The sequence below is a fragment of the Pseudomonas sp. UBA6315 genome (assembly GCF_002438125.1).
Lineage (GTDB): Bacteria > Pseudomonadota > Gammaproteobacteria > Pseudomonadales > Pseudomonadaceae > Aquipseudomonas > Aquipseudomonas faucium.
The window spans coordinates 1-45,533 of the sequence record NZ_DJTF01000133.1; the positions used below are offsets into that span (position 1 = coordinate 1).

Annotated in this window: 47 protein-coding genes and 1 riboswitch; of the genes, 19 read left to right on the forward strand and 28 right to left on the reverse strand. The window is 64.9% G+C overall.

The features are described from left to right. Positions 1-166, reverse strand: a 166-nt coding sequence (locus B3E94_RS15485; RefSeq protein ID WP_286914225.1) for an FKBP-type peptidyl-prolyl cis-trans isomerase, incomplete at its 3' end; no start/stop codon positions are given. Between the two features lie 13 nt (positions 167-179). On the opposite strand from B3E94_RS15485, the gene B3E94_RS15490 reads away from it, so the two are divergent. Together B3E94_RS15490 and pta are read left to right on the forward strand one after the other, a co-directional pair. Then, a complete protein-coding gene (locus tag B3E94_RS15490) occupies positions 180-467 on the forward strand; it encodes a DUF3565 domain-containing protein (protein WP_286914191.1) in 288 nt (95 codons plus the stop codon). Between the two features lie 29 nt (positions 468-496). Beyond that, positions 497-2,584: a phosphate acetyltransferase gene (gene pta, locus B3E94_RS15495; protein WP_176516833.1), complete on the forward strand. Its 2,088-nt coding sequence runs from the start codon at positions 497-499 to the stop codon at positions 2,582-2,584. Positions 2,585-2,621: 37 nt separating this feature from the next. Here pta and B3E94_RS15500 read toward each other — a convergent pair whose 3' ends face one another. The 10 genes from B3E94_RS15500 to B3E94_RS15545 form a co-directional block, all read right to left on the reverse strand. Further along, a complete protein-coding gene (locus B3E94_RS15500) occupies positions 2,622-3,344 on the reverse strand; it encodes an OmpA family protein (protein WP_176516831.1) in 723 nt (240 codons plus the stop codon). A 109-nt stretch (positions 3,345-3,453) separates the two neighbouring features. Beyond that, positions 3,454-4,098, reverse strand: coding sequence for an MBL fold metallo-hydrolase (locus B3E94_RS15505; protein WP_286914192.1), 645 nt, complete (start codon positions 4,096-4,098; stop codon positions 3,454-3,456). A gap of 10 nt (positions 4,099-4,108) precedes the next feature. Further along, positions 4,109-4,456, reverse strand: a complete 348-nt coding sequence (locus B3E94_RS15510) for a type II toxin-antitoxin system ChpB family toxin (protein WP_313395548.1) — start codon at positions 4,454-4,456, stop codon at positions 4,109-4,111. Further along, positions 4,453-4,731: an AbrB/MazE/SpoVT family DNA-binding domain-containing protein gene (locus B3E94_RS15515; RefSeq protein ID WP_286914195.1), complete on the reverse strand. Its 279-nt coding sequence runs from the start codon at positions 4,729-4,731 to the stop codon at positions 4,453-4,455. Before B3E94_RS15515 ends, B3E94_RS15510 begins: the two co-directional genes overlap by 4 nt. 149 nt (positions 4,732-4,880) lie before the next feature. Further along, positions 4,881-5,573 (reverse strand): sensor histidine kinase, encoded by a 693-nt coding sequence (locus B3E94_RS15520; protein WP_236237861.1) that lies wholly within the window; start codon positions 5,571-5,573, stop codon positions 4,881-4,883. Next, on the reverse strand, positions 5,570-7,177 hold the full coding sequence (locus B3E94_RS15525; protein WP_286914196.1) for a tetratricopeptide repeat-containing response regulator: 1,608 nt from the start codon (positions 7,175-7,177) through the stop codon (positions 5,570-5,572). Before B3E94_RS15525 ends, B3E94_RS15520 begins: the two co-directional genes overlap by 4 nt. Positions 7,178-7,290: 113 nt before the next feature. Beyond that, the gene (locus tag B3E94_RS15530) at positions 7,291-10,008 is read right to left on the reverse strand and encodes a LuxR C-terminal-related transcriptional regulator (protein ID WP_286914197.1); all 2,718 of its coding nucleotides are present in this window, start codon (positions 10,006-10,008) and stop codon (positions 7,291-7,293) included. A gap of 249 nt (positions 10,009-10,257) precedes the next feature. Continuing rightward, positions 10,258-11,622: a DUF1329 domain-containing protein gene (locus B3E94_RS15535; RefSeq protein WP_286914198.1), complete on the reverse strand. Its 1,365-nt coding sequence runs from the start codon at positions 11,620-11,622 to the stop codon at positions 10,258-10,260. Between the two features lie 25 nt (positions 11,623-11,647). Beyond that, positions 11,648-13,534 (reverse strand): DUF1302 domain-containing protein, encoded by a 1,887-nt coding sequence (locus B3E94_RS15540; protein ID WP_286914199.1) that lies wholly within the window; start codon positions 13,532-13,534, stop codon positions 11,648-11,650. Positions 13,535-13,865: 331 nt separating this feature from the next. Continuing rightward, positions 13,866-15,548 carry a fatty acid--CoA ligase gene (locus tag B3E94_RS15545; protein WP_236237866.1) on the reverse strand — a complete coding sequence of 561 codons (1,683 nt, stop codon included), beginning with the start codon at positions 15,546-15,548 and terminating at the stop codon, positions 13,866-13,868. Between the two features lie 159 nt (positions 15,549-15,707). Here B3E94_RS15545 and B3E94_RS15550 point away from each other — a divergent pair, with 159 nt between their 5' ends. From B3E94_RS15550 to B3E94_RS15560, 3 genes are all read left to right on the forward strand, one after another. After that, positions 15,708-16,673: a 2-hydroxyacid dehydrogenase gene (locus tag B3E94_RS15550; RefSeq protein ID WP_286914201.1), complete on the forward strand. Its 966-nt coding sequence runs from the start codon at positions 15,708-15,710 to the stop codon at positions 16,671-16,673. Positions 16,674-16,726: 53 nt separating this feature from the next. Beyond that, on the forward strand, positions 16,727-17,725 hold the full coding sequence (locus B3E94_RS15555) for a class I SAM-dependent methyltransferase (RefSeq protein ID WP_176516812.1): 999 nt from the start codon (positions 16,727-16,729) through the stop codon (positions 17,723-17,725). Positions 17,726-17,764: 39 nt separating this feature from the next. After that, a riboswitch (yybP-ykoY riboswitch) is annotated at positions 17,765-17,885 on the forward strand. 90 nt (positions 17,886-17,975) lie between these two features. Further along, on the forward strand, positions 17,976-18,557 hold the full coding sequence (locus tag B3E94_RS15560) for a TMEM165/GDT1 family protein (protein ID WP_176516900.1): 582 nt from the start codon (positions 17,976-17,978) through the stop codon (positions 18,555-18,557). A 112-nt stretch (positions 18,558-18,669) separates the two neighbouring features. Here B3E94_RS15560 and B3E94_RS15565 read toward each other — a convergent pair whose 3' ends face one another. From B3E94_RS15565 to B3E94_RS15580, 4 genes are all read right to left on the reverse strand, one after another. Beyond that, positions 18,670-19,485, reverse strand: a complete 816-nt coding sequence (locus B3E94_RS15565) for a M48 family metallopeptidase (protein WP_176516811.1) — start codon at positions 19,483-19,485, stop codon at positions 18,670-18,672. Between the two features lie 181 nt (positions 19,486-19,666). Beyond that, on the reverse strand, positions 19,667-20,287 hold the full coding sequence (locus tag B3E94_RS15570; RefSeq protein ID WP_286914202.1) for an SOS response-associated peptidase: 621 nt from the start codon (positions 20,285-20,287) through the stop codon (positions 19,667-19,669). 15 nt (positions 20,288-20,302) lie between these two features. After that, positions 20,303-20,563 (reverse strand): putative signal transducing protein, encoded by a 261-nt coding sequence (locus tag B3E94_RS15575; protein ID WP_176516809.1) that lies wholly within the window; start codon positions 20,561-20,563, stop codon positions 20,303-20,305. Continuing rightward, a complete protein-coding gene (locus B3E94_RS15580; RefSeq protein ID WP_286914204.1) occupies positions 20,563-20,748 on the reverse strand; it encodes a CPXCG motif-containing cysteine-rich protein in 186 nt (61 codons plus the stop codon). The genes B3E94_RS15575 and B3E94_RS15580 overlap by 1 nt, the downstream gene beginning before the upstream one ends. Before the next feature lie 122 nt (positions 20,749-20,870). On the opposite strand from B3E94_RS15580, the gene B3E94_RS15585 reads away from it, so the two are divergent. Beyond that, the gene (locus B3E94_RS15585; protein WP_236237871.1) at positions 20,871-22,040 is read left to right on the forward strand and encodes a 1-acyl-sn-glycerol-3-phosphate acyltransferase; all 1,170 of its coding nucleotides are present in this window, start codon (positions 20,871-20,873) and stop codon (positions 22,038-22,040) included. 123 nt (positions 22,041-22,163) lie between these two features. Here B3E94_RS15585 and B3E94_RS15590 read toward each other — a convergent pair whose 3' ends face one another. Next, positions 22,164-22,424, reverse strand: coding sequence for a hypothetical protein (locus B3E94_RS15590; protein WP_286914205.1), 261 nt, complete (start codon positions 22,422-22,424; stop codon positions 22,164-22,166). A gap of 160 nt (positions 22,425-22,584) precedes the next feature. Between B3E94_RS15590 and B3E94_RS15595 the strand changes: the two genes are divergently transcribed. Continuing rightward, complete coding sequence (locus B3E94_RS15595) at positions 22,585-22,791, forward strand: hypothetical protein (protein WP_176516802.1); 207 nt, start codon at positions 22,585-22,587, stop codon at positions 22,789-22,791. Between the two features lie 72 nt (positions 22,792-22,863). Here B3E94_RS15595 and B3E94_RS15600 read toward each other — a convergent pair whose 3' ends face one another. Further along, on the reverse strand, positions 22,864-23,448 hold the full coding sequence (locus tag B3E94_RS15600; RefSeq protein WP_176516801.1) for a YajG family lipoprotein: 585 nt from the start codon (positions 23,446-23,448) through the stop codon (positions 22,864-22,866). A gap of 146 nt (positions 23,449-23,594) precedes the next feature. Here B3E94_RS15600 and B3E94_RS15605 point away from each other — a divergent pair, with 146 nt between their 5' ends. Beyond that, on the forward strand, positions 23,595-23,828 hold the full coding sequence (locus B3E94_RS15605; RefSeq protein WP_176516799.1) for a hypothetical protein: 234 nt from the start codon (positions 23,595-23,597) through the stop codon (positions 23,826-23,828). Positions 23,829-24,431: 603 nt separating this feature from the next. After that, positions 24,432-25,937 carry a malate dehydrogenase (quinone) gene (mqo, locus tag B3E94_RS15610; RefSeq protein WP_176516797.1) on the forward strand — a complete coding sequence of 502 codons (1,506 nt, stop codon included), beginning with the start codon at positions 24,432-24,434 and terminating at the stop codon, positions 25,935-25,937. A gap of 63 nt (positions 25,938-26,000) precedes the next feature. On the opposite strand, the gene B3E94_RS15615 is transcribed toward mqo, so the two are convergent. The 4 genes from B3E94_RS15615 to B3E94_RS15630 form a co-directional block, all read right to left on the reverse strand. Further along, a complete protein-coding gene (locus B3E94_RS15615; protein WP_286914207.1) occupies positions 26,001-26,291 on the reverse strand; it encodes a PA4642 family protein in 291 nt (96 codons plus the stop codon). 68 nt (positions 26,292-26,359) lie between these two features. Next, positions 26,360-26,830: a hypothetical protein gene (locus B3E94_RS15620; protein ID WP_176516794.1), complete on the reverse strand. Its 471-nt coding sequence runs from the start codon at positions 26,828-26,830 to the stop codon at positions 26,360-26,362. Positions 26,831-26,882: 52 nt separating this feature from the next. Next, complete coding sequence (locus B3E94_RS15625; RefSeq protein WP_286914208.1) at positions 26,883-27,356, reverse strand: WbuC family cupin fold metalloprotein; 474 nt, start codon at positions 27,354-27,356, stop codon at positions 26,883-26,885. A 2-nt stretch (positions 27,357-27,358) separates the two neighbouring features. After that, on the reverse strand, positions 27,359-27,916 hold the full coding sequence (locus tag B3E94_RS15630; RefSeq protein ID WP_176516792.1) for a hypoxanthine-guanine phosphoribosyltransferase: 558 nt from the start codon (positions 27,914-27,916) through the stop codon (positions 27,359-27,361). A 161-nt stretch (positions 27,917-28,077) separates the two neighbouring features. On the opposite strand from B3E94_RS15630, the gene upp reads away from it, so the two are divergent. Beyond that, positions 28,078-28,716, forward strand: coding sequence for a uracil phosphoribosyltransferase (gene upp, locus B3E94_RS15635; RefSeq protein ID WP_176516791.1), 639 nt, complete (start codon positions 28,078-28,080; stop codon positions 28,714-28,716). Between the two features lie 2 nt (positions 28,717-28,718). Then, positions 28,719-29,993 (forward strand): uracil-xanthine permease family protein, encoded by a 1,275-nt coding sequence (locus tag B3E94_RS15640; protein ID WP_236237875.1) that lies wholly within the window; start codon positions 28,719-28,721, stop codon positions 29,991-29,993. 121 nt (positions 29,994-30,114) lie between these two features. Here the strand turns inward: B3E94_RS15640 and hemH are convergent, their stop codons facing one another. Both hemH and B3E94_RS15650 read right to left on the reverse strand, forming a co-directional pair. Next, positions 30,115-31,128, reverse strand: a complete 1,014-nt coding sequence (gene hemH / locus B3E94_RS15645; RefSeq protein ID WP_286914210.1) for a ferrochelatase — start codon at positions 31,126-31,128, stop codon at positions 30,115-30,117. A gap of 13 nt (positions 31,129-31,141) precedes the next feature. After that, positions 31,142-32,047, reverse strand: a complete 906-nt coding sequence (locus B3E94_RS15650) for a TIGR01777 family oxidoreductase (RefSeq protein WP_286914212.1) — start codon at positions 32,045-32,047, stop codon at positions 31,142-31,144. A gap of 186 nt (positions 32,048-32,233) precedes the next feature. On the opposite strand from B3E94_RS15650, the gene B3E94_RS15655 reads away from it, so the two are divergent. From B3E94_RS15655 to B3E94_RS15675, 5 genes are all read left to right on the forward strand, one after another. After that, a complete protein-coding gene (locus B3E94_RS15655) occupies positions 32,234-33,220 on the forward strand; it encodes an NAD(P)/FAD-dependent oxidoreductase (RefSeq protein WP_286914213.1) in 987 nt (328 codons plus the stop codon). A 109-nt stretch (positions 33,221-33,329) separates the two neighbouring features. Next, a complete protein-coding gene (locus tag B3E94_RS15660; RefSeq protein WP_286914214.1) occupies positions 33,330-34,298 on the forward strand; it encodes a YbgA family protein in 969 nt (322 codons plus the stop codon). Beyond that, on the forward strand, positions 34,288-35,175 hold the full coding sequence (locus B3E94_RS15665; protein WP_286914215.1) for a MerR family transcriptional regulator: 888 nt from the start codon (positions 34,288-34,290) through the stop codon (positions 35,173-35,175). Before B3E94_RS15660 ends, B3E94_RS15665 begins: the two co-directional genes overlap by 11 nt. A 2-nt stretch (positions 35,176-35,177) precedes the next feature. Further along, the gene (gene phrB, locus B3E94_RS15670; RefSeq protein ID WP_286914216.1) at positions 35,178-36,620 is read left to right on the forward strand and encodes a deoxyribodipyrimidine photo-lyase; all 1,443 of its coding nucleotides are present in this window, start codon (positions 35,178-35,180) and stop codon (positions 36,618-36,620) included. Next, entirely contained in the window at positions 36,617-37,315 is a 699-nt protein-coding gene (locus B3E94_RS15675; RefSeq protein ID WP_286914218.1) for an SDR family oxidoreductase, read from the forward strand. Before phrB ends, B3E94_RS15675 begins: the two co-directional genes overlap by 4 nt. A gap of 2 nt (positions 37,316-37,317) precedes the next feature. Here B3E94_RS15675 and murI read toward each other — a convergent pair whose 3' ends face one another. Genes murI through hemA form a run of 5 tightly spaced genes read right to left on the reverse strand, consistent with a single transcriptional unit; the run spans position 37,318 to position 42,043 of the window. After that, positions 37,318-38,115: a glutamate racemase gene (gene murI / locus B3E94_RS15680; protein ID WP_176512166.1), complete on the reverse strand. Its 798-nt coding sequence runs from the start codon at positions 38,113-38,115 to the stop codon at positions 37,318-37,320. Further along, positions 38,108-38,863 carry a molybdopterin-synthase adenylyltransferase MoeB gene (locus tag B3E94_RS15685; protein ID WP_286914219.1) on the reverse strand — a complete coding sequence of 252 codons (756 nt, stop codon included), beginning with the start codon at positions 38,861-38,863 and terminating at the stop codon, positions 38,108-38,110. The genes murI and B3E94_RS15685 overlap by 8 nt, the downstream gene beginning before the upstream one ends. Further along, on the reverse strand, positions 38,857-39,687 hold the full coding sequence (gene prmC / locus B3E94_RS15690) for a peptide chain release factor N(5)-glutamine methyltransferase (protein ID WP_286914220.1): 831 nt from the start codon (positions 39,685-39,687) through the stop codon (positions 38,857-38,859). Before prmC ends, B3E94_RS15685 begins: the two co-directional genes overlap by 7 nt. Then, positions 39,687-40,769 carry a peptide chain release factor 1 gene (prfA, locus tag B3E94_RS15695; protein ID WP_286914221.1) on the reverse strand — a complete coding sequence of 361 codons (1,083 nt, stop codon included), beginning with the start codon at positions 40,767-40,769 and terminating at the stop codon, positions 39,687-39,689. Before prfA ends, prmC begins: the two co-directional genes overlap by 1 nt. Then, a complete protein-coding gene (hemA, locus tag B3E94_RS15700) occupies positions 40,766-42,043 on the reverse strand; it encodes a glutamyl-tRNA reductase (protein WP_176512170.1) in 1,278 nt (425 codons plus the stop codon). Before hemA ends, prfA begins: the two co-directional genes overlap by 4 nt. 419 nt (positions 42,044-42,462) lie before the next feature. On the opposite strand from hemA, the gene B3E94_RS15705 reads away from it, so the two are divergent. The 3 genes from B3E94_RS15705 to ispE all read left to right on the forward strand — a co-directional run. Then, a complete protein-coding gene (locus B3E94_RS15705; RefSeq protein WP_176512171.1) occupies positions 42,463-44,184 on the forward strand; it encodes a tetratricopeptide repeat protein in 1,722 nt (573 codons plus the stop codon). A 4-nt stretch (positions 44,185-44,188) separates the two neighbouring features. Beyond that, a complete protein-coding gene (gene lolB, locus B3E94_RS15710) occupies positions 44,189-44,806 on the forward strand; it encodes a lipoprotein insertase outer membrane protein LolB (protein WP_176512172.1) in 618 nt (205 codons plus the stop codon). Between the two features lie 3 nt (positions 44,807-44,809). Then, positions 44,810-45,533 (forward strand): 4-(cytidine 5'-diphospho)-2-C-methyl-D-erythritol kinase (gene ispE / locus B3E94_RS15715; protein WP_286914223.1); only part of this gene is annotated, 724 nt, incomplete at its 3' end.

Sequence of the window (45,533 nt, forward strand, 5' to 3'; positions counted from 1 at the left end):
CACCGGCTTGCTTGCCTTCCAGCGCCTTTTCCAGGCCCGGGATGATGTTGGCGGCACCGTGCAGGTATACCAGCGGCGCACCGCCGGAGGAGCTGTCAATCACCTCCCCGGCGTCGTTGGTCAGGGTATAGTCGATGGAGACAGCCTTGTTGGCGGCGATCAGCATGGGGTAAGACCTTTTGCATAAGAATGTAGAACGCACAAGTGTAACCAAGGCATCGCCTGATTGCGAACGCACCTCGGACGAGGGGCGACCCACCAGTCGGATCACCGGCTTCCACCAGGACCAAGAGGGCCACTGGGTGGTCGAGCTGTCCTGCGGCCACACCCAGCACCTGCGCCACCAGCCGCCGTGGCAGGCACGCCCATGGGTGCTCGACCCGGCGCAACGCGCGCAGCGCATCGGCCAGACTTTCGCCTGTGGCTGGTGTGCACAGGGGGCCGATAGCGCTACCCTTGGCCGTTGATTCCTTGCAACGCTTATTTCGAGAAGCACATGCAGACATTTTTCATCGCGCCGACCGACTTTGGTGTCGGCCTGACTTCCATCAGCCTGGGCCTGGTGCGCACCCTGGAGCGCGCCGGGCTGAAGGTCGGCTTCTTCAAGCCGATCGCCCAGCCGCACCCTGGCGACACCGGCCCGGAGCGCTCCACCGAGCTGGTCGCCCGCACCCACGGCATCAAGCCGCCCATGCCCCTGAGCCTGGCCCAGGTCGAGCGCATGCTCGGCGATGGCCAGCTCGACGAACTGCTCGAAGCGATCATCCGCCTCTACCAGCAAGCCTGCGTCGGCAACGACGTGGTGGTGGTCGAAGGCATGGTGCCCACGCGCCATGCCAGCTACGCGGCGCGGGTCAACCTGCACCTGGCCAAGAGCCTGGATGCCGAGGTGATCCTGGTGTCGGCGCCGGAAAACGAAGTGCTCAGCGAGCTGTCCGGGCGCGTCGAGCTGCAGGCCCAGCTGTTCGGTGGCCCGCGTGACCCGAAAGTGCTCGGCGTGATCCTCAACAAGGTGCGCACCGACGAAAGCATGGCCGACTTCGCCACGCGCCTGCGCGAGCATTCGCCGCTGCTGCGCGGCAACGACTTCCGCCTGCTCGGCTGCATCCCCTACCAGCCCGAGCTGAACGCCCCGCGCACCCGCGATGTGGCCGAACTGCTCGGTGCCCAGGTGCTCAATGCCGGCGACTACGAGCAGCGCCGCATGAACAAGATCATCATCTGCGCACGCACCGTGGCCAATACCGTGCCGCTGCTCACCCCAGGCACCCTGGTGGTCACCCCGGGCGACCGCGACGACATCATCCTCGCCGTGAGCCTGGCGGCGATCAACGGCGTGCCGCTGGCCGGCCTGCTGCTGACCAGCGACAGCAAGCCCGATGCGCGCATTCTGGGTTTGTGCCGTGGCGCCCTGCAGGCGGGGCTGCCGATCTTGTCGGTCAGCACCGGCTCTTACGACACCGCCAACCAGCTCAATTCGCTGAACCGGGAAATTCCGGTGGATGACCGCGAGCGCGCCGAATTCATCACCGATTTCGTCGCCAGCCACCTCGATGCCGCCTGGCTGCATCAGCGTTGCGGCACCCCGCGCGAGCTGCGCCTGTCGCCGGCGGTGTTCCGCTATCAGTTGATCCAGCGCGCCCAGCAGGCTAACAAGCGCATCGTCCTGCCCGAAGGGGCCGAGCCTTTGCTGGTGCAGGCTGCGGCGATCTGCCAGGCGCGCGGCATCGCCCGCTGCGTGCTGCTGGCCAAGCCCGAGGAAGTCGAGGCGGTGGCCCGGGCCCAGGGCATCACCCTGCCGGCCGACCTTGAGGTGCTCGACCCGGAGCTGATTCGCGGGCGCTACGTGGAGCCGATGGTCGAGTTGCGCAAGAGCAAGAACCTCAACGCGCCCATGGCCGAACAGCAGCTTGAGGACCCGGTGGTGATCGGCACCATGATGCTGGCACTGGATGAGGTCGACGGGCTGGTCTCGGGCCTGGTGCACTCCACCGCCAATACCATCCGCCCTGCCCTGCAGCTGATCAAGACCGCACCTGGCGCCAGCCTGGTGTCGTCGGTGTACTTCATGCTGTTCCCCGAGCAGGTGCTGGTGTACGGCGACTGCGTGATGAACCCGCATCCCAGTGCCGACGAGCTGGCGGAAATCGCCCGACAGAGCGCCGAATCGGCACTGGCCTTCGGCATTGCGCCGCGGGTGGCGATGATCAGTTACTCAAGCGACTCGGCAAGCGACGAGGAGGTGGAGAAGGTGCGCGAAGCGACGCGCCTGGCGCAAACCACGGACCAGGGCCTGCTGATCGACGGGCCGCTGCAGTACGACGCTGCCGCCAACCCGGACATTGCCCGCCAGCTGGCGCCGCAAAGCCCAGTGGCCGGGCGCGCGACGGTGTTCGTGTTCCCCGACCTGAATACCGGCAACACCACCCACAAGGCGGTGCAGCGCAGCACCGACGGGGTCAGCCTGGGGCCGATGCTGCAAGGCTTGCGCAAGCCGGTGAACGACTTGCCCAGAGGGGCGCAGGTGGACGATATCGTGCATACCATCGCCCTGACTGCGATTCAGGCCAGCACCCGGCAGTAAAAGCAATGGGGCCGCGATGCGGCCCCATTTGGTTCGGTCAGGGGTACTGCTGTACCTGCCCTTGCTGGTCGTACTGAGCGCCAGGGATCGGCTTCAAGTTGACCTCGACGCGGCGGTTCTGCGCCCGGCCGTTGGCGTCGGCGTTGCTGGCGATCGGCTGGTCCGGGCCCATGCCACGTACCGAGACGCGCGAAGCATCGACACCCTGCGAGGTCAGGTAGCTGCTGACCGCCTGGGCACGGCGCTGGGACAGGTCCATGTTGTGCTGGCGGCTGCCGGTGCTGTCGGTGAAGCCAACCACTTCGATGGTGTTCTGGTTGAACTGCTTGAACGAGTTCGCCAGGTTGTTCAGCGGCGAGTAGAAGCTTGGGGCGATGTTCGCCGAGTCGGTGGCGAAGGTGATGTTGCCCGGCATGATCAGCTTGATCTGGTCGCCCTGGCGCTGCACTTCGACGCCGGTGTTGGCCATCTGCGCGCGCAGCTCGGCTTCCTGCTTGTCGGCGTAGTAGCCGTAGCCTGCGGCCGCGGCGCCCACTGCGGCGGCGCCGATCAGTGCACCCTTGCCGCGGTTGTTGTGGTCGATGGCAGCACCGGCGATGGCGCCGGCCAGCGCGCCCAGGCCGCCGTACTTGGCGGTCTTGCTCATCCCTGTGGAGCCGCCTTGTGCCTGACCTTGGCTGTCATAAGGGTTCTGGCTCGCGCAGCCGGTCATCAAGGCTGCAGCGGTTGCGACGATAATCAGACGACGCATGGTGAACATGGACAAGCTCCTACAAAAATTCAGTTGTGCGGCAGATCGCAGATGGATCGATGCCAGCCTTGGATCACATGAAGGCGAATTAATTCCATAAAAACATGTTCATACGGATTCATGCCCGCACGAACGGGTTCTCGCGCATCTCGTCACCCAAGCGGGTATCGGGGCCGTGGCCGGTGACCACGATCGCGTCTTCATCCAGGCGATACAGCCGCTCCTTGATCGACCGAACGATAGCCCGTTGGTCGCCACCCCACAAATCCGTGCGGCCAATCCCCCGGCGGAACAAGGTGTCGCCGGCGATCAGCAGCTTGGCGTCGGCGAACCAGAAGCTCATCGACCCCGGGGTGTGCCCCGGCGTGTGCAAGGCGACGCCGCAGCCACAGGCCAGTTCCTCGTCGTCACCCAGCCAGCGGTCTGGCGGCGGCACTGGCGTGTAGGGCACGCCGAACATCTGGCATTGTATTTCCAGGTTGTCCCACAGCGCCTGGTCAGCCTTGTGCAGGTGCAAGGTGGCGCCGGTGAGTTCCTTGAGCTTGCCGGACGCAAGGAAGTGATCGAAGTGCGCGTGGGTGTGGATGATGCTCACCAGGGTCAGGCCGTGGGCCTGCAGGCGGGCGAGAATCTTCTCCGGGTCGCCGCCCGGGTCGACGACGATGGCCTTGCGCGTGAGCGGGTCGCCGATCAGCGTGCAGTTGCACTGCAGGGGGCCGACGGGGAAGGTTTCGCGGATGAGGGCTAGCGGTGTGTTTTCCATGAGCGTCAAATCAATCGAATAGCGTTTGGATGCGAGCCAGCGCGTCGAGGATCACCCCCTCAGGAACCGACTCGATGCGTTTGGCGCCTCGGGCTTCAAGGTCGACCGTGCGAAGCTGGTTGCAGAGCATCACCCCTTGGGTCTGCGTGCCCGCGCCGCTGAGGGTAACGGCAAATCCGGCATGCCTGGCGAAGTCCGCGCCTTGGGATATGGGTACGATCACGGCAAGGCCCGAGGCATTGAAGGCAGCCGGCGAAATCACCAACGCCGGGCGCCCACTGCCCTGCTGCTCGCGACCTAGCGTAGGGTCGAGATTGACACGCACGATATCGCCTCTGCCGAACCCGCCCCGCCTCACACTTCACGCCCCAATGGAGGCATGGCGTTCCAGCCGGCCATGTCCTCGGGCTCCGGCGCGTTCAGGTCACATTGCGCCATCAGCTCTTCGAGGGTGTATTTGGGTTTGGGCCTGACGGGTTTGAGCACCAGCGTTTCGCCTGCAGTGTCCAGGCTCAGGGTAGAGCCGACACCGAGGCGCATCTGTTTGAGCACTGTCGACGGCAGGCGAATGGCGGCGCTGTTGCCCCATTGCTGAATTTTGATCTGCATGAGTATCTCCCAAGGTAGATACATAGTAGAAACCCTCCAAGTGATTGCAAGTGAAATGTAGAAACGGCGTATCTACAGTTTCGCTCACCTGCCAGCAAAAAAAGCCTGGATCTCACCAGCAAGAGCTTCCACACGAAGTCTTGGGAAACGGCCTACAAATGCTCACTCGGCATTCAAGGCAAATACAACTTGAACAACCCACCCCCAAGCGTCCCGCCGTTGGAAATCTCGATCCGCCCACGCACCCCGTCACGTTCATGCAACGCCGCGATGCGCGCCGCAAAGTACAGCCCAAGCCCGGTGCTGCCGCCCTGCGCCTCGATGCCCTGCACGTAATCCTGCTGCCGCTCGAGCATGCGCGCCGGGTAACCGGGGCCGTCGTCGTTGACGCTGATGACCAGGTGATCGTTTTCTTCGCCAATGCTGATCAACAGCGCATGCCCGGCATAGCGCGTGGCATTGGTGACCACATTGGCGATCACCGAGGCCACCAGCTCGCGGTCGAAGAAGCCCAGCGGGTTGTCGCTGTCGATGCGCCAGGTAGCGAGGATGTCGTTGTGCTCCAGCACTTGCTGGTGGGCCGCCAACTGAGCTTCGATGAAGTCATCCAGCTCATGGTAGTCCGGGCAGATCGGCAGCTGGTTGACGCCCAGCTTGTACAGCCCCAGCAGCTGCACCAGCATACCGTTGAGGTGGCGGAACTCGTGCTCGATCACGCCTTGCTCGGTACCGCCGCGCAGCTCTTCGGGCAGGCGCGCCAGCCACTGGTCGTGGGACTGGATCAGCGCTGACAGCGAGTTTTTCAGGTCGTGCACGGTGGAGGCGATCACCGTGGAAAAATCCAGCCCCTGATTGTCCTGGCTCATGCGCCGAACACCTTGATGTGCAATTTGCGATAGCGGTCGTAGCGGCTGTCGCTGGCGGGTATACCGGCCACGCTGGTGAGGCAGGCGCGGCATTCCTGGAGGATGGCCGGCGGCGTGGCTTCGCCGCCGATGCGCAGCAGTGCCTGGGCGGTGTTGAGCGCGATGCTGATGTTCTTCGGCTGAAGCGACAGGGCCTTGCGGAACATCTGCAACGCTTCGTTGAGCTGCCCGGCCTGGTAGCTGCGCACCCCCTGGCGGTTGAGGTCGACCGCCTCGGTGACCGCGCCGAGCACGCTCGGGTCGTCGGTCAGCTTGGCCACGCTCTGCATCACCTTGGGGTCGTCGCCGTAGGTTTCCACGCAGCCTTTGAGGATGGTGCTGCCGGCGCTTTCCTGGCCCAGTGACTGCAACTGCCTGGCCACGGTCAAGGCCGCCTCGACCGAGAAGAACTGGTCCATCTTGTCCAGCCGGGCAATGGCCTGCTCGGTGAGCTTGGCGGCCGTTTCGGCATCGCCGGCCTGCTGCAGGCTGGCGGCTTTCATCAAGCGCGCACGCACCTGCAGGCCCTGGTCGTCGGCGTTGTCCTTGGCCACTTCGCTGAGCACGGTGTTGATCTCGACGCGGGTACGCGCGTCGAGGCCGAAACCGGCGTTCTTGTTCATCAGCGCCTGGACCAGCCCAAGGTTGCTTTCAGCGTCCTTGTAGCGCGAGCTCTGGCCCTGGTTGACCGCATGGCGAAACGCCTTGGAAGCGCTCTCGAAATCTTCGTTGTCCAGCGCCAGCTTGCCCAGCGTGGCCTGGCGGCGTACTGCCAGCGGCGACAGGCGCACCGCTTCTTCGAGCATGTTCTGCGCACGCTTGGTGTCGCCCTGGGCGACCAGCACATCGGCCATGCCGTCGTACAGGCCGGGCATGATCGGGAAGGCTTTGAGCGCCTGCTCGTACACCCCCTGGGCCTGGGCGTGCTGGCCGCGCTTGTGCATCAGGCTGCCCAGCGCGGCATACACCCAAGGCTGCGGGCGGCTGGCGAGGATGGTCTTGAGAAACTTCTCCAGCTCCTCGAAGCGGTTCAGCGCACGCAAGGCATCGGCCCGGTAACGCAAGCACAGCGGCGCGAAACGCGGGTCTTTCTTGCACAGCTCGGCACAGGCCGCCAGCACCTCGGCCGGGCGGCCGCGGTCCAGGGCCTGGAGAATCGGCTTGAGCAAGGTCTTGCGCTGGGTCAGCTTGTCCAGGCGCTGGGCCAGGCCGACGCGGTTGAACGGCTTGGTCAGGTAGGCGTCCGGCTCATGCTCGAGGGCGCTGAGCACGATCGCCTGGCTGCTTTCGGCGGTGACCATGATGAACACGCACTCATGGCTGATCAGCTTGTCGAGGATCATGTCCTCGAGCACCTGCTGGCCGTTCTTCTTGCCGTCACCCAGGTGGAAGTCCTGGAGAATGAAGTCGTAACGCTTCTGCCCGCACATGCGCAGCGCTTGCTCACCGCTGTCGGCAGTGTCCACGTCACGCACGCCCAGCTCGCGCAGCATGGAACGTGTCGAGGTGCGGAAGTCGGTGAAGTCGTCGACGATCAGAAAGCTCTTTTGCCCGTACTGCAGCATCAACTCGACCTGTGTTGGAGGATGGGAGTGCGGCGATGCCTATACCGCCGAATCCTGTATCGGCCGCTGGTCGGGAAATATGAGGGTACTGCACGCAACGCTGAACGATAGCCTCAGGCCAGCAGGCCCAGCGACTTGGCCCGGGCCACCGCCTGGGTTCGACGCTCCACGCCCAGCTTGCTGTTGATGTGGCTGGCGTGGGTCTTGACGGTGTGCAGGGAAATGAACAACCGCTCGCTGATCTGCTGGTTGGAACAGCCCTGGGCAATCAGCTCCAGCACTGCCAGCTCACGGCCGCTCAGCGCTTCGCCGGCACCTGCGGCGGGCATGGCAAGCTCGGGCAGGTGCGCCAGCAGCTTGGCCTGCACCTGGCAAGCGGGCTGTACAAGCAGCTGCTCACGCAGCCATGCCGGATGCAGTTCTATCAGCCGCTGGAATGGCAGCAACACCCCGCCACGGGCTGCTGCCAGGGCCATTGGCAGTTGCCCGGCAGCCTCGCCCTCGCGCCCGTCGGCCAGCAACAGGAGCATCCACTGGCACGCCGCGCTCAAGGCCAGCAACATGCCGCCCGTGGCCTGGCCACGCTCGACCAGGGCACACAGGCGTACTTCGGCCTCGTCGCTGCGCCCCTGTACCCGCTCGAGCAGTGCCTGCTGCAACTCGATGTGCAAGGGCAGCAAGGGGTGGAACTCCGGCGCCGCCGCCGGATGCTCGCCGCCATAGGTCTGCCCCAGGCGCAGCAACCACGACTCGGCAAGGTCGGTACGCCCCTGGGCCAGCCACAGCTCGCATTTGACCAGGGTAATCATGGCCAGGTAGAAAATCGGCGGCACGTCCCAGATGTGCATCAGCCGCTCGGCCTCGGCCAGCTCGGCGAACGCCTCGGCATAGTGGCCCTCGCGGCCATCGAGCGCGGCGATCACACAGTGGCCGATGAGCACGCTGATGTCGCGACAGGCACGCGCCTCGCCCAGCCCGGCCCGCAGGCGCGCACGCCCCTGGGCCGGCTGCAGGCGCGATACCAGCAGGTAGCCTTCGTACAGGGTCAAGCGCGCGCGCACGGCATACAGGCGCTGCGCCGGCAACCCCTGCAGACGCTGCAACCCCTGGCTCACCTCCTCCAGTGCCCGCAGCACCTCGCCCCGGGCATGCAGCACGCGGGCGCGGTCGTAGTGCGCCAGGGCCTCGAACAAGGGGTTGCCGACCCGCTGCGCCAGCTCGAGCGCTTCGCGGTTCCAGCCCCGCGCACGCCAGTAGTCGGCATCGGCGATGGCCAGGTTCGACAGCGTCGACAGGCATACCAGCCGTTGCCCATAGCGCTTGCACGGCAGGCTCTGCAGCGCTTCGCTGCAATAGGCCAGGGTGCGCTGACGATCACCACGGCCACGGGCGATGACCCCGCTCAATGCCAGCCACTGCGCCAGCATCGACTTCTGCGCCGTGGCCGAAGGCGCGGGCAGGAAGCGGCTGAGGTTGCTCGCCAGCTCTTCTGCAGCATCCAGCTGGCAAGCCAGGCCCAGGGCCCAGCTGTACAGCACGATCAGCCGCGGGGTGCTGATCAGCAGGCTGTCGGGCAGGTCCATCTTCCAGCGCAGCAGCATGCCGACGTTCTGCTCGGCCAGCAGTTGCTCCTCCGAAAGGCTCTGCACCAGGTTGGCGGCAACGTCCAGATGGCCGGCGCGCAGAGCCTGCTCCACGGCTTCGTCGAGCAGGCCCTGGGCCTGGAACCAGCGGCAGGCACGCAGGTGCAGGCGGGCCAGCGGCTCGCTGGACTGGCGGCTGCGCAGCAGGTCGGAGAACAGGTGGTGATAACGGTACCACTGGCCGTGCTCGTCGAGCGGCACCAGAAATACCTGGTGCGCCTGCAAGAAACGCAGGATCACGGCGCTGTCATGGCGCTCGCGCAGGGCATCGCAGAGTTCCGCGCAGAAACGCTCCTGGCACGCGGTGTCGAACAGAAAGGCCTGCACGTCCTGCGGCAGGATGTCGATGACTTCTTCGAGCAGGTAGTCGCGAATCAGCCCCTCGCCCCCGTGCAGCGCCTGGGGCAAGGCATGCTCGTCGCCGCTTTCGCTGGCGGCCAGTTGCCAGAAGCGCAGCCCGGCCACCCAGCCGTCGCTGCGCTGGATCAGGTTGTCCAGGGCCTGGCCGCGCAGCCCGGTCGGCTGGCAGCCGATGACGGCCAGCGCCTCATCGGCGGTCAGGCGCAGGTCCTGTTCGTTGAGTTCGGTCAGTTGCCGCGACAGGCGCAGCCGCGCCAGGTGCCAGTCCGGGCGCTGGCGGCTGGTAATGAGCAACACCAGGCCGCTTGGCAGGTGGTTGAGGAAAAACTGCAGGCAGCGGTCGAGTACCGCCCCCTGGGCCAGGTGATAGTCGTCCAGTACCAGCAGCAAGGGCGTATCGGCCTGCAGGTAGAGTCCCAGCTCGTCGAGCAGGCCGTCGATCCACTCCTCGAAGGCGAAGGGCTGATGGCGCTGGCGCATCTTCAGCAGGCCCATGGCCTGCCCGCCCAGGGCCGGGCAGTACTGTTGCAGCCCTTCGAGCAGGCGCTCGAGGAAGCGGCCAGGGTCGGCATCGCGCTGGCTCAGGCCGAGCCACAGGCTGCGCCAGTGGGCGGGCAACGCCTCGCAGAACTCGATGGCCAGGGAGCTTTTGCCGAACCCCGCCGGGGCGTTGACCAGCAGCAGGCGCCCGGCGAGGCCCGCGTGCAGGCGCTGGCACAAGCGCGCACGCGCGACGTGGCCTTCCGGTAAAGGCGGCCGGAAGAAACGCCCGTCCAGCAGGCCCATGGCCTGGCTGGCGAATCCATGCGTACGGGACAGATCTGTCATGGCCGGCTCGTTATGATTGGAAGACAACGGCGGTACGGATTGTTGCGAGACTAGCCGGTAACGCAGCGCATTTGAAGACAATGGGCGCCATTACCCAGGAAAAGACTGCGACAAAACGCAACATGGCTGATAGACAGCGGCTGCCACAAGGGTTTGGCGGGGTATTCAGCGCAGTGATTGCCCAGGCAGAACAGAAACGCCCCGGCAAGCCGGGGCGTTCTGGGAGATCACACGGAGGGGGTTACTGCTTCAACGAATACCGGTCTGGCGCAGCGCGGCAGGCTGGAAGTCGGCCTTGCTGGCACTGAAGCCGAAGTCGTAGGAGCGCTTCTCTTCGTTCTTCATGCCCAGGGCCAGGTAACGACCCGATTGCAGGTCATAGATGGCTTCCAGGGTGTACCACGGCACCTGCACGTTGTAGTAGTCCTGGGAATGCGCCTCGGAAACGCGCCACAGCTGGTTGCGCCCGTCATACTGGTCGATCACCGCGGCTTGCCAGGTGTCCTCGTCGATATAGAAGTCACGCTTGGCGTAGATATGCCGCTGGCTCGGCTTGAGCGTCGCGACCACATGCCATACCCGGCGCAGCTCGTAACGGGTCAGGTCCTGGTTGATGTGGCCGGCCTTGATGATGTCGGTGTACTTGAGCTTCGGGTCGTCGAGCTTGTAGGCGTTGGAGGCGATGTACAGCTCCTTCTTGCCTTCGAGCTTCCAGTCGTAGCGGTCGGGCGCACCGTTGAACATGTCCAGGTTGTCCGAGGTACGCAGGCCGTCGGCAGCGGTACCCGGGCCGTCGTAAGACACCTGCGGCGCCTTGCGCACCCGGCGCTGGCCGGTGTTGTAGAGCCACGCCTGGCGCGGTTCCTTGACCTGGTCGAGGGTCTCGTACACCAGCAGCACAGAACCGGCCAGGCGCGCCGGCGCGGTCACCTCCTGCTTGAAGTAGAAGAGGATGTTGCCCGGGTTGTTCGGGTCGTAATCCTTCATCTTGTCGCGGAACACGAACTGGTCGGAAAAGTACACCGGGTTGAAGTCGCCGTTCTTTTGTGGCGTTGCCTGGGTCACGAGACGGCTGACGCTGCCGCCACGGTAGCGGGTGATGTGGTTCCAGATCACCTCCAGGCCACTTTTGGGGATCGGGAACGGCACGGCGGTCTGGAAGTTGTTCAGGCCGTTGCCGCCCTCGACCAGGGTGGTGCTGGTGGCGTTCTTCTTGATGGCGGCGAACACGTCGTCAGGCACGGTGGCGCCACGGTGAGTCTTGTACACCGGGATCCTGTAGGTGTCCGGGTAGCGTTTGAACATCGCCACCTGGCCCGGCGACAGCTTGTCCTTGTACTGCTCGACGTTCTGCGCGGTGATGGTGAACAGCGGTTTTTCGCTGCCATAAGGGTCGGCAAGGAAGCCCTTGGCGTCGACGCTGCCCGCGGTCTTGGACAGTGGCTGCCATGGGCCGATGGAGCCATCGGCGTTACCGGCCTTTTCCGCGCCCATCGGGGTCAGGGTAGTGCCCAGCTTGGCCGCTTCATCAGCGGAAACCGCAGCCATGACGCCGGTCGCCAGCAGGGACAGGCCCAGCACACCGGCTTGCAGCAGACTTCTGGTCTTGTTCATGTCGTGTCGTCCTGGATCTGTGTGCTTAGAAGTTCACGCCGAAGCTGAGGGCGACGAAGTCGCGATCATCCACGGTGCTGTACTTGCCGTCGAAGAAGTTGGTGTACGACAGGCTGGCGGTGTAGGTATTCAGGTACTCCGCGTCCAGGCCAAGGCTGACCGCCTTGCGGCCTTCCTCGAAGTTGCCGCCTGGGCCTGGCGAGTAACCGGACACGTCATGCGACCAGGCCACGTTCGGCTTGAGGTTGATGCCGGCGAACACGTCGTTGTAGTCCCAGATGACCCGCGCGCGGTAACCCCAGGAGGTGCTGGTGGTGTAGCCGTCGTTTTCGCACTTGCGGTTCAGGTTGGTGGTCGAGGCTCCCGGGCCTGCACCGGCGATGGTGCTGGCATTGAGCGCCTGGCAGGTATCGGCACCGCCGGTGGCGGGCAGCGGGCCGGGGCCGAACACCGGGTCACGGCCATAGCGGGTTTCGTGGGCGTTCTCCAGGCCACCGACATGGGTGACGCCCAGTTCACCGACCACGGTCATGCGGCTGGCGCCCATCACCTGGTCGAAGAAGTGCGTCAGGGTGGTCTGGAACTGGGTGATTTCCTTGCGGTTATAGCCATGCAGGTCCTGGCCTGGCGTGCCGTTGAGCAGCGATGCGTTGGCCAGCGCCCCGCCAATCGGCCGCACGCCGGCGAACAGGATGTCGGTGGTGTTCAACTGCACCGGCGCGTTCGGCCGGTAGCTGAGTTCACCGCTCCACGCGGTGCCAGTGGGCAAGGTGGTGGAGAAGCTCAGGCCATACAGGCGGATATCCTCGGGGTACTCGACGAAGTACTTCGAGTTGCCGGCCACGATCAGCGGCGCCAATGCCCGCAGTTGCGGCGGCAGCTGGCTGAGGCCGGCGAACACCGATGGCGAGGCGCCGGTGGCGCTGAAGATCGGCGCGCGGCTGTGGTAGTTCATGAAGTAGGCACCGAACTCGGTGTCCAGCGGTTCGAACATGTAGCGCATGGCCACGCCGAACTGGCCGCTGTCGCGGGCATCGCGGTCGGCGCCACGGGCCACCATCACGCCTTCTTCGTTGATGTTCACGCCGCGCGTGGCGAGGAACTGCTGCGCCGCTGCCGGCACGGTACGGCTGCTGTTCAGCACGCGCAGGTTGTCGGTGCAGCCATCGGCGATGATGTCGGGCTGGGAGAAGAAGGTGCCGCAGTTGTCGACGACGGTCTGGTCCCATTCGATCTGGTAGAAGGCTTCGGCCGACAGGTTGTCGGTGAGGCTCTGCGAGATGTAGAACATGTTGACCGGGATCAGGCCTTCCTTGATCTCGGCGCCGGGGCGGCGGAAGGCGGCCACGTCGATCGGGTTGATCGAGTTGATGCCGCCGCCGATGAAGGTACTTTCACCCCAGTTCACCACCTGCTTGCCCAGGCGCACCGAACCCGGCTGATCGCCGATGGAATAGTTGTGGTAGACGAAGGCGTCGAGCAGCTGGGCGCCGGAGGACTTGGCGCCTTCCTTGCGGCCGGAGTCGCTGATGTCCTTGAACGGGCGGCTTTCATCCTTGAGCTCGAAGTCGTACCAGTACTTGCCACGCACGAACACGCCGGTGTCGCCGTACTTGAGCTCAAGGTCATGGATGCCCTTGAAGATCTTCGAGAAGGTTTCGCCCTTCTTGAAGTTGAGGTGGCCATCGTCAGAGGTTTGCGACAGGCCCTTGCCGCCATTGTTGACGCCGATCAGGTTCTTGTTCGGGTTGGCGGTCGACCAGCTGGCCCCGACGGAAAGCGACGAGTCGAACTGGCCCTCGATTTCACCGATGTTGAAACTGACCGCAAAAGCAGGACTTGCGAGCGTGGAAGCAAGGCTGACGGCCAAAGGCAGCTTGGCCCGGCGCCAGAACGTGTTTGCAGATGTCATCGACGCTACTCCATGTACTTTTTTGTTATGGCAGTGAGTCCTTTCAAGAACGGCCCGAGCGACCGGTATGCGGGCTTGCACCCGCAGCGACACGTGTTGCGCGTGTCGCCCTCCCCCATTCCTGAAAATCCCCTGGCCCCGACTATAGCCAGCAGGCACAGGTGCTTGATCCCTCTAAAGTGTGATTTGCGCGCTGCGGCGCCATTTCATCCTGACGTTATCCAGGCTGGGCATTGGCAACGCTCAAGCATGGCGTAATTTTCTCGTTTGGCAAGGCACCAACCGCTCTAGCGTGCGGGTCGCGTTATGACGCACGCGACCCGCCGCAGGCTCATACGGTCGACAGGAAGGCGCTGTTGCTGGCCTGCCACTGGACGATGTCCTGGCGGATGCGCTTCTTGTCGAGCTTGCCGACACTGGTCTTGGGAATTTCAGTAACAACGGCGATCTGGCTGGGAATTGCCCACTTGTTGATGTGCCCTTCTTCGACGAATGGCTTGAGGTGATCCTTGAGCGTCCTGGCATCGATGACCTGGCCGTCACGCGCCACCAGCAGGGCGAACGGCCGCTCGCCCCACTGCGGGTCGGCCACCCCGACCACGGCCACTTCGCGCACGGCGGGGTGGCGGCTGATCAGGTCTTCGAGGTCGAGGGAGGAAATCCACTCGCCACCGGTCTTGATCACATCCTTGATGCGGTCGCGGATATCGATGTAGCCCATGCCGTCCAGCGTGGCGACGTCACCGGTGTGCAGCCAGCCGCCCTGCCACAGCTCCTCGCTCTTTTCCGGCTCCTTGAAGTAGCCCATGGTCAGCCAGGGCGCGCGCAGCACCAGCTCGCCCTGGGTCTCGCCATCGGCGGGCAGGAAGTTGCCTTCGCCATCGACGATCGCCGCCTCCACCAGCGGCACCGGCACACCGGCCTTGATCCGGTAGCTGACGCGCTCGTCCTCGCTGCCTGCCTGCAGCTCATCGTTGAGGTGCGCGGCCGAGATCAACGGGCAGGTTTCGGACATGCCGTAGGCCGCCGTCAGCTGGATGCCACGGGCCAGCGCGGCCTGGTACAGCGAACGGTTGAGCGCGCTGCCGCCGATGATGATCTTCCAGCCGCCGAAGTCCTGGCCTTGCGAGCTCGGGCAGTTGAGCAGCATCTGCAGGATGGTTGGCACGCAGTGGGAGAAGGTGACCTTCTCTTCGCGCCACAGCTTGATCAGCATGTCTGGCTCGTATCGCCCGGGGTAGACCTGCTTCATGCCCAGCATGGTGGCCGCATAGGGGATGCCCCAGGCATGCACGTGGAACATCGGCGTGATCGGCATGTAGACGTCGTTGCTGCCCAGCAGGCGCACGCTGTCGATGCTGCCGGTGACCGAGGCCTCGGCGAGGGTGTGCAGCACCAGCTGGCGATGGGTGAAGTACACGCCCTTGGGGTTGCCGGTGGTGCCGGTGGTGTAGAAGGTGGTGGCCACCGAGTTCTCGTCGAAATCCGGGAAGTCGTACTGCGGGCTGGCGGCGGCGAGCAACTGCTCGTACTCGCCCACCAGGTTGGGCAGCTCGGCGGTCTTGCTCGGGCCGTCGGTCAGCAGCAGGGTCTTGTCGACCGTGGTCAGTTGCCCGGCGATGGCCTGGTACAGCCCGACGAAATCGCTGTTGACCAGCACCACGCGGTCTTCGGCGTGGTTCATGGTGTAGAGGATCTGCTCGGGAGACAGGCGCACGTTGATGGTGTGCACCACGGCGCCGATCATCGGGATGGCGAACATGCATTCCAGGTAGCGGTGGCTGTCCCAGTCCATCACCGCCACGGTGTCACCGGCCTTGACCCCGGCCTCGGTCAGCACGTTGGCAAGCCGCGCGATGCGCTCGCCCAGTTGTGGATAGGTCAGCCGCAGCTGGTCGCGGTAGACGATTTCGCGGGTCTTTTCGTAGCGGCTGCCGGACATCAGCAGGCGCTTGATCAACAGGGGGAACGAATAGGCGCCCTCGGCGGGCTTGATGATGCGGGTCTGCAGCATGGGTATCCCTTCTTGAAAAGCGAGCCGGACAAGTCAGGGAACAACTGTAGTTCGCCATTGTGACGACCAAATCAGCCGAAGGAATGATTTGGCGGCAGAAGGTATGAGTGGCATTGTGCGGGTTGCCCCCTCTTTGCCATTGCCACTGGAGCCTTACCGATGCCCAGCCCGCGTCGCGCCGTGTTTCTCGACCACCAGTCCCTGGACCTCGGGGACCTCGACCTGTCCCCGCTGCACGCTCAGTTCGACGAACTGCAGCTGTTCGCCGCAACCCGCCCCGACCAGGTCGCCGAACGCCTGCAGGGCGCGGTCGCGGTGGTGAGCAACAAAGTCATGCTCGACGCCCAGGCGCTGGCCGCCAACCCCCAGCTCAAGCTGATCCTGGTCGCCGCCACCGGCACCAACAACGTCGACATGGCCGCGGCACGCGCCCAGGGCATCACCGTGTGCAACTGCCAAGGCTACGGCACGCCCTCGGTGGCCCAGCACACCCTGGCCCTGCTGCTGGCACTGGCCACGCGCCTGTGCGACTACAACCAGGCCGTGGCAGACGGGCAATGGGCCAAGGCCAGCCAGTTCTGCCTGCTGGACTTCCCGATCATCGAGCTGGAGGGCAAGACCCTCGGCCTGCTCGGCCATGGTGAGCTGGGCGGTGCCGTGGCGCGCCTGGCAGAGGCCTTCGGCATGCGCCTGCTGAGCGGGCAGATCCCCGGCCGCCCGGCGCGTGACGACCGCCTGGCGCTGGATGAACTACTGCCGCAGGTGGATGCCCTGACCTTGCACTGCCCCCTCAACGAGCACACCCGGCACATGCTCGGCGCCCGCGAGCTGGCCTTGCTCAAGCCCGGTGCGCTGGTGGTCAACACCGCGCGCGGCGGGCTGATCGACGAACAGGCGCTGGCTGACGCCCTGCGCAATGGCCACCTGGGCGGCGCCGCCACCGACGTGCTCAGCGTCGAGCCGCCGACCCAGGGCAACCCGCTGCTGGCGGCAGGCATCCCGCGCCTGATCATCACCCCGCACAGCGCCTGGGGCGCGGTGGAGTCGCGCCAGCGTATCGTCGGCCAGCTCAGCGAGAACGCCCAGGCCTTCTTCGCCGGCCAGCCGCGCCGCGTGGTCAGCTGAGCGCAGCGACCGGCTCTGCTACACTGCGCCACTTTTTTCAGGAGGCGTCGTCCATGGACCCGCGCAGTGAAGTGTTGCTCCGCCAGGCGGACCTGTTCCAGGGCCCGCTGCTGCTCGCCGGCGCCCCCGCCGACGACCTGCTCGGCCAGTTGCCCAAGGCCCATGGCTGGACCTGGCACGCGGGCGATCAGGCCATGCTCGACAGCCGCTTCGCCGGGCGCAGCCACTATGGCGTGGAGGCCCCGCCGGTGGCTTTCGAGGCGGCCGTGCTGTTCCTGCCCAAGTCCCGCGAGCTGGCGGCCTACCTGCTCAACGCCCTGGCCTCGCGCCTGGCGGGCCGTGAACTCTACCTGGTGGGCGAAAAGCGCGGCGGCATCGAAGGTGCGGCCAAGCAGCTGCAGGCATTCGGCAAGCCGCGCAAGCTCGACAGCGCCCGCCACTGCCAGCTGTGGCAGGTGACCGTGGAACAGGCGCCTGAAGCCAAGCCGCTGGAAAGCCTGGCCGAGCACTTCACCCTCGAGCTGGAAGACGGCCCGCTGCAGATCGTCAGCCTGCCGGGTGTGTTCAGCCACGGCCGCCTCGACCGCGGCACCGCGCTGCTGCTCAAGCACCTGGACAACCTGCCGGCCGGCCATGTGCTGGACTTTGGCTGCGGCGCCGGGGTGCTTGGGGCAACGGTCAAGCGGCGTTATCCACAAAGCCAGGTCACCCTGCTGGATGTGGACGCCTTCGCGGTGGCCGCCAGCCGCCTGACCTTGGCGGCCAACCAGCTGCAAGGCGAGGTCATCAGCGGCGATGGCATCGACGCCGCACCGCGTGACCTGAGCCTGATCCTGAGCAACCCGCCGTTCCATACCGGCGTGCACACCAATTACCAGGCTTCGGAAAACCTGCTGAAAAAATCGGGCGAACATCTGCGAAAAGGCGGAGAAATGCGCCTGGTAGCGAACAGCTTCCTGCGCTACCAGCCGCTGATCGAAGGGGCCCTTGGCAACTGCCAGACCTGCGCCGAGGCCGACGGCTTTCGCATCTACCGTGCCACACGTGGATAGAAACAGGGCTTGCCGAAAGCGTTTCGGCTAGGCAGAATCCGCACCGTCCTAGGGGAGTAGTCTCCCGCGAGCGCCTTGCTCGCCCGGCACGCGTCAACACACTTGGCCCACAGGCCATGGCGCGTGCGACCCACGATCTGCGCAGACAGGTCCAGGGTTTGACAAGACCTATGACACGCACACCTTACCCGGGGCGGGGAGGCTGTACGTGTCATAGCCGTGTCGACCCGCCCCCGTAGGAATCCTGATGCTGGAATCTCTGTTGGTCCCCACCGCCATCGTTGCCCTCGCCGAAATCGGCGACAAGACGCAATTGCTCGCGCTCATCCTCGCTGCCCGTTTTCGCAAGCCCTGGCCGATCATCGCCGGCATCATCGCCGCGACCCTGGCCAACCATGCCGCCGCTGGCGCGGTAGGTGCCTGGGTCAGCGGGTTCTTCACCGAGACGACCTTGCACTGGATCCTTGCCGCGAGCTTCACCGCCACCGCGCTGTGGACGCTGGTGCCGGACAAGATGGACGACGATGAGAACCCGGCGCGCCGCTTCGGCCCGTTTTTGACCACGCTGATCGCGTTCTTCCTGGCGGAAATCGGCGACAAGACCCAGGTCGCCACGGTGATGCTGGCGGCGCAGTATCCGCACCTGATCATGGTCATCATCGGTACCACCCTGGGCATGCTGATTGCCAACGTGCCGGTGGTGCTGGCAGGTAACTTCGCGGCGGAGAAACTGCCGCTGACACTGATTCGCCGCCTGGCGGCAGCTGCCTTCATCGTGCTGGCCGTGGTGGCCGTGTACTCGGCGATGAAGACCAGTGGCTGGGTGGGGTAACTGCAATTTGGCGCCGCGCTGCGGCCCATCGCCGGCAAGCCGGCCCCCACAGGGTATTGAGTGTGGGAGCCGGCTTGCCGGCGATGGGCTGCAAGGCAGCCCCAAGGCGAACTTACTTCTTGGCCGCTTCGTACAACGGCATCACCTTGGGAATCGCTGCCTGCAGCGAGGCGATCCGGCTTGCCGATGCCGGGTGAGTGCTCATGAACTCGGGCGGTGCACCTTCGGACGCCTTGCTCATCTTGTTCCACAGGGTGATCGCGGCGTTCGGGTCGTAGCCGGCACGCGCCGACAGCTCGAGGCCGATGAGGTCGGCTTCGTTCTCGTTGGCGCGGCTGTTGGGCAGGGTCATGGCGTAGTTCACCACCTGGTCTGCCAGGGCGATGCTGTCCTGGCCGAGGCCAAACAGCGCACCGGCGCCCTGGCGCGCCATTTCCACGCCATAGGCCTTGGACATCGCTTCACGGCTGTGCTCGCGCAAGGCGTGGGCAATTTCGTGGCCGACCACGGCGGCGATCTCGGCATCGGTCAGCTTGAGCTGATCGATCAGGCCGGTGTAGACGATGATCTTGCCGCCGGGGCCGCAGTTGGCGTTGAGCTCATCGCTCTTGATCACGTTGACTTCCCATTGCCACTGCGCAGCATCCGGGCGGAACTTCGGCGCCTGGGCGATCAGCCGGTCGGCGATGGCCTGGACGCGCTTGGCATCGTTGCTGGACTTGTCCAGCACGCCTTTGCTCGACGCCTCGCCGAGGGTCTGCTGGTACGACTGGGCGTACATCTGGTTGACCTCAGCGGTCGACAGCATGCTGAACATGTACTGCTTGCGCTCGACGCCGACAGCGCCGCCGCTGGTGGTATTCACTGCCTGGCAGCCGGCCAGCAGGATGCCAGCACTCAACAGGCTGACGACAAAAGACTTACGCATGAAAACACTCCCTTTTTACATGCGCCGTATCCTAGGCCGAGTCGCCTGGGCCTGCCATAGCCGCAGGGAAGATTTATTCAGCTGCATCGGCCTCTTCGCGGGGCAAGCCCGCTCCCACAGGTTCGCCACCTTACTGGTGGGAGCGGGCTTGCCCCGCGAAGAGGCCAGTGTGGCCAGCCCATCAGGCCGGGGTCAGGCACTCCGGGGCATCCAGCTTGGGATCATTGACGAAATTGGCCAGCGCCCGCTCGCGCAGCGTGGCCGGGGGGCTGGCCAGCAACTCGTGCAAGCGGGGCAGTGGCGTTTCAGGGTCCAGCCACGCGGCCTGGCCGGCGTCATCGAGAATCAGCGGCCGGCGCTGGTTCATCGCCGCCTGGGTCACCACCGCGCAACTCAACCACACCTGATCCTGCACCGGATACGCCTCCCACACCGCAGCGAAATACAGCGATGAGCCCTCCCCCGGCGTCAACCAGTAAGGCCGCTTGCGCACCGTGCCACGCCACTCGTAGAAACCATTGGCCGGCATCAGGCAGCGCCGCTGGCGAAACGCCTCGCGGAACATCGGCTGTTCCGCCAGGGTCTCGGCACGGGCGTGGGCAGGTGTACGGGAAAGGTCGGTTAGCCAGGCCGGCGTCAGGCCCCAGCGCGCCATGGCCACTTGCATCTGGCCGTCGAGCTGGCGCTGGATCAGCACCGAGCCACCGGGCGAGATGTTCCACTGCGCCGGCTGGCCGGCAGGGAAACCTGGCAACCCGGCGAGCACCTGGGGCCAGCGAAACAGGGCGTAGCGTCCACACATGGGCGAATTCGAAACCTAGCAGATCAAGGTACCGGGATAACTCTCCGGTTCGTCGCCGGCAAGCGGCTGGGCGCCATTGTACGCATCGATCAGCTGCCGTGCGTAACCGGCCTGCTCATTGGGCACCGCCAGGCCCAGCAAACCCTGCATCGGCAGCTCGCCGACGCCGCCCATCAGGTCACGCCCGACCAGGTGCACCTCGACCCCCTCGCTGGCCAGCATGCCGACCAGCATCTCGGCCTCCAGCAGGTTTTCCGGTTCGTAGATCCGTTGCATCAAGCATCGTCCTCGCGTCTGACTTCGAGCAACCATTCGTCACCATGCACCTGCAGGCTGAACACCACAGGCTGGCAACAAACCTGACAATCTTCGGTGTAGACCCGATCGCCAGCGGAAAGGTCGACGGTGGTCTCTACCGGTTCGCCACAATAGGGGCAATCATAGAAGTCGATTTCCAGCATCGCGGCCTCCGCGGTGACTTGTGCGTATAATTGCCGGTCTGTTTACAGGGCCTGCGTGTGTCCGAGCCGTTTTTCGGGCCCCACCCCTACCTTATTACCCTAGCCGTTTCCAACAAGAGAGCATGATGGGCGAATTCGATGCCATCCGACCGTACGACGACGCTGAGGTCCCTGCCGTTCTGGCACGCCTGCTCAGCGACCCGGCATTTCTCGATATCCTCACCCACTTCCGCTTCCCGCGCGCCGCTGGCGCCCTCGGCTGGTTGCTCAAGCCGCTGATCGCCCGGCGCCTGCGCAAGGAATTCGCCGGCGTCAGCTGCGTGTCCACGCTGCAGGACAAGGTCGAGTACTACGTCGACCAGACCATCGAGCGCGCCACCGACGGCGTCACCTACTCCGGCGTCGAGCAGCTCAAGTCGGGCACCGCCTACCTGTTTCTGGCCAACCACCGCGACATCGTCATGGACCCGGCCTTCGTCAACTACGCGGTGTACCACGCAGGCCTGCCCACGCCGCGCATCGCCATCGGCGACAACCTGCTGCAAAAGCCGTTCGTCAGCGACATGATGCGCCTGAACAAGAGCTTCATCGTCCACCGTTCGATCACCGGGCGGCGGGAAAAGCTTGCGGCCTACCAGCTGCTGTCGGCCTACATCAACCATTCGATCCGTAACGACGGCACCTCGATCTGGATCGCCCAGGCCGAAGGGCGGGCCAAGGACGGCGACGACCGCACCGATTCGGCGATCCTCAAGATGTTCCACATGAGCCGCAAGGACGAGCCGTTCGGCAGCGTGATCCAGGGCCTGAACCTGATACCGGTGTCGATCAGCTACGAATACGACCCTTGCGACCAGGCCAAGGCACGCGAGCTGTACATCCGCGCCACCACCGGCACCTACAAGAAGGCCCCGGGCGAGGACGACAACAGCATCGCCAAGGGCATTACCGGCTACAAAGGCCGCGTGCACATCAACTTTGCCGCGCCAGTCACCGACTACTACGAAGACACCAAGCAGCTGGCCCAGGAAATCGATCGGCAGATCCTCGGCGGCTACCGGCTGTTCCCGGTGCACTACCTGGCTTATGCGATGTGGAGCGAGAAGGACGAGGCACTGCAGGTGCCGAGCGCCGAGCAGGTGTTCCCGGCCGAGGAGCTGGCCAAGGCCAAGGAAGAATGGCAACGCCGCCTGGATGCCTGCCCCGAGGAGCAGCGGCCGTACCTGGTGCTGCAGTATGCGACCCCGGTGCGCAATCAGTATCAGGTCAGGCAGCAGGCGCCGGTGGCCTGAGGCTTTGGGCCTTGGGGCTGCTTTGCAGCCCTTTCGCGACACAAGGCCGCTCCTACAAGGGTTACGCGTTACCTGTAGGAGCGGCCTTGTGTCGCGAAAGGGCCGCAAAGCGGCCCCAAAACATCAGATCCAGGTACTGAACCAGGACAGCATCAAGGCCAAGGCCAAGCAAGAGAACCCCAGGATGTAGAAGTAGCGCGGCACGCGCTGGTCGAACGCATCCACCACCCCCTCCTCCACCGCCAGGCTCTCGCGGGCATCGGCCTCGCGCCGCCGTGCGCTGTGCAGCAGCAAGCCGCCTGGGCAGGTCATCAGCAGCGCCAGCAGATTGATCAGTTTGGTCGGGTGGGCGGACAAAAAGCCCCAGAGCACTTGCAACGACATCACGCAACCTCGGACAGAACGACAGCGAAGGCCGGCATTCTACCGAAGTCCACCCTGCGCGCCCGGCCGTGGCGACCAACTGTCACTTAATTTCATCTGTCACATGCTCGTCATCAGAACAGGCCACCCTGTCGGCCTCTTCTGATACCGGAGCTTGTTCATGCTGCACGCCGAAAACCAGGATCGCCTCTATCTCGTGGCCCAGAGCGATGAGCAGCAGGCGCTGATCGACGGTTTTGCGATCAATGTCCAGGACCGCCAGTGGCTGGTCTACTGCGCCCTGGGCGGGCATGTGCACCATGACCTGCCGGAAGTGGACATGCTCACCGGCGTCAGCGTGCTGGATTTTCATATCGAAGCCGCTTGATGCAGGCGTAGAAAACAAAAAGCCCGCTGCCTGAACCCAGGCAGCGGGCTTTCTTGCGTTACAGCGCCAGGCTTACTCGCCCAGCACCTGCCCGATGGTCGGGTCCTTGAACAGGCGGGTCAGCGCGTCGCTGAGCACATCACCCACCAGCTTGGTGTTGGTTTCCTGGTTCGGCGCCATGCCGAAGCGCTGGTCCAGCGAAGCGCCGTAGCGGCCGCTGTAACGGCGGTTGGCATTGGCCACGTCGGCACGGAAGGTGGCACCGATGGTGGCCTCGGTCACGTACAGGTTGTCCTTGGGCGACTGGTACTTGAGCTCGGCCAGGGTCACGGTCAGCTGTGGCGCGTTGTAGGCGTTGGGCGTCGGGGTGAAGCCCAGCAGGCGCACGGCAGCTTCGGCCTGGGCCTGAAGCTTGGGCACCACATCGTTGCCGTTGACGCTGATGGTGCTGGTTTCAGGGTACATGCCACCCCGGGTGCCCAGCGACTGCGAAGCCCGGCCATCGACCACCTTGACCACCACCGGCTGGCCGTGGCCGACCGGTGCGAGCTGGGCATTGAGCTTGGGTTGCGGGCTGAGTTGTTGCGGGCTGTGGGCACAACCGACCAGGCTGAGGCTGGCCACGGCGATCAAACCGAACAACAGACGTTGCAACATGCGCGTTTCTCCAGAAAATGCGGCAAAGGCCCACAGTATACCTAGCCGAGGGCTGACCAGTCATCGGCCCGGCACCCCTGTCACAATCGTTTCATGGCGGCAACGTTATCCTTGCGCCAAGCCCTAAATGCACAGGACTCGCTGCCATGGCCTCGTTTTGGACCTTGCTCTTCCAACGCCCGCGCGACAACTGCTATGCCCGCCTCGACGACCAGGGCAAGTGCCTTGCATTCAAGCAATGCCGCCAGCCGCCAGGGGGCAGTGGCTGGGTGCAGATCGGCGAAATCCACCTGGCCTGGCTGGGCCGCGAGCTGCCCGCCGAAGCACGGGTTTGCAGCCATGCAAACCGCCGCTGGCAGCAGCGCAGCCTGCCAGCCTGACAAACGCTGCAATAAAAACCACGAATTACGACCTTTCTGCCCGCGACATCGCTATAATCTCCCCCCGATTATAAGGACGTCTCCTGATCGGGCCCCGCACCTGCCGCTTGACCCCGGCACCTTCACCGCCCCAGCCCACAGAGAGCCTTCCACTCAGGTCTTGCAACGGCTGTCGTGCCTGCTTTTCCGGCCCTTCGCACTGCATGAACCTGTGGGTTGCCATCGCGCAGTCCCCTTTTGAGGTTCACGTCTCCAAAAGAGCGTGAAAAAACGGTTTTTCACAACTTCACGAGAGTGTGGCGAGCAATGAACAGTCTGGCATGTGCAAAAGCGGCAGATGTGTCCCGAACAGCCCTGAACAGGCGGCTAAAGCGCTCATTCCCAATGGGTGATTGAGGCCGTTCCATAGCGCACGCACGACACCTTGACCATAAGTCGAATTGCCGCACCCGTGGCAAACGGCGTTCAATACCTGAACCCAAAGACTGATTGGCGGTGTCCGCGGAAGTTGCAAGAACTGCGAAGAGTCGGACATGGCGATCCTGGCGACCCTGGGGTCCTATGCTGTCAATTAGGTAGCTGTAGATTGTGGAGACGCGTTAAATGGCGCAGAACGAATCGGTTGATGTAGTACTGGTAGGCGCGGGCATCATGAGTGCCACCCTGGCCGTACTGCTCAAGGAGCTTGACCCGACCCTGAAGCTTGAGGTCGTCGAGGCGATGGACTCCGGGGCCGCGGAAAGCTCCAACCCCTGGAACAACGCAGGTACCGGCCACGCCGGCCTGTGCGAGCTGAACTACACGCCGCAGGCTGCCGATGGCAGCATCGACATCAAGAAGGCGGTGCACATCAACACCCAGTTCGAGGTCTCGCGCCAGTTCTGGGCCTACCTGAGCAAGAAAGGCAACTTCGGCTCGGCGCGTGCCTTCATCAACCCTGTCCCGCACCTGAGCTACGTCGAAGGTGACAAAGGCGTGGCCTTCCTCAAGAAGCGTTTCGAGATGCTCAAGCAGCATCACGCCTTCGCCGAGATGGAGTACACCGAAGACAAGGCCGTGATGAACGACTGGATGCCGCTGATGATGCCCGGCCGCCCGGCCGACCAGCACATCGCCGCCACCCGCGTGACCAAAGGCACCGACGTCAACTTCGGCGCCCTGACCAACAAGCTGCTCAAACTGCTGGGCGACTCTGCCGATGCGCAGGTCAAGTACAGCAAGAAGGTCGTCGGCCTGCGCCGTAACGGCAGCGGCTGGACCGTCAGCATCAAAGACGTCAACAGCGGCGGCAGCCGCGAAGTCGACGCCCGCTTCGTGTTCCTCGGCGCCGGTGGCGCGGCCCTGCCGCTGCTGCAACTGTCGGGCATCCCGGAGAGCAAAGGCTTCGGCGGCTTCCCGGTCAGCGGCCAGTGGCTGCGTTGCGACAACCCGGAAATCGTCAAGCAGCACCAGGCCAAGGTCTACAGCCAGGCCGCGGTCGGCGCACCGCCGATGTCGGTGCCGCACCTGGACACCCGCGTGGTGGACGGCAAGACTTCGCTGCTGTTCGGCCCGTACGCAGGCTTCACCACCAAGTTCCTCAAGCACGGTTCGCTGATGGACCTGCCGCTGTCGGTGCGCATGGGCAACATCGGCCCGATGCTGGCCGTGGCCCGCGACAACATGGACCTGACCAAGTACCTGGTCAGCGAAGTGATGCAGTCGATGGAGCAGCGTCTGGAATCCCTGCGTCGCTTCTACCCAGAAGCCAAGGCAGAAGACTGGCGCCTGGAAGTGGCCGGCCAGCGCGTGCAGATCATCAAGAAAGACCCGAAGAAAGGCGGCATCCTGCAGTTCGGCACCGAGCTGGTCTCGGCCCAGGACGGCAGCCTGGCGGCACTGCTCGGCGCTTCGCCGGGCGCGTCGGTGACCGTGTCGATCATGCTCGAGCTGATCGAGCGCTGCTTCCCCGAGCAGGCCAAGGGTGCCTGGGCTGCCAAGCTCAAGGAAATCTTCCCGGCCCGCGAGAAGGTCCTGGCGACCGATGCAGCCCTGTACCACAAGATCAGCGCCGAGAACGATGCGGCGCTGGAGCTGGTGGAAGACAGCCCGGCCAAGCATTACGCCTGAACCGGCTGAAACGAAAAAACGCCCCTCGGGGCGTTTTTTTGTGCCTGTTACCTCGGCGCTGGATCAGCCACGAGCCTTGGCGATGATCTCGACATATTCAGGCGCGTTGCGCTGGTCGGCGATCTGCTCGACGAAGGTCTTGCCGTGCTCGTCCTTGCCATCGAGGTCATAGCCGGCCTCGACGAAGAAGCCGACGAACCGCTCGAAGTCATCCACGCGCAAGCCACGGTAGGCCTTGACCAGCTTGTGCAGCGACGGCGAGGTCACGCCATCGGCCGGCTCGAACTGGAGGAACGTCTTGACGTAGTCATCGCTGATCTCGTCAACAATCACCTGCTTCTTGTCTTTGCGCATTGCCGGCTCCAACTGGACCATCACGGGATTTCGAAGGCCGGCAGTTTACCCCCCACAGGCCGCGCGCCTCAACGCGTACGTACGGTGCCGGTGTGCAGGTCGGCCCAGACATGGCCGTTGGCATAGGTGAGGAACTGCACGTACACGGTCTCGTTGCGCAGCAGGTCCATGATTACCCGGTAATCGCTGGCCGGGTAATTGAGGTTCAAGGTACGGGACTTTTCGTCGTACACCGGCTTCTTCAAGCTCTTGCCCGCTTCGCCATCGAAGGTCAGCAGCACCTGGCCGATGGTCGCGCCCTTGCTCAGCGGCTTGCCCTTGAGGCGCATCTGCAGCGAGGCGGTGATCGGGATGGGCTGCTGGTCGGACTGGCGCTGGGCACCGACCACCACCGAATAATCGGTCACTTGCAACAGTTGCTGGGCAGTGGGCGCTTGCTGGCGCAGGGCCTGGTCATCGGGCGGGAGGAATTGGCTGTGCAGGGGGGCGGCGGCGAGCGGCAGGCTCACCGCCAGCAGCAGGGGAAGAATCGCGCGCATGTGAGGCTCCTTGGCATGAAGGCGCACTCTAGCACGCGCCCCAAGGGCGCAATCAATCGAACTGGGCGATCATCCAGGCGTGATAGTCGGCCACACCGGGCTCACCTTCACGGGGCGCCCAGTGGGCATGCTCGCCCTCTCCCAACTGGCGATACGGGCCGGCCTTGCACTCGAACAGCACGCTGTCTGCCTCCAGCACCACCAGCCCATGGTAGATACCAGGTGGCAGGTCGACCCCCAGGCATTCTCCCCCCGCCTCGAGCAGGCGCTTGCCGGTGACGTTGCCCAGCTCGTCGAACACCAGCAGGCCCAGGCGGCCCTTGAGCGCCAGCAGGGTCTCTGCCTTGTCGTCGCTCAGGTGCCGGTGCGGCGGGATATAGGTGGACGGCTGCAAGCCAACCGCCAGGCGGTGGCAAGGGTCATCCATCTCGTGGAAATTGTGGTGATGCCGCCCACGCGGGGCATCGGCGGCTTTCAGCGCCAGCCCGGCAAACAGCGATTGGTCGATGAAGGCGGGCTGGCTCATGATTACATTCCCTTGACGGCGAAGATGCCGTTTGCGTTGCGCCAGTAAGCTTTATAGTCCATGCCATAACCAAAGATATAGCGGTCCACGCAGGACAGGCCTACATAGGTGGCTTTCAAATCAGGGCTGGCCTTGCGGTCGTGGTCCTTGTCGATCAGCACGGCAGTGTGCACCGAGCGGGCACCGGCGTGCTTGCAGAACTCGATGATGGCGCTGAGGGTGTGGCCTTCGTCGAGGATGTCGTCGACGATCAGCACGTCGCGGTCGATGAACGACACTTCAGGCTTGGCCTTCCAGAACAGCTCGCCGCCGCTGGTCTGGTTGCGGTAGCGGGTGGCGTGCAGGTACGAGGCTTCCAGCGGGAACTGCAGGTGGGTCAGCAGTTTGCCGGCGAAGATCAGGCCGCCGTTCATCACGCAGAACACCACCGGGTTCTTGTCGTGCAGGTCCTTGCAGATCTGCTCGCCGACTTTGGCGATGGCCGCTTCCACTTCGGCTTCGTTGTACAGGCAGTCTGCCTCGCGCATGACTTGACGGATGTGCTCGAGATCAGCGGACATGGCGCTCTCCGGGGGGTGCATTTTGGAAAAGCGGGCAAAGGTACGCATCCGCTCGTCACAGATCAAGCATTTATGGACTAACGTGCAAAAGGACTGCACGACAGCAAAGGCTGAATAGATTAACCTAGCGCGGTTTTTTTGCCCGCCTTTCGGAGCCCTCTATGCCCACTCGTGAGATCCGCCATCCGCTGATCCGCCACAAGCTCGGCCTCATGCGCCGTGCCGACATCAGCACCAAGAATTTTCGCGAACTCGCCCAGGAAGTCGGCGCTCTTCTGACCTACGAAGCCACCCAGGACCTGCCCCTCGAAAGCTACGAGATCGATGGCTGGTGTGGCAAGGTTCAGGTGGAAAAAATCGCCGGCAAGAAGATTACCGTGGTGCCGATCCTGCGCGCCGGTATCGGCATGCTCGACGGCGTGCTCAGCCTGATCCCGGGCGCCAAGGTCAGTGCCGTCGGCGTCGCGCGTAACGAGGAAACCCTCGAAGCGCACACCTACCTGGAAAAGCTCGCGCCGGACATCAACCAGCGCCTGGCGCTGATCATCGACCCGATGCTGGCCACCGGCAACTCGATGGTCGCCACCATCGACCTGCTGAAGAAGGCCGGCTGCAAGGAAATCCGCGCCATGGTCCTGGTCGCGGCACCCGAAGGCATCGCCATGGTGGAAAAAGCCCACCCGGACGTGCGCATCTACACCGCCTCGATCGATCAGCGCCTGAACGAGCACGGCTACATCGTGCCGGGCCTGGGCGATGCCGGTGACAAGATCTTCGGCACCAAGCAGAAGGACGCCTGACCATGCAGGACGGCTTCAACGACCCGCTCTGGCGCCAGGTCGTTTCGGGCGCGCAGATGCTCTTCGTGGCATTTGGCGCGCTGGTGCTGATGCCGCTGATCACCGGCCTCGATCCGAACGTGGCGCTGTTCACCGCCGGTATCGGCACCTTGCTGTTCCAGCTGGTCACCGGCCGTCAGGTGCCGGTGTTCCTGGCATCGAGCTTCGCCTTCATCACCCCGATCATTCTCGCCAAGGGCCAGTTCGGCCTGGCCGAGACCATGGGCGGCGTGATGGCTGCAGGTTTCGTGTACACCTTCATGGGCCTGATGGTGAAGATCAAGGGCACCGGGTTCATCGACCGCATGCTGCCTCCGGTGGTCATCGGCCCGGTGATCATCTCCATCGGCCTGGCCATGGCGCCGATCGCCGCCAACATGGCGATGGGCAAGGGCGGGGATGGTGCGGTGCTGATGCCGTACAAGACCGCCATGCTGATCTCTATGCCGGCGCTGCTCACCACCCTGGTCGTCGCGGTCTTCGGCAAAGGCATCTTCCGCCTGGTGCCGATCATTTCCGGCGTGCTGGTCGGCTTTGCCCTGTCGTTCGCCTTCGGCGTGGTCGACACCGCCAAGATCGCTGCCGCGCCTTGGCTGGAGCTGCCCAACTTCACAGCGCCAGCGTTCAACTGGCAGGCCATCTTGTTCATCGTTCCGGTTGCCCTGGCACCGGCGATCGAGCACATCGGCGGGGTCATCGCGGTGGGCAGCGTCACCGGTCGTGACTACCTGAAAAAGCCCGGGCTGCATCGCACCCTGCTGGGTGACGGCCTGGCGACCACGGCAGCCGGCCTGTTCGGCGGCCCGCCCAACACCACCTATGCCGAAGTGACCGGCGCGGTGATGCTGACCAAGAACTACAACCCGAAAATCATGACCTGGGCGGCGATCTTCGCCATCACCCTGGCCTTCATCGGCAAGTTCGGTGCGCTGCTGCAGAGCATTCCGGTGCCGGTGATGGGCGGCATCCTCTGCCTGCTGTTCGGTTCGATCGCGGCGGTGGGCATGAACACCATGATCCGCCACAAGGTCGACCTGGCCGAGGCACGCAACCTGGTGATCGTTTCGGTGACGCTGGTGTTCGGTATCGGCGGCGTGCTGATCGGCAGCGGCGACGGCCCGGACGACTGGGGCCTGAAAGGTATCGCCCTGTGCGCCATCGTGGCCATTGCGCTGAACCTGATCCTGCCGGGCAACGACAGCTGGAAGCACAAGAAGCTGGATGATCAGTTGCCTTGAGCCAGCGCTAGCCTGCTCTGGCCTCTTCGCGGGGCAAGCCCGCTCCCACATGTTTCAGCTCTGCGGTGAACCTGTGGGAGCGGGCTTGCCCCGCGAAGAGGCCTAGGCAGATGTCCCCAGTTCAGGCCTTCTCGCACATCCCCGCCAGCACCCTCACCCACTCCGGGTGATCATTCAGGCAAGGCACCAGCACCAACTCCTCGCCCCCCGCCTCGATGAACTGCTCCTTGCCCCGATCGCCGATCTCTTCGAGCGTCTCGATGCAGTCGGCCACGAACGCCGGGCACATCACCAGCAGCTTCTTCACCCCAGCCTTGGCCAATTCATCCAGGCGCGTCTCGGTATACGGCTCGATCCACTTGGCCCGCCCCAACCGCGACTGGAACGACACCGACCACTTGCCATCGGCAATGCCCATCTTCGCCGCAAAGGCCTTGGCCGTGGCCAGGCACTGGCCGCGGTAGCACACCGCACGCATCTCGGCGCTGGCGCCGGCGCAGCAGTCTGCCGCCTGGAAATCGTGCTTGCCGGTGGGGTCGAGCTTTTTCAGGTGCCGCTCCGGCAGGCCATGGAAGCTCAGCAGCAGGTGATCGTAGTCCTGTTGCAGGTGCGGCCTAGCACTGGCGGCCAGCGCCTCGATGTATGCCGGGTGATCGTAGAACGGCTGCAGTACGCGCATTTCGAGCGGCAACTGGCCAGTGGCAATCGCCTGCCTGGCCTGCTCCACCACCGTGGTCACGGTGCTGTCGGCGAACTGTGGATAAAGCGGCGCCAGGGTGACCTTGCGCACCCCCTGGGCAGCCAGGCGCGCGAGCACGTCCGGCAGCGCCGGCTGGCCATAGCGCATGGCCATCTCCACCGGGCCATGGGGCCAGTGCTCGACCATCGCCGCCTGCAACCGGCGGGTCAGCACCACCAGCGGCGAGCCTTCGTCCCACCAGATCGAGGCGTAGGCATGGGCGGACTGTTCCGGGCGCTTGATCAGGATCAGCGACACCAGCAAACGCCGCACCGGCCAGGGCAGGTCGATCACGTAGGGGTCCATCAGGAACTGGTTGAGGTAACGGCGCACATCGGCCACCGAAGTGGAGGCCGGGGAACCCAGGTTGACCAGCAGCAGGGCGTGATCGGTCATGCAGCGTCCTATGTCAGAGGCGGCTGGACAGATTGTCCAGGGCCGATTGCAGATCGTTGAAGCGGAAGGTGAAGCCCGCTGCCAGCAGGCGCACCGGGCGCGCCCGCTGGCCGCCGAGCAGCAAGGTCGACAGCTCGCCAAGCCCGGCCTTGAGCAGCAGCCCAGGCATGGGCATGAACGCCGGCCGATGCAAGGCACGGCCCAGGCGCCTGGCGAACTCGCGGTTGCGCACCGGCTCTGGCGCGCAGGCATTATAAGGACCGCTGGTGTCCTTGTGCTGCAAGAGAAATTCAATCAGGGCGACCTGGTCGTCTATATGGACCCACGGCATCCACTGCCGCCCATTGCCCAGAGGCCCGCCCAGCCCCAGCTTGAACGGCAGGCGCAGGCGCGACAAAAAGCCGCCGTCGCTGGCCAGTACCAGCCCGGTGCGCACCAGCACCACGCGAACCCCGAAGCGCTGCGCACGCTGGGCGGTTTCTTCCCAGGCGATGCACAGCTGGCTGGCGAAATCTTCGCGCACCGGTTGCGAAGCCTCGGTCAGCTCCCGTTCACCGCCATCGCCGTACCAACCCACGGCAGAGCCGGATATCAACACCTCAGGGCGCTGCTCGCGGCTTTCCAGCCAGGCCAGCAACTGCTCGGTAAGGGTGATGCGGCTGGCCCACAGCAACTGGCGCCGGCCCGCCGTCCACGGCCGGTCGGCAATCGGCGCACCGGCCAGGTTGACGATGGCGTCCACCGGGTCGTCCGCCGCCAGCTCCTGCAACTGGGCAATACCGCGCACGCCCCTGCCGCACAGGCGGGGTACCTGATCAGGACGGCGGCTCCAGACACTGATCCGATGGCCCTGGCCGAGCCAGAACTGGCACAGGTGCTGGCCGATCAAGCCGGTACCACCTGTCAGCAATATATGCATGGCTGTGTCCTCGCAGAGTGCGGCGATGGTCTATTTTTAACAACAAGGCACTTTTTTAACCAAACGCTCTCGGATAAACATAGGCCACCCTGCCCTATAAGCGGAATAACCTTATACAAACATTGTGCATTGTACAGGTTTGCCTGACAGCGTAGTCTGCGTACAGCAAGGTTCGAAGAGGCCATCATGACAGTACCTATTGCCATCATCGGTGCCGGTATCGCCGGCCTTTCCGCAGCCCAGGCCCTGCAAAAGGCCGGGCAGTCCGTACACTTGTTCGACAAAGGCCACGGCAGTGGCGGGCGCATGGCCAGCAAGCGCAGCGAAGCCGGCGCCCTCGACCTTGGCGCACAGTACTTCACCGCCCGCGACCGGCGTTTCGTCGAACAGGTGCAGCACTGGGTGGAAGCGGGCTGGGCCGAGCAGTGGAAGCCTCAGCTGTACAACTACCGCGACGGCGCACTCACCCCCTCCCCCGACGAACAGACCCGCTGGGTCGGCGTGCCGCGCATGAGCGCCATCACTCGCGGCCTGCTCAAGGACGTGACGGTGAACTTCGGCTGCCGCATCGCCGAAGTGTTTCGCGGCAAACAGTACTGGCACCTGCAAGATACCGAAGGCTGCAGCCATGGCCCTTACAGCCGCGTGGTGATTGCCGTGCCCGCGCCTCAGGCCACGCCATTGCTGGCCGCCACACCCAAGCTCGCGGCAGTGGCCGCAGGCGTTGTGATGGAGCCGACCTGGGCCGTCGCCCTGGCCTTCCAGACCCCGCTGGACACGCCGATGCAAGGCTGCTTCGTGCAGGACAACCCGCTGGACTGGCTCGCCCGCAACCGCAGCAAGCCCGGCCGCGACTCACAGCTGGACACTTGGGTGCTGCATGCCACCTCGGACTGGAGCAAACAGCACATCGACCTGGCCAAGGAAGAGGTGATCGAACAGCTCTGGGGCGAATTCGCCGAACTGGTCCGCTGCGTGATCCCCGCACCGAGCTTCGCCCTGGCCCATCGCTGGCTCTATGCACGACCCGCCGGCAACCATGAATGGGGCGCGCTGGCCGATGCCGACCAGGGGCTGTACGCCTGCGGCGACTGGTGCTTGTCCGGCCGCGTCGAGGGCGCTTGGCTCAGCGGCCAGGAAGCCGCACGGCGGCTGCTGGAGCACCTCGAATAGCCTGTGCTGGAAAGCTATACAAAAAATACTACTTGCATAAGTTTATGGCTATGCTGGAATAAACTTGTACACGCCGAACCACATGTACAAGTTTATCCCGGAGATTGCCATGCCCGAAATCGCCGCCACCCCCAAGCCTCGCATCGCCATCAGCGCCTGCCTGACAGGGCACAGCGTGCGCTACAACGGCGGGCACAAAAGCTCCGACCTGTGCCGCGAGCAACTGCAGGCGCACTTCGATTGGCTGCCGGTCTGCCCGGAAGTCGCGATTGGCCTGGGCATACCGCGCGACCCGATACGCCTGGTCGGCGACCCCGCACACCCCGCCGTGGTTGGCACCCGCAACCCCGAGATGAACGTGACCGCGCCGCTGCGCCAGTACGGCGAGCAGATGGCCAACGAGCTGGATGACATCTGCGGCTACATCTTCATGCAGAAATCTCCCTCCTGCGGCCTGGAACGGGTCAAGGTCTACCAGGACAACGGCCACCCCGCCCCCCAGGGCGGAACAGGCGCCTACGCGGCGGCGTTCTGCGCCCTGCGCCCGGACCTGCCAGTGGAAGAAGAAGGCCGCCTGCACGACCCGGTGCTGCGCGAGAACTTCATCAGCCGCGTGTATGCCTATGCCGACTGGCAGCAGCTGCTGGCCCAGGGCCTGAGCCGCGGCGCCCTGGTGCGCTTCCACTCACGCTACAAATACCTGCTCATGGCCAACAACCCGAACGCCTATCGCCAGCTTGGCCGCCTGCTCGGCAGCATGAGCCGCGATGACGACCCGCAGGTAATCGGGCCACGCTACTTCAGCCAGCTGATGCAAGCCCTGCGCCGATGCGCCAGCCGAGGCACCCATGGCAACGTCCTGCAGCACTTGAGTGGCTACTTCAAGCACGCGCTGACGCAGCAGGACAAGGCCGAACTGCAACACATCATCGACCAGTACCAGCAAGGGGTCGTACCCCTGGTGGTGCCACTGACCTTGCTCAAGCACCACCTGCGCAAACACCCCGACCCTTACCTGCAAGAGCAGGCCTACCTGCAACCACACCCCGACACCCTGGGGCTGCGCAATGCGGTCTGACCAACTCTTGCCGATCGGTGAACTGGCCCGCCTCACCGGCGTGAACCCGGTGACCCTGCGTGCCTGGGAGCGGCGCTATGGCCTGCTCAAGCCGCAGCGCACCGCCAAAGGCCATCGCCTGTACCCAAGCGAGCAGGTCGAGCGGGTGAAAGCGATCCTCGCCTGGCTGCAGCGCGGTGCGTCGGTGGGCCAGGTCCGCGACCTGCTCGACAAGCCCGCCGCCGTTGCCCCCCAGGGTGACTGGCAGGCGCGCCAGGCACAGCTGATCGAGGCCATTGCCAACCTTTCCCAGCGCGCCCTCGACCAGCAATTGAACCAAGCCATGGCGCTCTACCCTGCCATCACCTTGTGCGAACAGCTGCTGCTGCCGTTGCTGGACAGCCTGGCACTGCGCTGGCGCAGCTATTTCAACGCCCAGCTCGAGCAGGTGTTCTTCCACACCTGGCTACGCAGCAAGCTGGGCGCCCGCGTCTACCACGACAACCTGCTACTGCAGGGGCCTGCGGTACTGCTCGCCGAAGAAGCCGGGCAGCCCTTCGACCCTGGCCTGTGGCTGTGCGCCTGGCTGCTGACCAGCAATGGCATCCCGGTCGAAGTGCTGGAGCAGGCCGTCAGCGGTGCACAACTGCAGCGCGCGGTCAGCGTATTGCAACCGCGAGCGCTGCTGCTGCACCTGGGGCCGCGAATCGATGCCAAAGCCCTGCAACGCACGCTGCAGGGCATTACCTGCGTGAAATTGCTCGGGGGCGCCACGGTGCCTCTTCACCGCGCACAACTGCAATCTTTCGAACTTTCCGAGCTGTACCTGTTCGACAGTCCACAGGCAGCATTGCGTTTGCTGCAACACCCTGTACACCCGCCTGCCGAGATGACTTGACCATGCAATTGATCTGGTTGCGCACCGACCTGCGCATCGACGACAACACCGCCCTGAGCGCCGCCGCCGAGCGAGGCCCGGTAGTGGCCCTGTGGCTGGCCAGCCCGGGCCAGTGGCAGGCCCATGATGATGCGCCGTGCAAGGTCGACTTCTGGCTGCGCAACCTGCGCGACCTGCGCCACTCGCTGGACGCGCTCAACATCCCGCTGCTGATCCGCAAGATCGACACCTGGGATGAAGCCGCCCCGTGCGTGCTAAGGGTTTGCCGCCAGCACGCCATCGAGGCGGTGCACTGGAACGATGAATACGGCATCAACGAGCAGCGGCGCGACCAGGCTACCCGCGAGCACTTGCAGGCAGCCGGCATCCAGGCCCACAGCTACCTGGACCAATTGCTGTTTCGCCCCGGCACCCTGCTGACCCGTGCGGGCGACTACTTCCAGGTGTTCGGCCAGTTCAAGAAAGCCTGCCTCGAGCACTTGCACCGCAGCCTGCCGGCACTGGCCCCGCGAGTGAAACGGCAAGCGCCGCTGGACATCGCCAGCGACCCGATCCCGCAACATATCGACGGTTTCGAAACGCCCCCCCGCACCCTCAGCGACCACTGGCCTGCCGGCGAAGCACAAGCACAAGCGCGGCTGACGCGGTTTCTCGACGAAACCGTGGAGGACTACCAGCACCTGCGCGACCTGCCCGCCGAACCCGGCACCAGCCAGCTCTCGGCTTACCTGGCCGCCGGCGTGATATCGCCCCGGCAATGCCTGCATGCGGCCCTGGCCAGCAACCGGGGCGAATTCGACAGCGGCAGCAGCGGCATCCAGACCTGGATCAACGAGCTGCTCTGGCGTGAGTTCTACAAGCACATCCTCAGCGGTTATCCACAGGTGTCACGGCATCGCGCCTTCCGCGCCCACACCGAGGCCCTGCCCTGGCGCGATGCCCCCGACGACCTGCAAGCCTGGAAAGAGGGGCGCACCGGTTTCCCACTGATCGACGCCGCCATGCGCCAGCTGCTGCACACCGGCTGGATGCACAACCGCCTGCGCATGGTGGTGGCCATGTTCCTCAGCAAGAACCTGCTGATCGACTGGCGCCTGGGCGAGCGCCACTTCATGCGCCACCTGATCGACGGTGACCTGGCTGCCAACAATGGCGGCTGGCAGTGGAGCGCCTCCACCGGCACCGACGCTGTGCCCTATTTCCGGCTGTTCAACCCCATTTCCCAGTCACAGCGCTTCGACCCACAGGGGCGCTTTATCCGCCAATGGTTACCAGAATTGAGCCTATGCGATAACAAAACTGTTCATCAGCCGGAGAAAGCGGCGGATCTGTTGTCTATCAATAGCTATTACAGTCCAATCGTCGATCTCGGAAGTAGTCGTCAGCGTGCACTGGAGGCGTTCAAAAACCTTCCACGCCGGCAGGAGCAGAGGGCAGCATATTGAATAACTCGCGAACGTTCTGGGTCACGGGAGCGACCAACGGGCTGGGCCTGGCCTTGGTCGAACGGTTGCTTGAACTGGGGCACCGGGTTGCCGCCAGCGGCAAGGACGGCGAAGCACTGGATGCCTTGGCCTCGCGCCACGGCAGCAAGCTGCTGCGCCTGCCCTGGCAGTTGCACGACGAGGAGCAGGCGGCCAGCGCCTGCCAGCAGCTGTGCCATGCCTGGGGCACGCTGGACAGCCTGATCATCAATGCCGGCACCAGTGATTACCTGGCCGACGATGTAGCCGACAGCGAGCTGTTCGAGACCATCGTCAGCAGCAACCAACTGGCCGGTGAACATTGCCTGAGCAAGGTCCTGCCGTTGCTGGCCAAGGGCGACTCACCGCAAGTGATGGCCATCTTCAACCGCTATTCGGCGTTGCAGCTGTATTCACCCACCCAGGTAAGCGCAGGCTGGAACAACATGCCCCAGTGGCTGCGCGAGGAACGTGACGAGCTTGAGGAGCTGGGGATCGACCTGACGGTGGTGGCGCCACAGTCACTCAAGACCCCGGTGACCTCCGCCCAGGCTGCCCCCGATGCCTGGACGCCACAAAGTGCCGCAGAGGAATTGCTGCGGCGCTTGCCGCTGCGTGAACCTGAATTGGTGCTGGAAGTGCTCGACTTGAGTGCCTTGTGGCCGCTGTCACGCTGATGCTATTGCTCGAAGCGCTGCACCGGGCTCGCTTCGTGCCACAGCACAGGCAGGACGCTGCTCAGTGACCGAGGCTCGGCACTGCTCCAGAACGCCGCCGGTTGCGCCGGGCCTTCGGCCAGCAGGTCGCGGGCGGCCAGCAGGCGTTGCAGTTGGCGCGCCACGGCAGCACCGGTGTCGATGATCGCCACGTCGGCGGGCACCATGGTCGCCAGCAGCGGGCGCAGGAAGGGGTAATGCGTGCAGCCGAGGATCAGCGTGTCGCAACCGGCGGCCAGCAGCGGTTGCACATAGCCTTGCAGCAGCTGGCGCAACGGCGCGCTGTCCAGGTCGCCCGTCTCGATCAACTCGACCAACCCTGGGCAGGGCTGGGTGACCACCTGCACATCACTGGCGAAACGGTCGAGCAACGCCGCGAACTTGGCGCTTTGCAGGGTGCCGGTGGTGGCCAGTACCCCGACCACGCCAGTCCGGGTGGCAGCGGCAGCCGGCTTGACGGCAGGTTCCATGCACACCAGCGGCCAGTCGGGGTAGCGCTCACGCAGGTCGGCCGCCGCCGCCACCGTCGCCGTGTTGCAGGCCAGCACCAGGGCCTTGGCGCCCTGCGCGCGGAAGAATTCGGCGATGCGCCGGCAACGCTCGCGGATGTACTCCGGGGACTTCTCGCCATAGGGCACATGGCCGCAATCGGCCACGTAGCGTAGCGATTCGTTGGGCAGCAGGCGCTGGATCTCGGCCAGTACCGACAAGCCGCCGACCCCCGAGTCCATCACGCCGACCGGCGCCGAGCGCTCAAGCATCGCGCTGCCCGCACACGGCGCAGGCCGGGTCGCGCTTGACCCGCAGCTCGCGCAGGCGGGTGCCGAGGGCATCGATCAGCAGCAGTCGGCCCACCAGTGGCTCGCCGAAACCGGCCAGCAACTTCATCGCCTCCAGCGCCTGCAGGCTGCCGACCAGGCCGACCAGCGGGCCGATCACCCCTGCCTCGCTGCAGGTCAGCTCGGCTTCGCTGCCATGGCCATACAGGCAGTGGTAGCAAGGGCTGTAGTCACGCCGTGGGTCGAACACCGACAGCTGCCCTTCCAGGCGAATCGCCGCGCCGCTGACCAGCGGCTTGCCCTTGGCGAAGCAGGCGGCGTTGACCGCCTCGCGGGTGGCGAAGTTGTCGGAGCAGTCGAGCACCAGGTCCACCGCCGCCACGGCGGCGGCCAGGGAATCTTCATCCAGCGCCTGGCGGTGGGGCACCAGGCTGATCTCGGGGTTGATCGCCTGCAGGCGCTGCAGCGCCGAGTCCACCTTGCTCATGCCCACGCTGTCGCTGTCATGCATGACCTGGCGCTGCAGGTTGGTCAGGTCGACGGTGTCGAAGTCGGCCAGGTGCAGTTCACCCACGCCCGCCGCGGCCAGGTACAGCGCCACTGGCGAGCCGAGCCCGCCCAGCCCGACGATCAGCGCCTTGCTGCGCTTGAGCCGCAGTTGGCCGTCGATATCGACCTGTGCCAGCAGAATCTGCCGGCTGTAACGCAACAGTTCCTGATCGCTCAACATGGCAGACGCCCCAAGGAAATACGTTCATGGCCGCCAAGGTCGGTGCGGCTGGCAACCTCGATGAAACCCTGCCCGGCCAGCAGTTCGCGCACCGCCGAGGCCTGGTCGTAACCATGTTCGAGCAGCAGCCAGCCCCCTGGCAACAGGTAACCTGGCGCCTGGCTGACGATCAGCCGCAGGTCGTCCAGGCCGTCGGCCCCGGCGACCAGCGCGCTGCTGGGCTCGAAGCGCACATCGCCAGCGACCAGGTGCGGGTCTTCGGCGGCGATGTAGGGCGGGTTGCTCAGGATCATGTCGAAGCGCTGGCCGGCCAGGTTGCCGAACCAGTGGCTGGCCAGCACCTGCACATTGCCAAGGCCCAGGCGCTGACGATTGCGCTCGGCCAGCGCCACCGCCTCGTCCACCCGGTCCACGGCCGTGACCTGCCAGGCCGGGCATTCGCTGGCCAGGGCCAGGGCGATGGCTCCGGTGCCGGTGCCAAGGTCGAGCACCCGCGCGGGGGCCGCCGGCTGCAGCTCGAGCGCCGTTTCCACCAGCAATTCGGTGTCGGGGCGCGGAATCAGCGTGTGCGGGGCCACCTCCAGGTCGAGCTTCCAGAAGCCCTGCTGCCCGAGGATGTAGGCCACCGGCTCGCCGCCACGGCGGCGCGCCAGGTAGCCTGCATAGGTGTCGGCATCTTCACTGCTGACGATACGCTCGGGCCAGGTGTGCAGGTAGCTGCGCGACTTGCCGATGGCAGCGGCCAGCAGCAGTTCGGCATCCAGGCGCTCGGTCGGCGAGTCTGGCAGCTGCGCGTTGCGCAGCAAGCTGGCAATGATGGTCATCAGTCCCCCAGGGCGGCCAGTTGGTCGGCCTGGTATTCGGCCAGCAAAGGTTCGATCACGGCGTCCACGCCCCCGGCGAGGATGTCGTCGAGGGAGTACAGGGTCAGGTTGATGCGATGGTCGGTGACCCGGCCCTGCGGGTAGTTGTAGGTGCGGATGCGCTCGGAGCGGTCACCCGACCCCACCAGCAGCTTGCGCTCGCTGGCGATGGCGTTCTGCGTGGCGCTGGTCTGCATGTCGTTGAGCTTGGCCGACAGCCAGGACATGGCGCGCGCACGGTTCTTGTGCTGCGAACGTTCTTCCTGGCACTCGACCACGATGCCGGTAGGCAAGTGGGTGATGCGGATCGCCGAGTCGGTCTTGTTGACGTGCTGGCCGCCGGCACCGGAGGCGCGGTAGGTGTCCACGCGCAGGTCGGCCGGGTTGATCTCGATGGCCACCTGCTCGTCAGGCTCGGGCAGCACCGCCACGGTGCAGGCCGAGGTGTGGATGCGGCCCTGGGATTCGGTTTCCGGCACCCGTTGCACACGGTGCGCGCCAGACTCGAACTTGAGCTTGCCGTACACGCTGTCGCCTTCGACGCGGGCAATGATCTCTTTGTAGCCGCCGTGCTCGCCTTCGTTCTCCGAAAGAATCTCCAGGCGCCAGCCACGCCGCTCGGCGTAGCGCGAATACATGCGGAACAGGTCGCCGGAGAAGATCGCCGCCTCGTCGCCACCGGTGCCGGCGCGGATTTCCAGGAACACGTTGCGCCCGTCGTTGGGGTCCTTGGGCAGCAGCATGCGCTGCAGCTGCGATTCCAGGCCAAGCAGCTGTTCCTTGGCTTCGCGCACCTCGTCCACGGCCATTTCGCGCAGGTCGGGGTCGGCGTCCTTGAGCAGCGCCTGGGCGCCCTCGAGGTCGTCCTGCACCTTGCGCCAGGCCTGGTAGGCGCCGATCACCGGCTCTACTTCGGCGTATTCGCGCGAATAGGCGCGAAAGCGCGTCTGGTCGGATATGACTTCGGCGTCACCAAGCAGCGCGGTGAGTTCCTCGAAGCGGTCCTGGAGCGTGTCCAGTTTGTTCAGCAGCGACGCTTTCATTGCGGGGATTTGTCCGTCGAGCCCTCGTTGAGGGCAAAGAGTTCCTGGGCCATGGCCAGCGCATCGAGGCGGCCCTCGGCCGAGAGCTTTTTCAGTTGCACGCTGGGCGCATGCAGGAGTTTGTTGGTCAGCCCCCGGGCCAGTTGGGCCAGCACGTCTTCGGGGTTGCCGCCGTTGGCCAGCAGGCGCTGAGCCTTTTGCAGTTCTTCGTCGCGCAGGCGCTCGCTTTGCTGGCGGTAGGCGCGCAGCACGTCCACCGCGGCCAGCTCGCGCAGGCGCGCCATGAAGTCCTCGGCGCCTACCGACACCAGCTCTTCGGCAGCCTGGGCCGCGCCCTGGCGGCTCTTGAGGTTTTCCGCGACCACTTCGTGCAGGTCATCGACGGTGTACAAGTAGACGTCGTCGAGCTCGCCCACTTCCGGCTCGATGTCGCGCGGCACGGCGATATCGACCATGAAGATCGGCTTGTGCCGGCGCTGCTTCAGCGCGCTTTCCACGGCGCCCTTGCCGAGGATCGGCAACTGGCTGGCGGTGGAGCTGATGACGATGTCGCTGTGGGCCAGCTCCTGGGGAATATCGGCCAGCAGCACGGCATGGGCACCGAACTGCTCGGCGAGGGTGCTGGCCCGCTCCAGGGTGCGGTTGGCCACGACGATGCGGCGCACGCCCTGTTCATGCAGGTGGCGGGCAACCAGGGTGATGGTTTCGCCGGCCCCGATCAGCAGCGCCTGGCTGCGGCCCAGGTCGCTGAAGATCTGCTTGGCCAGGCTCACCGCAGCGAAGGCCACCGACACCGGGTTTTCGCCGATCGCGGTGTCGGTGCGCACCTGCTTGGCGGCGCTGAAAGTGGCCTGGAACAGGCGCCCGAGCAGCGGGCCGATGGTGCCGGCCTCACGCGCGACGGCGTAGGCCGATTTCATCTGGCCGAGGATCTGCGGCTCGCCGAGCACCAGCGAGTCGAGGCCCGAAGCCACCCGCATCATGTGCCTGACGGCGTCGTGCTCCTCGTGGACGTAGGCACTGGCGCGCAGCTCGTCCAGGCTCAGCCGGTGGTATTCGGCCAGCCACTTGAGCACAGCGTCGGAAGACAGGTGGTCCTGCTCTATATAGAGCTCGCTGCGGTTGCAGGTGGACAGGATCGCCGCCTCGCGGCTGGCGGTCAGTCGGCAGAGCTGCTGCAGGGCGTCGACCAGCTGCTCTGGGGTAAACGCCACGCGCTCGCGTACGTCTACCGAGGCAGTCTTATGGTTGATACCAAGTGCAAGAAAGGCCATGCAAGGTCGCTGGTTGTGACGGGAAGCCGATAATTGTCCTCTTTCGCAGGTTTTAGAACAACCACCGTTCGCTATTGGGCTGATAGCACCTGCCTGGCCGGTGCCCTGCCCGACGCCAGCATCACCCCTTCTATCGCTGATAATTCCCGAAGGCCTCACAAGGTATTTCGAACGAGGTTAATGCAATAGTGAAAAGAGGCGAGCGGACCAGGCATTGGCAATAGCACGCTCGCCTCAACAAAGCCTGGCAACCTCACTCTCTGGCCTCCCCCTTCGACCTATCCCCCAGAACCTCCACCCCCCAGCATGGTCCGACCCTTACAGCCCCGCGCTGTAAACCACGACCTTCGCAGGTGGGTTTGCCCCCGCGCTTGTGTCATCATGCTCCGACCGCCGGTAAGTCTTCTAAGCCTCCTTATATGAACAGACCTTACGCATTGCTGCTTGCCTTCGCCCTGCTCCAGGGCTGCCAGAGCCTGGCCCCGAAAAGTGCCGAGCCTCCCGTCGCCGAGGCCGGCAAAGGCGAGGCGCAAAAGCCCGTGGTGTATGGGTCGTTCACGCAAGACACGCTGTATAGCCTGCTGGTCGCCGAGCTTGCCGGGCAGCGCAACCGTTTCGACATTGCCCTGGCCAACTACACCGACCAGGCCGCCAAGACCCAGGACCCCGGCGTGTCCGAGCGCGCCTACCGCATCGCCGAGTACCTCGGCGCCGATGAGCCGGCGCTGGACAATGCCCTGGTCTGGGCCCGCAACGACCCGCAGAACCTCGACGCCCAGCGCGCCGCCGCCATCCAGTTGGCGCGCGCCGGCCGCTACGACGACTCCATGACCTATATGGAGAAGGTGCTGCAGGGCCAAGGCGACACCCACTTCGACTTCCTCGCCTTGTCGGCCGCCGAAACCGACCAGAGCACCCGCGACGGCCTGATGCAAAGCTTCGACCGCCTGTTGGTCAAATACCCGGATAACAGCCAGCTGGTGTTCGGCAAAGCCTTGCTGCTGAACCAGGACGGCAAGGCCGAAGAGGCCCTGGAGCTGCTCGAAGCTCACCCATCGAATGATGGCGAAATCGCCCCGATCCTGCTCCGCGCCCGCCTGCTCCAGGCCCTGGACCGCGGCTCCGAGGCACTGCCGCTGCTGCGCGGGGCGATCCGCGACAACCCCGACGACAAGCGCCTGCGCCTGACCTACGCGCGCACCCTGGTCGAACAGGACCGCATGGCCGACGCCAAGGCCGAGTTCATCAGCCTGGTGCAGGAATACCCTGATGACGATGAGCTGCGTTACTCCCTGGCCCTGGTGTGCCTGGAGAACAAGGACTGGGACGAGGCCGAGAGCTACCTGCGCGAGCTGATCGAACGCGACAGCAATGTCGATGCCGCGCACCTGAACCTGGGCCGTATCGCCGAGGAACGCCACGACCCGGCGGGCGCCCTGCGTGAATATGCCCTGGTCGGCCCCGGCCCCGATTACCTGCCGGCGCAACTGCGCCAGGCCGACATCCTCATCGCCAACGGCCGCGGCACCGAAGCCTCGCGCCAGCTCGCCGCCGCCCGCGAGGCGCAGCCGGAGATCGCCGTCCAGCTCTACCTGATCGAGTCGGAGAGCTACAGCAACAACAACAAGGACGCCCAGGCCAACCAGGTGCTGCAGCAAGCCCTGCAGCACTACCCGGACGACCTCAACCTGCTCTACACCCGCGCCATGCTGGCCGAAAAGCGTGACGACCTGCCGCAGATGGAGAAAGACCTGCGCGCCATCATCGCCCGCGAACCGGAAAACGCCATGGCCCTCAACGCCCTGGGCTACACCCTGGCAGACCGCACCACCCGCTATGCCGAAGCCAAGGCGCTGATCGACAAGGCCCACCAGCTCACCCCGGACGACCCCGCCGTGCTCGACAGCCTCGGCTGGGTCGCCTATCGCCTGGGCAACCTCGACGAAGCCGAACGCTACCTGCGCCAGGCGCTGGAGCGCTTCCCCGACCATGAAGTGGCCGCCCACCTGGGCGAAGTCCTGTGGGCCAACGGCAAGCGCCGCGAAGCCCGCCAGGTCTGGGCCAAGGCCTTCGAAGCCCAGCCAGACAGCCCCATCCTGCGCAAGACGGTATTGCGCCTGACCGGATCCGAGACCCTTTAACGCCATGTTTTTGCGCCATTGCATCACCTTCACCCTGATTGCCCTGCTGGCCGGCTGCGCCGGCTTCGGTAGCCGCGAAGCCCTGCAGGGCCACGGCGACCCACAGCAGTGGCGTGCCCATAAAGAGCAGTTGAGCAGCCTCGACGGCTGGCAGATCAACGGCAAGGTCGGCATCCGCGCCCCGCGCGACTCCGGCAGCGGCACCTTGTTCTGGCTGCAGCGCCAGGACTACTACGACATTCGCCTGGCCGGCCCGCTCGGCCGTGGCGCCGCACGCCTGACCGGCCGCCCCGGCGGCGTGGTACTGGAAGTGGCCAACCAGGGCCGCTTCGAAGCCACCAGCCCCGAGGCGCTACTGGAAGAACAGCTCGGCTGGCAACTGCCGGTGTCGCACCTGGTCTGGTGGGTACGTGGCCTGCCCGCCCCCGACAGCAAGAGCAAGCTGACCCTGGACGGCGACAGCCGCCTGGCCAGCCTCGAGCAGGATGGCTGGCAGGTGCAGTACCTGAGCTACACCGAACAGAACGGCTACTGGCTGCCCGAGCGCCTGAAGCTGCACGGCAAGGACCTGGACGTGACCCTGGTGGTCAAGGACTGGCAACCTCGCCAGCTGGGGCACTGAGCCATGCACGAACTTACCCTGCCCGCCCCGGCCAAGCTGAATCTGTGGCTGCACATCATCGGCCGCCGCCCCGACGGCTACCACGAGCTGGAAACCGTGTTCCAGTTCCTCGACCACGGCGACGAGCTGACCTTCGCCGTGCGTGACGATGGCGTGATCCGCCTGCACACCGAAATCGCGGCGGTGCCCCACGACAGCAACCTGATCGTGCGCGCCGCGCGCAAGTTGCAGGAACAGTCCGGCACGCGCCTGGGCGCCGACATCTGGCTGAACAAGGTATTGCCCATGGGCGGCGGCATCGGCGGCGGCAGCTCGGATGCCGCCACTACCCTGCTGGCACTGGCGCACCTGTGGCAACTGGATTGGGACGAAGATCGCCTGGCAGCGCTGGGCCTGACGCTGGGTGCCGACGTGCCGGTATTCGTGCGCGGCCACGCCGCCTTCGCCCAGGGCGTGGGCGAGCAACTCACCCCGGTCGACCCGCACGAGCCCTGGTATGTCGTGCTGGTGCCGCAAGTGTCTGTCAGCACAGTAGAAATTTTTTCACATCCGCAGTTGACACGTGATTCCCTCCCCCTTAAGATGCGCCCCGTTCCCGAGGGAAACAGTCGAAATGACTGCCAACCGGTGGTAGAGCAGAGTTACCCAGAAGTTCGCAATGCGTTGAATTCATTGGGTAAATTCACAGATGCTCGGCTTACCGGAACTGGAAGTTGTGTGTTTGGGG

Excerpts from the sequence above, each read along its gene's own strand:
- B3E94_RS15625 (WP_286914208.1), bottom strand. The coding sequence starts at position 27,356 with ATGAGCCAGCCCGCCTTCATCGACCAATCGCTGTTTGCCGGGCTGGCG.
- B3E94_RS15545 (WP_236237866.1), bottom strand. The coding sequence starts at position 15,548 with ATGCTGCAGACCCGCATCATCAAGCCCGCCGAGGGCGCCTATTCGTTC.
- prmC (WP_286914220.1), bottom strand. The coding sequence starts at position 39,687 with ATGACCATCATTGCCAGCTTGCTGCGCAACGCGCAGCTGCCAGACTCG.
- hemA (WP_176512170.1), bottom strand. The coding sequence starts at position 42,043 with ATGGCCTTTCTTGCACTTGGTATCAACCATAAGACTGCCTCGGTAGAC.
- B3E94_RS15585 (WP_236237871.1), top strand. The coding sequence starts at position 20,871 with ATGATGGGCGAATTCGATGCCATCCGACCGTACGACGACGCTGAGGTC.
- mqo (WP_176516797.1), top strand. The coding sequence starts at position 24,432 with ATGGCGCAGAACGAATCGGTTGATGTAGTACTGGTAGGCGCGGGCATC.
- B3E94_RS15685 (WP_286914219.1), bottom strand. The coding sequence starts at position 38,863 with ATGTTGAGCGATCAGGAACTGTTGCGTTACAGCCGGCAGATTCTGCTG.
- B3E94_RS15705 (WP_176512171.1), top strand. The coding sequence starts at position 42,463 with ATGAACAGACCTTACGCATTGCTGCTTGCCTTCGCCCTGCTCCAGGGC.
- prfA (WP_286914221.1), bottom strand. The coding sequence starts at position 40,769 with ATGAAAGCGTCGCTGCTGAACAAACTGGACACGCTCCAGGACCGCTTC.
- B3E94_RS15530 (WP_286914197.1), bottom strand. The coding sequence starts at position 10,008 with ATGACAGATCTGTCCCGTACGCATGGATTCGCCAGCCAGGCCATGGGC.
- B3E94_RS15615 (WP_286914207.1), bottom strand. The coding sequence starts at position 26,291 with ATGCGCAAAGACAAGAAGCAGGTGATTGTTGACGAGATCAGCGATGAC.
- B3E94_RS15590 (WP_286914205.1), bottom strand. The coding sequence starts at position 22,424 with ATGTCGTTGCAAGTGCTCTGGGGCTTTTTGTCCGCCCACCCGACCAAA.
- B3E94_RS15620 (WP_176516794.1), bottom strand. The coding sequence starts at position 26,830 with ATGCGCGCGATTCTTCCCCTGCTGCTGGCGGTGAGCCTGCCGCTCGCC.
- B3E94_RS15500 (WP_176516831.1), bottom strand. The coding sequence starts at position 3,344 with ATGTTCACCATGCGTCGTCTGATTATCGTCGCAACCGCTGCAGCCTTG.
- B3E94_RS15650 (WP_286914212.1), bottom strand. The coding sequence starts at position 32,047 with ATGCATATATTGCTGACAGGTGGTACCGGCTTGATCGGCCAGCACCTG.
- B3E94_RS15660 (WP_286914214.1), top strand. The coding sequence starts at position 33,330 with ATGCCCGAAATCGCCGCCACCCCCAAGCCTCGCATCGCCATCAGCGCC.
- B3E94_RS15515 (WP_286914195.1), bottom strand. The coding sequence starts at position 4,731 with ATGTATCTACCTTGGGAGATACTCATGCAGATCAAAATTCAGCAATGG.
- B3E94_RS15555 (WP_176516812.1), top strand. The coding sequence starts at position 16,727 with ATGGACCCGCGCAGTGAAGTGTTGCTCCGCCAGGCGGACCTGTTCCAG.
- B3E94_RS15640 (WP_236237875.1), top strand. The coding sequence starts at position 28,719 with ATGCAGGACGGCTTCAACGACCCGCTCTGGCGCCAGGTCGTTTCGGGC.
- lolB (WP_176512172.1), top strand. The coding sequence starts at position 44,189 with ATGTTTTTGCGCCATTGCATCACCTTCACCCTGATTGCCCTGCTGGCC.
- B3E94_RS15580 (WP_286914204.1), bottom strand. The coding sequence starts at position 20,748 with ATGCTGGAAATCGACTTCTATGATTGCCCCTATTGTGGCGAACCGGTA.
- B3E94_RS15665 (WP_286914215.1), top strand. The coding sequence starts at position 34,288 with ATGCGGTCTGACCAACTCTTGCCGATCGGTGAACTGGCCCGCCTCACC.
- B3E94_RS15605 (WP_176516799.1), top strand. The coding sequence starts at position 23,595 with ATGGCCTCGTTTTGGACCTTGCTCTTCCAACGCCCGCGCGACAACTGC.
- B3E94_RS15540 (WP_286914199.1), bottom strand. The coding sequence starts at position 13,534 with ATGACATCTGCAAACACGTTCTGGCGCCGGGCCAAGCTGCCTTTGGCC.
- B3E94_RS15535 (WP_286914198.1), bottom strand. The coding sequence starts at position 11,622 with ATGAACAAGACCAGAAGTCTGCTGCAAGCCGGTGTGCTGGGCCTGTCC.
- B3E94_RS15600 (WP_176516801.1), bottom strand. The coding sequence starts at position 23,448 with ATGTTGCAACGTCTGTTGTTCGGTTTGATCGCCGTGGCCAGCCTCAGC.
- B3E94_RS15575 (WP_176516809.1), bottom strand. The coding sequence starts at position 20,563 with ATGCAACGGATCTACGAACCGGAAAACCTGCTGGAGGCCGAGATGCTG.
- B3E94_RS15525 (WP_286914196.1), bottom strand. The coding sequence starts at position 7,177 with ATGCTGCAGTACGGGCAAAAGAGCTTTCTGATCGTCGACGACTTCACC.
- B3E94_RS15655 (WP_286914213.1), top strand. The coding sequence starts at position 32,234 with ATGACAGTACCTATTGCCATCATCGGTGCCGGTATCGCCGGCCTTTCC.
- B3E94_RS15550 (WP_286914201.1), top strand. The coding sequence starts at position 15,708 with ATGCCCAGCCCGCGTCGCGCCGTGTTTCTCGACCACCAGTCCCTGGAC.
- B3E94_RS15520 (WP_236237861.1), bottom strand. The coding sequence starts at position 5,573 with ATGAGCCAGGACAATCAGGGGCTGGATTTTTCCACGGTGATCGCCTCC.
- upp (WP_176516791.1), top strand. The coding sequence starts at position 28,078 with ATGCCCACTCGTGAGATCCGCCATCCGCTGATCCGCCACAAGCTCGGC.
- B3E94_RS15630 (WP_176516792.1), bottom strand. The coding sequence starts at position 27,916 with ATGTCCGCTGATCTCGAGCACATCCGTCAAGTCATGCGCGAGGCAGAC.
- B3E94_RS15505 (WP_286914192.1), bottom strand. The coding sequence starts at position 4,098 with ATGGAAAACACACCGCTAGCCCTCATCCGCGAAACCTTCCCCGTCGGC.
- murI (WP_176512166.1), bottom strand. The coding sequence starts at position 38,115 with ATGCTTGAGCGCTCGGCGCCGGTCGGCGTGATGGACTCGGGGGTCGGC.
- phrB (WP_286914216.1), top strand. The coding sequence starts at position 35,178 with ATGCAATTGATCTGGTTGCGCACCGACCTGCGCATCGACGACAACACC.
- B3E94_RS15595 (WP_176516802.1), top strand. The coding sequence starts at position 22,585 with ATGCTGCACGCCGAAAACCAGGATCGCCTCTATCTCGTGGCCCAGAGC.
- B3E94_RS15570 (WP_286914202.1), bottom strand. The coding sequence starts at position 20,287 with ATGTGTGGACGCTACGCCCTGTTTCGCTGGCCCCAGGTGCTCGCCGGG.
- B3E94_RS15565 (WP_176516811.1), bottom strand. The coding sequence starts at position 19,485 with ATGCGTAAGTCTTTTGTCGTCAGCCTGTTGAGTGCTGGCATCCTGCTG.
- pta (WP_176516833.1), top strand. The coding sequence starts at position 497 with ATGCAGACATTTTTCATCGCGCCGACCGACTTTGGTGTCGGCCTGACT.
- hemH (WP_286914210.1), bottom strand. The coding sequence starts at position 31,128 with ATGACCGATCACGCCCTGCTGCTGGTCAACCTGGGTTCCCCGGCCTCC.